At 38.7% G+C, this 46071-nt stretch carries 41 protein-coding genes and 1 tRNA gene (1 of these 42 cut by a window edge); 19 read left to right on the forward strand and 23 right to left on the reverse strand.

Annotated elements, in window-relative coordinates; all coding sequences use genetic code 11:
- Positions 1-1744, forward strand: the 3' portion of a protein-coding gene (locus CXF64_RS11650; protein WP_101217092.1) for a two-component system response regulator. 788 nt of this gene lie to the left of the window's left edge; 1744 of the gene's 2532 nt are visible here — the last part of the coding sequence; its start codon lies beyond the left edge, outside the window; the stop codon is at positions 1742-1744.
- Positions 1745-1925: 181 nt separating this feature from the next.
- Positions 1926-2138, forward strand: coding sequence for a hypothetical protein (locus tag CXF64_RS11655; protein ID WP_002957835.1), 213 nt, complete (start codon positions 1926-1928; stop codon positions 2136-2138).
- A 24-nt stretch (positions 2139-2162) separates the two neighbouring features.
- Here the strand turns inward: CXF64_RS11655 and CXF64_RS11660 are convergent, their stop codons facing one another.
- The 7 genes from CXF64_RS11660 to CXF64_RS11690 all read right to left on the reverse strand — a co-directional run bounded on the left by CXF64_RS11660 (position 2163) and on the right by CXF64_RS11690 (position 10804).
- Entirely contained in the window at positions 2163-3083 is a 921-nt protein-coding gene (locus CXF64_RS11660; protein ID WP_007586467.1) for a hydrogen peroxide-inducible genes activator, read from the reverse strand.
- Positions 3084-3165: 82 nt separating this feature from the next.
- A complete protein-coding gene (locus CXF64_RS11665; RefSeq protein ID WP_007586466.1) occupies positions 3166-4434 on the reverse strand; it encodes an inorganic phosphate transporter in 1269 nt (422 codons plus the stop codon).
- A 39-nt stretch (positions 4435-4473) separates the two neighbouring features.
- Positions 4474-5151 carry a TIGR00153 family protein gene (locus CXF64_RS11670; RefSeq protein ID WP_002957838.1) on the reverse strand — a complete coding sequence of 226 codons (678 nt, stop codon included), beginning with the start codon at positions 5149-5151 and terminating at the stop codon, positions 4474-4476.
- Between the two features lie 150 nt (positions 5152-5301).
- Positions 5302-6003, reverse strand: coding sequence for a phosphate signaling complex protein PhoU (gene phoU, locus CXF64_RS11675; protein ID WP_007586465.1), 702 nt, complete (start codon positions 6001-6003; stop codon positions 5302-5304).
- A 46-nt stretch (positions 6004-6049) separates the two neighbouring features.
- Positions 6050-6877, reverse strand: a complete 828-nt coding sequence (pstB, locus tag CXF64_RS11680) for a phosphate ABC transporter ATP-binding protein PstB (RefSeq protein WP_007586464.1) — start codon at positions 6875-6877, stop codon at positions 6050-6052.
- A gap of 27 nt (positions 6878-6904) precedes the next feature.
- Positions 6905-8554, reverse strand: coding sequence for a phosphate ABC transporter permease PstA (pstA, locus tag CXF64_RS11685; protein WP_101217093.1), 1650 nt, complete (start codon positions 8552-8554; stop codon positions 6905-6907).
- 15 nt (positions 8555-8569) lie between these two features.
- On the reverse strand, positions 8570-10804 hold the full coding sequence (locus CXF64_RS11690) for an ABC transporter permease subunit (protein ID WP_101217094.1): 2235 nt from the start codon (positions 10802-10804) through the stop codon (positions 8570-8572).
- Between the two features lie 381 nt (positions 10805-11185).
- Here CXF64_RS11690 and CXF64_RS11695 point away from each other — a divergent pair, with 381 nt between their 5' ends.
- Positions 11186-11692: a glycine cleavage system protein R gene (locus tag CXF64_RS11695; protein ID WP_007586460.1), complete on the forward strand. Its 507-nt coding sequence runs from the start codon at positions 11186-11188 to the stop codon at positions 11690-11692.
- A 176-nt stretch (positions 11693-11868) separates the two neighbouring features.
- Here the strand turns inward: CXF64_RS11695 and CXF64_RS11700 are convergent, their stop codons facing one another.
- The 7 genes from CXF64_RS11700 to CXF64_RS11730 form a co-directional block, all read right to left on the reverse strand.
- On the reverse strand, positions 11869-12324 hold the full coding sequence (locus CXF64_RS11700; protein WP_101217095.1) for a hypothetical protein: 456 nt from the start codon (positions 12322-12324) through the stop codon (positions 11869-11871).
- 200 nt (positions 12325-12524) lie between these two features.
- Entirely contained in the window at positions 12525-15644 is a 3120-nt protein-coding gene (locus tag CXF64_RS11705; RefSeq protein ID WP_007586458.1) for an efflux RND transporter permease subunit, read from the reverse strand.
- Positions 15645-15652: 8 nt separating this feature from the next.
- Positions 15653-17206, reverse strand: coding sequence for an efflux RND transporter periplasmic adaptor subunit (locus CXF64_RS11710; RefSeq protein ID WP_101217096.1), 1554 nt, complete (start codon positions 17204-17206; stop codon positions 15653-15655).
- Positions 17196-18563 carry a TolC family protein gene (locus tag CXF64_RS11715; protein ID WP_101217097.1) on the reverse strand — a complete coding sequence of 456 codons (1368 nt, stop codon included), beginning with the start codon at positions 18561-18563 and terminating at the stop codon, positions 17196-17198. The genes CXF64_RS11710 and CXF64_RS11715 overlap by 11 nt, the downstream gene beginning before the upstream one ends.
- A gap of 112 nt (positions 18564-18675) precedes the next feature.
- Entirely contained in the window at positions 18676-19038 is a 363-nt protein-coding gene (locus tag CXF64_RS11720) for a hypothetical protein (protein ID WP_306790319.1), read from the reverse strand.
- 94 nt (positions 19039-19132) lie between these two features.
- Positions 19133-19747, reverse strand: a complete 615-nt coding sequence (locus CXF64_RS11725) for a paraquat-inducible protein A (RefSeq protein WP_010554372.1) — start codon at positions 19745-19747, stop codon at positions 19133-19135.
- Positions 19748-19749: 2 nt separating this feature from the next.
- Positions 19750-21015 (reverse strand): EAL and HDOD domain-containing protein, encoded by a 1266-nt coding sequence (locus tag CXF64_RS11730; protein ID WP_101217098.1) that lies wholly within the window; start codon positions 21013-21015, stop codon positions 19750-19752.
- 150 nt (positions 21016-21165) lie between these two features.
- On the opposite strand from CXF64_RS11730, the gene CXF64_RS11735 reads away from it, so the two are divergent.
- The 3 genes from CXF64_RS11735 to CXF64_RS11745 all read left to right on the forward strand — a co-directional run bounded on the left by CXF64_RS11735 (position 21166) and on the right by CXF64_RS11745 (position 23500).
- Positions 21166-21915 (forward strand): substrate-binding periplasmic protein, encoded by a 750-nt coding sequence (locus tag CXF64_RS11735; protein ID WP_101217099.1) that lies wholly within the window; start codon positions 21166-21168, stop codon positions 21913-21915.
- Positions 21916-21993: 78 nt separating this feature from the next.
- Positions 21994-22560 (forward strand): PhnA domain-containing protein, encoded by a 567-nt coding sequence (locus CXF64_RS11740; protein ID WP_007586451.1) that lies wholly within the window; start codon positions 21994-21996, stop codon positions 22558-22560.
- A gap of 121 nt (positions 22561-22681) precedes the next feature.
- A complete protein-coding gene (locus tag CXF64_RS11745) occupies positions 22682-23500 on the forward strand; it encodes an META domain-containing protein (RefSeq protein WP_101217100.1) in 819 nt (272 codons plus the stop codon).
- 105 nt (positions 23501-23605) lie between these two features.
- Here CXF64_RS11745 and CXF64_RS11750 read toward each other — a convergent pair whose 3' ends face one another.
- On the reverse strand, positions 23606-24445 hold the full coding sequence (locus tag CXF64_RS11750; protein WP_101217101.1) for a 23S rRNA (adenine(2030)-N(6))-methyltransferase RlmJ: 840 nt from the start codon (positions 24443-24445) through the stop codon (positions 23606-23608).
- 238 nt (positions 24446-24683) lie between these two features.
- On the opposite strand from CXF64_RS11750, the gene CXF64_RS11755 reads away from it, so the two are divergent.
- The 8 genes from CXF64_RS11755 to CXF64_RS11790 all read left to right on the forward strand — a co-directional run bounded on the left by CXF64_RS11755 (position 24684) and on the right by CXF64_RS11790 (position 30392).
- Complete coding sequence (locus CXF64_RS11755) at positions 24684-24914, forward strand: hypothetical protein (protein WP_007586448.1); 231 nt, start codon at positions 24684-24686, stop codon at positions 24912-24914.
- Positions 24914-25219 (forward strand): cell division protein ZapA, encoded by a 306-nt coding sequence (locus CXF64_RS11760; protein ID WP_007586447.1) that lies wholly within the window; start codon positions 24914-24916, stop codon positions 25217-25219. The genes CXF64_RS11755 and CXF64_RS11760 overlap by 1 nt, the downstream gene beginning before the upstream one ends.
- Before the next feature lie 63 nt (positions 25220-25282).
- Positions 25283-26305: an MBL fold metallo-hydrolase gene (locus CXF64_RS11765; RefSeq protein ID WP_024592487.1), complete on the forward strand. Its 1023-nt coding sequence runs from the start codon at positions 25283-25285 to the stop codon at positions 26303-26305.
- A 55-nt stretch (positions 26306-26360) separates the two neighbouring features.
- Complete coding sequence (locus tag CXF64_RS11770) at positions 26361-27830, forward strand: LysM peptidoglycan-binding domain-containing protein (protein ID WP_024592486.1); 1470 nt, start codon at positions 26361-26363, stop codon at positions 27828-27830.
- Positions 27831-27896: 66 nt separating this feature from the next.
- The gene (locus CXF64_RS11775; RefSeq protein WP_007586440.1) at positions 27897-28385 is read left to right on the forward strand and encodes an FKBP-type peptidyl-prolyl cis-trans isomerase; all 489 of its coding nucleotides are present in this window, start codon (positions 27897-27899) and stop codon (positions 28383-28385) included.
- Between the two features lie 21 nt (positions 28386-28406).
- Positions 28407-29135, forward strand: coding sequence for an SDR family NAD(P)-dependent oxidoreductase (locus tag CXF64_RS11780; protein WP_010554366.1), 729 nt, complete (start codon positions 28407-28409; stop codon positions 29133-29135).
- Entirely contained in the window at positions 29132-29971 is an 840-nt protein-coding gene (locus CXF64_RS11785; RefSeq protein WP_101217102.1) for an amidohydrolase family protein, read from the forward strand. Before CXF64_RS11780 ends, CXF64_RS11785 begins: the two co-directional genes overlap by 4 nt.
- A gap of 49 nt (positions 29972-30020) precedes the next feature.
- Positions 30021-30392, forward strand: coding sequence for a hypothetical protein (locus tag CXF64_RS11790; protein ID WP_101217103.1), 372 nt, complete (start codon positions 30021-30023; stop codon positions 30390-30392).
- A 90-nt stretch (positions 30393-30482) separates the two neighbouring features.
- Here the strand turns inward: CXF64_RS11790 and CXF64_RS11795 are convergent, their stop codons facing one another.
- The 4 genes from CXF64_RS11795 to CXF64_RS11810 all read right to left on the reverse strand — a co-directional run bounded on the left by CXF64_RS11795 (position 30483) and on the right by CXF64_RS11810 (position 33664).
- A complete protein-coding gene (locus CXF64_RS11795) occupies positions 30483-31658 on the reverse strand; it encodes a mandelate racemase/muconate lactonizing enzyme family protein (RefSeq protein ID WP_007375956.1) in 1176 nt (391 codons plus the stop codon).
- Between the two features lie 26 nt (positions 31659-31684).
- A complete protein-coding gene (locus tag CXF64_RS11800) occupies positions 31685-32452 on the reverse strand; it encodes a class II aldolase/adducin family protein (protein ID WP_010554363.1) in 768 nt (255 codons plus the stop codon).
- A gap of 165 nt (positions 32453-32617) precedes the next feature.
- Complete coding sequence (locus tag CXF64_RS11805) at positions 32618-32941, reverse strand: c-type cytochrome (protein WP_002957866.1); 324 nt, start codon at positions 32939-32941, stop codon at positions 32618-32620.
- 183 nt (positions 32942-33124) lie between these two features.
- Positions 33125-33664: a DUF2058 domain-containing protein gene (locus CXF64_RS11810; RefSeq protein ID WP_002957867.1), complete on the reverse strand. Its 540-nt coding sequence runs from the start codon at positions 33662-33664 to the stop codon at positions 33125-33127.
- Positions 33665-33862: 198 nt separating this feature from the next.
- Between CXF64_RS11810 and CXF64_RS11815 the strand changes: the two genes are divergently transcribed.
- The gene (locus tag CXF64_RS11815; protein ID WP_101217104.1) at positions 33863-35011 is read left to right on the forward strand and encodes an MFS transporter; all 1149 of its coding nucleotides are present in this window, start codon (positions 33863-33865) and stop codon (positions 35009-35011) included.
- Here the strand turns inward: CXF64_RS11815 and CXF64_RS11820 are convergent.
- Together CXF64_RS11820 and CXF64_RS11825 are read right to left on the reverse strand one after the other, a co-directional pair.
- Complete coding sequence (locus tag CXF64_RS11820) at positions 34978-35478, reverse strand: prolyl-tRNA synthetase associated domain-containing protein (protein WP_101217105.1); 501 nt, start codon at positions 35476-35478, stop codon at positions 34978-34980. The two genes, CXF64_RS11815 and CXF64_RS11820, sit on opposite strands and share 34 nt — an antisense overlap.
- A gap of 1 nt (position 35479) precedes the next feature.
- Positions 35480-35875, reverse strand: coding sequence for a hypothetical protein (locus tag CXF64_RS11825; RefSeq protein ID WP_033027130.1), 396 nt, complete (start codon positions 35873-35875; stop codon positions 35480-35482).
- A 166-nt stretch (positions 35876-36041) separates the two neighbouring features.
- Here CXF64_RS11825 and CXF64_RS11830 point away from each other — a divergent pair.
- From CXF64_RS11830 to CXF64_RS11845, 4 genes are all read left to right on the forward strand, one after another.
- Positions 36042-36117: transfer RNA gene (locus CXF64_RS11830), tRNA-Ala, on the forward strand.
- A 179-nt stretch (positions 36118-36296) separates the two neighbouring features.
- A complete protein-coding gene (locus CXF64_RS11835; RefSeq protein WP_101217106.1) occupies positions 36297-37559 on the forward strand; it encodes an ABC transporter substrate-binding protein in 1263 nt (420 codons plus the stop codon).
- Positions 37559-40777, forward strand: a complete 3219-nt coding sequence (locus CXF64_RS11840; RefSeq protein WP_101217107.1) for an ATP-binding protein — start codon at positions 37559-37561, stop codon at positions 40775-40777. Before CXF64_RS11835 ends, CXF64_RS11840 begins: the two co-directional genes overlap by 1 nt.
- A gap of 59 nt (positions 40778-40836) precedes the next feature.
- Positions 40837-43044, forward strand: a complete 2208-nt coding sequence (locus CXF64_RS11845) for a two-component system response regulator (RefSeq protein ID WP_101217108.1) — start codon at positions 40837-40839, stop codon at positions 43042-43044.
- 76 nt (positions 43045-43120) lie between these two features.
- Here CXF64_RS11845 and CXF64_RS11850 read toward each other — a convergent pair whose 3' ends face one another.
- Together CXF64_RS11850 and proB are read right to left on the reverse strand one after the other, a co-directional pair.
- Positions 43121-44368, reverse strand: coding sequence for a glutamate-5-semialdehyde dehydrogenase (locus CXF64_RS11850; protein ID WP_007586417.1), 1248 nt, complete (start codon positions 44366-44368; stop codon positions 43121-43123).
- The gene (proB, locus tag CXF64_RS11855; protein ID WP_010554355.1) at positions 44365-45471 is read right to left on the reverse strand and encodes a glutamate 5-kinase; all 1107 of its coding nucleotides are present in this window, start codon (positions 45469-45471) and stop codon (positions 44365-44367) included. The genes CXF64_RS11850 and proB overlap by 4 nt, the downstream gene beginning before the upstream one ends.
- Positions 45472-46071: the final 600 nt, after the last annotated feature.

The following is a 46071-nucleotide window of genomic DNA, read 5'->3' on the forward strand; positions in this document are numbered from 1 at the left end:
TTACAAAGTAGAGCAGCTAAGCGTGAGCGAAGTGCGTTACAAAGAGTTATTTTCGGCTCATCAGCGTATTTTATTGCATTTGAATACGGTTGTTTTAGAGCTTGATCAGCAAGGGCATATTCGTTTTATTAACCCTGCATGGGAGGCATTGAGCGGTTTTGGTGTTAAATCATCACTACAAACCCCACTAAGCGCTTATTGTAATAACGAAGATAAAGGAAGACTAAATTATACTATTAATGACATTTTACATGGTGGCGAGCAACAACAACAAATAGAAGTAAAGCTCACCCATAAAAATGGCAATTTAATTTGGGTCGAATGCAGATTACAGCTAATCAAAAATAGTCGTAATAACGCGACTATAACCGCCACTATCGACAACATACACGAACGTAAACAAGCAGAGATTCAACTACGTCATTTAGCACACCATGACCCATTAACTGGTTTACATAACCGTTATTACTTTGATCAACAGCTTAATAAAATATGCCAAGATAAATACACGTATGATGGCATAGAGCATGCTGTTATTTATATTGACCTCGATCACTTTAAAATAATAAACGACAGCAAAGGTCACCACCAAGGTGACATAGTATTAAAAGAAGTCGCGCAATTATTTAAAGCAAATATTGGCGAAGACCATTTGGTGTGCCGAATAGGCGGCGATGAGTTTGCAGTCATACTTACCGATATGAATTTACTGGATGCACACCTTATTGCTGAAGGTGTGTGCAGCGCAATAGAAAAACATGCTTTTAAATCAGAAGATCAGATATACACAATTAGCTGCTCTATCGGTTTAACTCAAATTACGACACAAAACAATGATCCTAATGAATGTTTAAAACAAGCCGATATTGCTTTGTATATTGCCAAAAATTTAGGGCGTAACTTAGTACATTGCTACTCAAAAGAGGACGCTCAAAACAATACGCTTCAAACTGGGCTTGAATGGGGTCACGAAATTCGACAAGCACTGCAGCAAGATAATATTGAACTGCATTACCAACCTATTTGGGATTTTAAAGAGTGTAAAGTTGCTTATTTTGAAGCGCTCTTACGCTTAAAACTCAAAGGTGAACTTGTGTACCCAAATCAATTCATTCCCTCTTTAGAGATGCTTAACGACACATTTTTGATGGATCAATGCGTTATACGTAATGCCGTTGCTTGTGTGTCTAAGCACCCAGAGTTAAACCAAGTTGCTATTAATTTGTCAGCACAATCATTCTTAGATGAACGCTTATTGCCATTAATTGAATCAAACCTTGAAAAGTATAACGTGCCCCCTTCGCGGATAATTTTTGAAATAACTGAATCAGCAAGTATTAACAACTTAAAAGCGACTCGTAAAATGATTGAGAAGCTTAATAGCTTAGGCTGTCATTTTTCTATTGACGATTTTGGAACTGGCTTTAGTACATTTAACTATTTAAAGCAGCTTCCAGCACAACATGTAAAAATTGATGGCTCATTTGTAAGCGACATGCTTAATGACCCTATAGACTTAGCGTTAGTAAAAGCAATAAATGATATTAGTCGGTCTCTCGATAAGCGCTCTGTAGCTGAGTACGTTGAAAACGAAGAGATATTTTTTGCACTAAAAGAGATAGGTGTTGATTATGGACAAGGCTACTTTATTGCACGCCCAGTACCTGTTGAAAAAGTAAAAGATGAACTTGAAAAAATTTCAAAAAATAAAACGTTTTACCAACAACAAGCTAGCCCAAAATAAACAAAATTAAACAATTTGTTACTACCAATATTACCTTTCTTGCCTATACTTTCAGTATCAAATAAAAAATGTCGTGCCTTTTGATGTATTTCACTTTAAAAACATGACATTACCTTTTGGCGACGTAGTACTGATATTTATAGTGGGTTTCAAAGCTATTTAAGCTTTTAAGGAGAAAGGTATGACACAGCTAGTTATGTTATTACTGATTATACATTTTGCAATCGCGTATCAGTGTTATCGTTACGCAAATATTAAAGGCTACCCAGTTAAGGTTTTTACTGTATTAGGTTGCGTGCCTTACTTTAACTTGGTGGTATGGATTTATTTACTATTTTTACCCGAACTTGAGCCTTTTGAAAGCCATCTTCAAAATCAAAAGCAGCCTTTATAGGCTGCTTTCATTCATTTCCTATTCTTATTTAGAAAAATCTAAACTACATTGGCGCTTTAAAAATATCTCAAGCTGTTGACTAAATAACTTAAAGTCGCGGATCCGCCCCGTAGTTTTACGCCACAATATGCCAATATCTCTATATGCATCGCTTTGTGATGGTGTCGCCACCATATTTTTATTATCTAAAATTCCGGCGTTAATCGCCATTTGTGGTAAAAAAGTCACCCCGAGCTGATGCTCAACCATACTCAATAATGTATGCAAGCTTGCTGCTTCAAATGGGTTAATACAACTAGCACGGTTTAAATGACATGCACTAAGCGCATGGCCTGTCATACAGTGCTCACGCTCGAGTAAGAATACGCTAGCCTCTGGTAATAGATTAAAGTCGACTACGCCCTTTGCAGCGCTGTAGTCCTTATGGTGCACTAAACTAAACTGATCTTTTGCCAATACTTGTGTATGAAATTTATCGGTTTCGTATGGCAGTGCAAGTAGCGCTAAATCAATATGCCCATGCTCAAGTTTATCCAGTAGCTTATCACTCGTATCTTCTATTAATACCAACTCTAAATCACAAAAGGTTTCTTTACAAAAGTGATACAGAGGAGCCGCTATAAAGCTAGCAATTGTAGGTATAACACCCACTGTTAATTTACCACTCAGCGGTGTTAAAAAGCTTTTAGTGAGCTCTTTTAAACTAATTGTATCGTTAATTATTTTACGAGAGCGCTCAACAACTTCTTCACCAATACTGGTAAACATAAGGCTGCGATTTTCGCGTTCAATAAGCTGGCAACCCAACGTTTCTTCAAGATTTTGAATAGCACTGCTTAAAGTAGATTGTCCTATAAAACAGGCACTGGCAGCTCTGCCAAAGTGCTGATGTTGATGAACAGCTAATAAATACTGTAGCTGTTTGATACTTGGAAGATTGGTCATTTTTTCTTTCCACAAATAAAAAGACCCCAACACCTAGGGCATTGAGATCTTTTCAAGCTAAAAGTCTTTGAGTACTTTTTTGTTAAACCCCAAATGCGGTTCTTAGTACGTAGAAAATAACAATAGCAAGGGCAGCGCCAACTGGCAATGTAATTACCCAAGAAACTACAATGTTTCTGATAACACCCATGTTAAGTGCACCAATTCCACGTGCCATACCTACACCTAATACCGCACCCACTAAGGTTTGAGTAGTAGAGATTGGCATACCAGTACCTGATGCAATAACAACGGTAGAAGCAGCGGCTAGTTCAGCAGCAAAACCACGGCTAGGCGTTAAATGTGTAATGCCTTCACCAATCGTTTTAATTACTTTTTTGCCCAAAATAGCAAGACCCGCAACAATACCAAAACCACCTAGAGGTAGAATCCACCAAGCAATAGCCGCTTTTTTAGCAATTTCACCATTGTTTTCAACAATGTTTACAACAGCAGCTAGTGGACCGATTGCATTAGCAACATCGTTAGAACCATGTGCAAAGGCCATACAACATGCTGTTAATACCATAAGAACAGCAAACACTTTTTCAACATTGTTGAATTGCATTTGTTTATCTGCTTTTGGATCGATATTTAAACGAGAAATAGCAATTTTACCAATTATAGCAACGACAACTGCTACAGCTATTGCTAAGGCGTACCCTTCGGCTGCACCTAAATCAACACCAACATGCTTTAAGCCTTTTTTAATTGTAACCAAGGCCATTATAAAACCTGCTAAACCCATATAAAGTGGCACATAGCGTTTAGCATTTTTTAGTGGTGCATCTGTATTAAAAATAAGTTTTTGTGCACTCATAAATATTAAGTATGCAATAAAGCCTGATATGGCGGGCGTTATAATCCAACTACCAACAATACCACCTACTTTATCCCATTGAATCGCCTCAGTACCAACAGCAACTAACGCAAAACCAATGATTGCACCAATGATTGAGTGAGTCGTTGATACTGGCCAACCCAAGAACGAGGCCATTAATAACCAAGCACCCGCTGCAAATAAAGATGAAATCATACCCAGAACCATAAGTTCAGGAATGTCTGCAAATGGTGCGGCATCGATAATTCCTTTACGAATTGTTGATGTAACCTCACCACCTGCTAAGTAAGCGCCTGCAAATTCAAAAATCATCGCTATAAAAATAGCTTGTTTGATTGTTAGCGCTTTTGAACCTACAGATGTGCCCATGGCGTTCGCTACGTCGTTCGCGCCAATACCATAAGCCATAAAAAAGCCGACTGCTGCGGCAATTAAAATTAATACCGTGCCGTAAGATGCAATGATATCCATTGTAAAACCTTAATCTTTCGTGTTTGAACTGATTTTAAATTAACGAGCTAACATCAGCTCAAGACGTGATCCTACGCGCTCTGCAATATCTGCAAGCTCGCCAACCCACTCAATGATTTTGTATAAAAACATCACATCAATTGGATTTAACTCACCCTCTACATCACGTAGCTGGCGGCGTACTTTTATCTGCATTTCGTCCGTGTCTTGTTCTATGGCATCCAATTCAACTAACATTTTTTCTACTAAGGTGACTTCTCGACCTTTAAAACCCGTTTCTAGCAATTCTTCTAATTCGTTAATTGCTTTAGATGCTTGTTTAGTCGCATCTACACAACGGGTTAAGTAAGCTAAGAAATCAGCTTGCATAACTTTTGGAATGGTCATTTCACGACCAATCACTCGCCCTGCAATATCTTTTGCTTTATTGGCAATTTTATCTTGTTGAGTTACTAGTTCGAGAAGATCTGTACGCTCTACCGGCATGAATAAACCACGCGGTAATTGTAAACGTATATCTCTTTTCATATCATCAGCTTCACGTTCTAAATTGCGAATAGTGATGCGAAGCTCTTCTGCTTGTACCCACTCTTCTTTAAATACGTGATTAAAAAAAGGTATCAAAGCTTTACTTGCTTGATGAACCTTCTTGATGTGTTCTTCCATTGGTTTGATAGGAGATTTTGCAAATACTCCTAAAAACGCGTTTGTAGGCATAACTGACCCTTTAATCAAATTGATATGCTTTGCAGCATGAATTTTACAGTATTAACCAAGATTGTGAACGCTTTTTATTACTTCACTAAAGCTTGCAATACACAAAGCGGCACTAAGCCGCTTTAATAGAAATACATGATGGATAAAAAATCATAGTGATTTTTCTATATCTTCTTGAGATGTATGGCGAATATCTTTGCCATTAACAAAATAAATAATGTATTCAGCAATGTTCTGACAGCGATCACCAATACGCTCTAATGAGCGAACAGACCAAACTAAGTCCATGATTTTAGGGATTGAGCGTGGATCTTCCATCATGTAAGTCATTATTTGACGTGTGATGGCTTCATATTCGCGGTCAACTTTTGCATCTTCTTTATGTACTTGAAATGCACGTTGCACATCCATACGCGCAAATGCATCTAGTACGTCGTGTAGCATTTTTAAAACCTGGCGGCCCATATTTTCAATATTTACTAATAAATCTTGCTGATCTTTGGTAAATGAGTCTAGTGCAACTTTAGCAATTCGCTCAGCTTCATCGCCAATACGCTCTAAATCAGCGATTGTTTTAGCAATTGCAATCACTAAACGCAGGTCACTTGCTGCAGGCTGACGACGAGCAATAATACGCGTACACTCTTCATCAATGCTTACTTCCATTGCATTCACTTTATAATCGTTCTGACGTACCTTTTGAGCAAGCTCTGCATCGTTACGACTCACCGCATCAAGCGCACTGTTTAACTGCTGCTCAACTAAGCCACCCATACTTAATACATGATTACGTACATTTTCTAGTTCTTGGTTAAAACGCCCAGAAATATGTTTATTAATATTATGTTCCATAGTTACCTTCTCTCTTAATCTTGCACAACACGCTACAACGGGCTAATTAACCGTAACGACCGGTAATATAATCTTCGGTCTTTTTCTTCGTTGGTGTAGTAAATAAGGTATTTGTGTCTGAGTACTCAATCAATTCGCCCATATACATAAAGGCTGTTTGATCAGATACACGTGCTGCTTGTTGCATGTTATGTGTAACAATAACAACGGTAAATTGGTTTTTTAAATCGTTTATTAGCTCTTCGATTACCAAAGTAGAAATAGGGTCAAGTGCTGATGTAGGTTCATCTAATAAAAGAACTTCTGGCTCAATTGCAATTGAGCGAGCAATAACTAAACGCTGTTGCTGACCACCCGATAAGCCAAACGCGCTGTCGTGTAATCTATCTTTTACTTCATCCCATAAAGCAGCACCACGAAGTGATTGCTCTACCACTTCATCTAACTTACGCTTCTCTTTAATGCCTTGTAAGCGTAGGCCATAAACCACATTTTCATAAATTGATTTAGGAAATGGGTTAGGACGCTGAAACACCATACCTACATTACGACGAAGTGCTGCTACATCTACGCTCTTATCGTAAATATTTTGACCGTGAAGTAATATTTCACCTTCAATACGACAAATATCTACCAAATCGTTCATGCGGTTAATACAACGTAATAACGTTGATTTACCACAGCCCGATGGTCCTATAAACGCAGTTACTTGGCCTTTTGGAATGTTCATATTTACTTTATTAAGCGCTTGCTTATCACCGTAGTAAAGATCGAGATCTTTAATCTCTAGCGCTTTTTGGTCATCCGTTAAATTTTCTAGGTCTAACTTCTGGCCTATATTAGCTTGGTTTACTTTTGGAGCGACTGTAATCATTTTTGTTACCTATAAAATCTTTACTAATTAGTGTTCAAGCGATCTGAATTTTTCACGTAAATGGTTACGTATACCAATGGCCGTTATGTTTAGGGTAATAATCACCGACACCAATAAAAAGGCCGTTGCGTATACCAGCGGGCGTGCCGCTTCAACATTAGGGCTTTGGAAGCCAACATCGTATATATGAAAGCCTAAGTGCATGAACTTTCTATCTAAGTGAAAATACGGGAAGTTGCCATCAAGTGGTAATGTAGGAGCCATTTTTACAACGCCTACTAGCATTAACGGTGCAACTTCACCTGCAGCACGCGCAACTGCCAGTATTAAACCTGTCATAATTGCAGGGCTTGCCATTGGAATAATGATGCGCCATAACGTTTCAACTTTTGTTGCGCCAAGCGCTAGTGAACCATCGCGTACGGTACTTGGAATACGAGATAAACCTTCTTCAGTCGATACAATAACAACTGGCAGCGTTAGTATAGCGAGCGTTAATGCCGACCACATTACACCTGGCGTACCAAATACTGGCGTTGGCGACGATTCTGGATAAAATAATTGGTCTAAGCTACCACCTAACATGTATACAAAAAAGCCGAGGCCAAATACACCGTATACAATTGAAGGAACACCGGCCAAGTTAATCACTGCGATACGAATCATTTTAGTGATTGCATTTTTTGCGGCGTACTCGTGTAAGTAAATTGCAGCAACAACGCCAAACGGCGTCACAATTACAGCCATCAGCATAACCATAAATACAGTACCAAATATAGCAGGGAAAACACCGCCTTCTGTATTTGCTTCACGTGGATCATCGGATACAAACTTACCTAGTTGCACAAAGTAGTGGCCTAGCTTTGCAAAAAAGCCCATATCGTTTGGAAACCAAACATCAAGTACTTGATACATTGGTATCGTAACAACTTCACCGCGCATATCTTTTACAGTTACGTGGTCACGTTTAGCTTGTTTGCGTAGTGCAAATAAATCTTTTTCAAGTACACCATACTGTGCACGTAATTCAGCACGTGCTTGAGCAAGCTCAGCAACACGTTCATCAGTGAGAGCGTTATCAAGTAAGTAGCCTTTTTCTTTTAAACGTAAGCGTTCAAGTGCGTAGTTAATATGCCCAATGTCGCCATTTTGCAAATCAAGTGCTTCGTCGTTCAAATCAACCGCACGCTCAACAAGCTCATGTAGTGCTTCTATTTTGTCGCCATTAACCGGTTGACCGTCTTTAATAACGTTTTGCACATAACCATAAAAGTTACCGTTTTTACTACGCTCAAATACTGCAAGCGCCGCTGGTGCTGTTTTATTTGTTATGTCGGTTTCTAATATCCAACGAAAATCTAAATCTACATATTCGCGGTTACCTGTTTTAATAAGTAAGCGCTCTATTTCTTCTTTTTCAAACCCGCTAACATCAATACCTGTCGCGGCTAAACGTGTTTTTGGTACTAATTCACGGTCGTAAACTTCGCCAATAACGGTTTGCTTTGCAATCGACCCTTCAAGTTCAAACTGTACAACTTCTGAAGGCCAGAAAAAGCTTAACCCTTTCCAGGCTATCATTGCTAATAAGCCTAAAACTGAAATCAAACTGATGCTCACTGCACCACCGGTCATCCAAATCCAAGGAGAACCAGACTTAAACCACTGCTTTACCATGTCATGTCTCTCCGCTTACATTGAGCTGTATTTTTCACGCAGTTGCTGGCGAACAAACTCAGCGACTGTGTTAAAAATGAATGTGAATATGAATAATACAAAGGCTGCTAAGAATAATATTCTATAGTGCGAACTACCTACTTCTGACTCTGGCATTTCAACTGCAATATTTGCTGCAAGCGTACGCATACCTTGGAAAATGCTCCAATCCATAATCGGTGTATTACCGGTTGCCATAAGTACAATCATGGTTTCACCAACTGCTCGGCCAAGTCCCATCATTACCGCAGAGAAAATACCTGGGCTTGCTGTTAGTAATACAACACGTATTAGTGTTTGCCACTGCGTTGCACCTAATGCTAATGAGCCATTTGATAAATGCTTTGGAACACTAAATACCGCATCTTCTGCAATTGAGAATATAGTAGGAATAACCGCAAAACCCATCGCAATACCTACAACAAGCGAGTTACGTTGATCGAATGTCATACCTAGCTCATTTGTTAAGTACTGACGTACATTGCCGTCAAACATCCAAAGTTCAACAAATTCGCTCATAGCAAACGAAAACCAACCAATAAGTAAGACGACCGGAATAAGGATAATTGAATGAGAACCTTCAGGAATTCTATGGCGAATTTTTGTTGGCAATTTAGTCCAAGCTAAACCCGTCGCTAACATACCTAGCGGTAATAGTACGAGTAACCCAACAATCGCAGGTAAGTGTTCTTCTATTAACGGTGCTAACCAAAGACCCGCTAAAAAACCTAAAATAACGGTTGGTAATGCTTCCATTATTTCAACGGTAGGCTTAACCACTTTACGTAATTTGCTCGACATAAAGTATGCCGTGTAAATAGCCGCCGAAAGCGCGATTGGTACGGCAAACAACATCGCATAAAGTGCTGCTTTTAATGTACCGAACGAAATTGGCACAAGTGAAAACTTAGATTCAAAGTCGTCACTGGCTGATGTTGACTGCCAAATATAACCTGGCTCTGGGTAACCTTCGTACCACACTTCTTGCCAAAGTGCTGACCAAGTAACTTCTGGGTGCTCGTTATGAATGTCTAATACTGTTAGCTTATTATCCGCTAAAATTAACGCAGCATTTGAACGTGGTGCAATTGCAAAGTTCTCTATTGCGCCTTCACTTACTTTCCCCTGCCATAATTTTGCTTCACTCGTTGTGTAATAAACACCTAGCTCACCATTATTGCCAGTAGTAAAAAAAGTACGACGGTAAAACTCAGTAAATATATTTAATTTACTTTGCTTAGTTGTTTCAAATGAGCGAATTTTTTGATATTCACGGCCTGTGTCAGTGTTTACTTCAAACCACTGCGAAATCTCGCCGTTATCATTAGCAAGCATGAGTGAGTTTGCGCCCGCTAGCAGTTGTGCAGATACAATATTTGCATTTTCTTCGTTAGCCGAAAGCAACTGAATTTGCTCCACATCACTTGGGTCGCGAGTATCGTATACGTACACTTGATTAGCAGAACGTACAAAAGTACGTGTTGTATCTGGCGACATTAATAACTCGTCTACACGTCCATCAACATCAAGTTCTGTGCGCTCAACAACCCACTCTACTTCACCGGTAAACATATTCTCTTCAGCAATAAAGCTGCTAAATAATACACGCTTATCTTCTGTAAGAGCTACAACCGCTGTTTTGTCTTCATAGTGACTAAATGCAAAGCGTTTAATAGCTGCACCTTGTTCATCTACTTCTAAAGCCATTTCCCCTAAAGGAAAACCTAAGCGAGGTGTTAATTTACGCTCGTTGTTTGGAAAGGTAACTAAAAATTTAGGTGCAACAACCATTACGGTGCCATCTTCTAAACCAAACGCATAATGCCCTTGAAAAGGCGCGCTTGTTGCAAAGCTTGTTGCATCACTTGGTAAATCTGCATTAAGTGTTTTGAGTTTTTTACCAAAACTACCTGACTCAACACTGTAAAAATCAACCTGACCTTGCTGACTTAGTAAATAAGCAACTTCAGTTTGCTCTTCTACACCTAAGCCTACTATTTGCTGTGAATTACCAACATGAAAGCTATCGCGTTTTTCTACTTTTGCTGATTCAAAAATTGGCTGTACTACATAAAGAAGGTAAAAGAATATTAATAGCAGTGCTACCAATACCATTATCCCACCAGCGGTTATGCCAAACTTGGCAAACCGATCTTTAAATAGACGGCTTCGATCCGTATTAAAAGTCGGCTTATTCGGATTTGAAGTCATCAAAACACCCTTAAATCTTAACGTTGCATAAATTATATTTCATCAAGATGACAGTAATGTTACAGCAGTAATAATAAGCACTCTAAAACAGCTTTAAATAAAACTAACGAGGGAAAAGTCTAAATTAGCTTCAAATAGGTGATTTATAAGTGAACTAAATTATAAAATAATTGGACAAAGTATTTATCGAGGTCAATACTAAAAGAGTACTTAGTAAATAATAATGACTATTAATACTGCGTATAGTCAACACAACTATATCCATTTTTTTAATTTATAATCAAAGATTTATAAAAAAGTGCAACAACACACAATTTAAATTAGACAACATACTTAATGCCTATGCATTTACTTTCTTTGGGCTTAAAAAGAGAATTATTTATGAAGCAGTTGGTTATAACTATTTTAGGGAAAGATCGCCCTGGTTTAGTAGAGAGCATCTCATCAGTCGTATTACAAAATCATGGCAACTGGCTTAGTAGTAACTTAAGCCATTTATTAGGTCATTTTGCAGGTATTATTCAACTTGAAGTTGCTGAGGAGCATTTTCAATCATTACAAAGTGCTTTAAATAAGTTACCTAAGTTAGACGTTCGTATTGAAACCGGAAACACAGAGATTGAACCATCAACACTAGAGCAAATTAATCTAGTTATAACAGGTAACGACCGTCCTGGTATTGTTCAAGAACTGGCAAGTGTAATACGTCATAAAGGCGCTAATATTACTCACTTAAATTCAAGACAACAAAGTGCACCTAATTGGGGAGTGCCTATTTTTAGCGCTGTTGCTACCGTTACTTTGCCAAATGGTATGGATAAAGACGAAGTTATTGAAGCATTGGAATCAATTACAAGTGATTTAATTGTAGATACGGAAGAAGTTTAACCTCCATTTATGCGTGCCATACAACTGACACGCATACCATTTTAGTCCATCAAAATGCTCTGCAGATTATTTAACGCAGACATAAAATAAGCCGATGCAAGCATCAGCTATTTTAAATAATCACCTTAAAGCTAATAAGAGCGAGATAAACTCAGTAATCCCGCTCTTTTATAAAGCTACATATCCATATGACGATTAGTACTTTGCATCATTTGCTTTATACCTTGCCTTTCAAGCTCTAGTATTTGTTGAAGCTTTTCTTGCCCACTTTCGGTTTCGGCGCGTTCAAGTAAGTATTCATATAACTCAATCACTTTTTGATGTTGCTGTGCTAAATAGCCTTGGATGACTTCTTCATCGAATTGCTGATCTTTACTAATGTCTTCAAAAGTAATTAGCTCAGGATTTTTAGCAAAGTATTCATAACTGTACGTATCGAGCGTATTTATTTCAGTTATCGCTTTAAACCCGACTAAATCTTCGGCGAGTTTTTTTTCGTAATTTAGGTAGTAGTCCACCAGCATTGCATTATGTTCATCGAGTAAATCCTTTACGCTATAAAAATTAGCCGCCATTTGCGTATGAAACAAAACGGTCCAATCGTATACCTCTTTAATTGTTTTAACTTGCATGTGCATTCCTTACTTAGTTGACTGTATAGGTAATACACTGCGTAAAGCGTGCCAATTAAAAAGCTATTTAAAAACAGTTAGTTAATTTAAATATGAGTAATAACTAGCTATTTAATAGAACAACTTACAAATTATAGGTAATTTTTATAGAGCAATGCGTGAGTAGTAACCGCACTGCTCTATAGTCTTGTTGTTTTATATTATTTAAGTCCTTGTTTGCGCCACAGCAAGTAAACAGCAGGAATAACAAGTAAGGTGAGTACAATTGCACTGCCCATACCGCCAACCATAGGCGCTGCTATTCGGCTCATTACTTCGCTTCCGGTGCCTGTACCATAAAGTACAGGTAATAAACCGATAATAATTGTCGCGACAGTCATCATAACCGGGCGTACTCGAAGCCCTGCTCCTTCAATGATAGCTTGCTGTAATTGCACTAAGCTAAGCGGTTTTCCGGCTTGCTCTGCTTCGAGGCATTTTTCTTGATAGGCTTGGTTTAAATACACCAACATAATGACCCCTATTTCTACCGCAACACCGGCTAAGGCAATAAAGCCTACACCTACTGCAACTGAAAAGTTAAAGCCCTCTAAATACATCAGCCATACGCCACCAATCATTGCCAGTGGCAACGTAGCCATAATAATAGTGACCTCAGCAAAGCTTCTAAAATTAAGGTAAAGCAATACAATAATAATCGCTAATGTAAGTGGTAATACATAAGTCAGTTTGTCTTTAGCGCGCTGCATGTATTCATACTGCCCAGCCCACGTAATTGAGTAACCAGCAGGTAGTATTAGGTCTTTATCGAGCACTTGCTGAGCGTGCTCAACGTAAGTACCAATATCAACGCCATCTATATCAATAAAACTCCAACCGTTTAAACGTGCATTTTCGCTTTTTATACCAGGCGGTCCATCTTCAATGAATACATCGGCTACATCACCAAGTGCTATACGCTGCCCTGTAGGCGTTACAATAGGTAACAACATTAACTCTTCTGGCGAGTCTCTGTATGCTTGCGGATAACGTAAATTAACAGGATAACGCTCTTGCCCTTCTACCGTTTGTGTTACGTTTGTACCACCTATTGCAGTAGATACAACTTGCTGTACGTCGCTAATGTTTAAGCTATAACGCGCGGCTTTTTCACGATTTATATCTACTTTTATATAACGTCCACCGGCTACTCGCTCTGAGTAAACCGATGCGGTGCCTTGCACATCTTTTAATAGCACTTCTATTTGCTGACCAATTTTTTGAATTTCACTCAACTTTGGTCCCGCAACTTTAATGCCCACGGGAGTTTTAATACCGGTTGCGAGCATATCAATGCGTGTTTTAATTGGCATTACCCACGCATTAGTTAGCCCCGGAAACTTAACCAAACCGTCGAGTTCTTTTTTAAGTTTTTCAAGAGTCATCCCTTCGCGCCATTCGTCTTTTGGTTTTAACTGAATAAACGTCTCTATCATTGTAAGCGGCGCAGGATCTGTTGCAGTTTCTGCTCGCCCAACTTTACCAAATACTGTTTTAACCTCGGGCACTGTGGCAATTAGCTTGTCGGTTTGCTGTAATATTTCGCGCGCTTTACCTACCGATAAACCAGGATACGTTGTGGGCATATACATTAAGTCGCCCTCATCAAGTGGCGGAATAAATTCACTGCCTATTTTGTTTACCGGGTAAAAGCCAATAACAGAAACAACCACCGCGAGTACCAGTGTCATTTTTGGAAATTTAAGCACCCAGTTAAGTAGTGGACGATACGCTGCGACGAGTAATCGGTTAACTGGATTTTTTTGCTCCGAAATGACTTTACCTCTAATAAAGTAACCCATTAATACCGGCACTAAAGTAATAGCAAGCCCAGCAGACGCAGCCATAGCGTAGGTTTTAGTGTAAGCCAGTGGCGCAAACATACGCCCTTCTTGCGCTTCTAAAATAAATACCGGCATAAAACTGACAGTAATAATTAATAAACTAAAAAATAATGCAGGACCCACTTCACTCGCCGATTTAGCCACAACTTCCCAGCGGTTTTCGTTGGTAAGGGGGGTTTTTTCCATATGTTTATGCATATTTTCAATCATAACGATAGCACCGTCAGTCATTGCGCCTATCGCTATTGCAATTCCTCCTAAAGACATAATATTGGCGTTAATCCCCTGCCAATACATAATTATAAATGCCGTTAAAATTCCAAGCGGTAATGTAATAATCGCCACCAGCGATGAGCGCACATGAAACAAAAACACTACACACACTAAGGCAACTACAATAAGCTCTTCAATTAGCTTACTTGTTAAATTATCTACCGCGTTATTTATTAAGTTGGAGCGATCGTACACAGGGACTATTTCAACGCCCTCTGGCAATCCCTTTTTAAGCGATTCTAATTTTGCTTTTACAAGCTCAATGGTTTTTTGTGCATTTTCGCCATAGCGCATAATAACAATGCCGCCGGTTACCTCGCCTTCACCATTCAGTTCTGCAATACCACGGCGCATTTGCGGTCCGACTCGAATATCAGCTACATCACGCAATTGCAGCGCAGTACCGTTGGCGTTTACACCAAGCGGAATAGCTTCCAAGTCGGCAACACTTTTAATATAACCCGTGCTTGTTACCATGTATTCTGCTTCAGCCATTTCAACTACTGAGGCGCCCATCTCTTGGTTGCCTTGTTGAATAGCGGTTTGAATGAGGCTAAGCGGAATACCATATGCGCGTAATTTATCGGGCTCTACATTGACTTGGTATTGCTTAACCATGCCACCAACAGCAGCCACTTCAGATACACCGGGCACAGTTTGTAGCTCAAACTTTAAAAACCAATCTTGTAAGCTTCGTAGCTGACTAATATCGTGTTTATTTGTTTTATCAATTAGTGCGTATAAGTAAATCCAACCTACGCCTGTTGCATCAGGGCCAAGCTCTGGCGTAGCGCTATCGGGTAATCTACTCGCTACTTGGCTTAGGTATTCTTGTACTCGGCTACGCGCCCAATACAAATCGGTTTTTTCGTCAAAAATAACGTAAACGTACGAGTCTCCAAAAAACGAAAAACCCCTTACAGTTTGTGCACCCGGCACAGAAAGCATTGCTGTGGTGAGCGGAAATGTAACTTGGTCTTGCACTACTTGCGGCGCTTGCCCCGGGTAAGTGGTTTTTATAATGACCTGAACATCAGATAAGTCAGGCAAGGCATCCACGGGAGTATTTTTTACAGCAAACAACCCTCCACCCAGTAAAATTAATGTAAGCAACAACACAAAAAAGCGATTGCTAACAGACCAGCGAATAATGGCAGTTATCATAATGGCTCCTAGTGAGAACTATGTTGCATAGTAGAATGATCAATCGGCTCTGCGTTTTGCGCTTTAGTAATTACAAATTCATCGTTAATAATGCTAAAAGTAAAATTAATACACTGGGCATTTTCAAACTGACTAATATCAATATCTGGCGCTAATACAAAGTCCATTGTGGCGGGTTCTCGATTCCATTTTTCAATGGCTTCTCGGCTAATATTAATAATGCGATTTTGTGTATCTATGGCGTTAATAGTACCGTTAACAGTCGCATTTTGTGGCTGCATATCCATGTTCATATTTGAGTCTGAACCAGAATCCGAACTCATACCTGAGTTAATACTAGAACTAGGCATTTCCATTCGTTTAAAGTCAGAGCTCTTACTCGACTCAGAGTCTATTAAAAATTGCGCTGAGGTCACTACCGTATCACCTGTCATTACACCTGACAAAATCACCGCTTCATTACCATTAATTTGCCCAACTTCGACTTCTACCGATTTAAAACGACCCTCACCTAATGCAATAACTACACGGTTTTGATGCTGCGTGCGAATTACCGCTTCTTTAGGGACTGTAAATTGCGCCTTACTCGCTTTAGCGTGAATGCTCACTTGTGCAAACATATTTGGTTTTAACCGATGATCTGCATTTTCAAACCTAAGCCTTACACGCAGAGTCCGGTTTTTAGCATCAAGCGCGGGGTAAATATAATCAACCTTACCTTCCCACTTTTGACCTTTTAAGTAATCAAGCGTCATCGTTACAGGTAAACCAACGCTCACTTGTTCTGATTGGCGCTCGAACACTTCCGCCTCTACCCAAATTTCATCAAGCTGGGCAATGCTCATCATTGATGTGCCTGGTTTAACGTAAAAGCCTTCTCGTACTGTTAGCTCATCTACCACACCACTTTGCTTTGCGTAAAAAGTAATATTTTGCATTACCTTTTTATTTTTTTGTAAACGTTCAATGAATCCATCAGACACATTTAACGACTCTAAACGCGCCTTTGCAGCGCGAATTAACACGGTATTATTACGATTAACCGCCAGTAAAAATTCTTCCTGTGCGTTCACCAATTGTGGTGAATACAATGTATATAAAGGCTCACCGGCTTTAACTTCTGCACCTTGTGCTTTAACGTATAAACTTTCAATCCAACCTTCTACACGCGGATGAATGTGAATAAGTTGGTCTTGGTTATATTGCACATAACCCACAGTATTTATATCGCTGTGAAGTGTTTTAAGCTGCACTTTGGCAGTTCTTACACCAAAGTTATTAACTACCGCAGGCGAAATAGTTACAGCACCAAGTCCGTCCTGAGCGTTGCTAGCGTTTTCATACACAGGTACTAAATCCATTCCCATTGGAGAAAGCCCTGGCGTGTCCCGCCTGTAATTACTATCCATAGGGGCTACCCAATATAAGGGTTGTTTGTTAGCGCTTTGTTGTTCATTCATTGCCGAGTTGCTAGGTAAAAATTGCATTACTAAGCCGCCTATTAACCCAAAGGCGCCTGCGCCAACTAAGGCGGCAACAAGTAACTTTAAATTAGTATTCATTGTGTAATTCTCCAGTTTGCTCGCTCATTACTTGGGTGTCTAAGCTACTTGCATAATAATTAAGGCGGGCGGTAATAATATGTTGATCTACTTGAATATTCAGTGCATCAATTTTGGCGTAAAGTTCACTAATGCGCGCGCGCATCACATCAGAAAAATCCCCATCGTCGCGCGTATAAGCATTAAGTGTTGCCTGAGATTGCTCTGACATTTGCGGTAATAACGTATTTTGATAAAGCGCATCGCGTTTTTGCAAACGAGCGAGTTGGCTAAACTCCTTAAAGTACATGCCTTTGAGTTTTTGAAGCGCCACCAGCTTTTGTGTTTTAGTAGCTTCTGCACTAGCAATAGCCGATTTAACCTGTTGATCTTGTCTGTTATCAGTAAACAATGGCAAATCAATACTAAACCCTACAGAGAGTAAATCAGCTCGCGACTCACCCATCGGGGTATCATCTCGGTAACCATAACCCACATTAACGCCCATTTGAGGTTTGTAGCTTTGCTTAGCGAGTGCAACTTCGGTTTGCTTTGCCGTTACGGTTTTATCTATCGCAATAATTGCGGGATGCGCCATAAGCAACTGTATTAGCTCATCAAATTCAAGGCTCGCAAAATCAACCAGCCCTGTGGTTTTAGTAAACTCAGTATTTAAAGGCTGCATAAGCATATTCATAGGTAACCACTGTGCTAAACGGTTTTTAGCACTTTCAAATTGCTGCTCAAGCATAACCAGCTTATCTTCAAGACGGGTGAGTTCTAATTGCGCACGAATAATATCTTGCTGACGTGTTTTACCTAAGGTACTTGCGTAGCTTGCTTCGGTAATGTCAATAAGTTGAGTAAATAGCCCTTTATCTTGCTCAATTAAAGCAATACTTCGCTGAGCACGATACGCGTTTAACCACGACTCAATCACAATTGCTTTTACTTGTGCTAAGCGATCGGCGCGCTGCCAAGGGTATTGTTGAGCAGACTGTGCTAATGCTTTTTGTCTAAGCGCTAAACTATTCCCTCGGCTAAACTTTTGGCTCAAATCAACTTTAAGCTGCGTCATCCCTTCTTGGTCAAACGCATAACCGTTAGTAGGTAAGTTGAGTAAGCCAACCGTTAAAACAGGATCGGGTAAGGTGCCTGCGGCAATGCTTTGCGCTATTGCTGCATCTTCTTGGTAGCCACTCGCTTTTAGCCATGGCTCATGCGTTAGCGCATAATTAAGCGCTTGCGTTAAGCTAAGCGTTTGCTCATTACTAGTTTGCTTTAGCATTTCGGTATTTAGGTTATTTTGCGCATTAACAGCTGTGCTAAATAACACAACACTACATAATACGACTTTAATACTTACAGCGTGGTTCATCACCTGCTCCATCTAAAAATAAAAGAAAATCTTAAATTAGGAAGCAAAAAAGGTGTTTAGGAGTTACCAATAAACGGGGTTATCGCAATTTTTACATACACCTATCCTGCTATTAAGCAGACATAGGAGGGCGATAGAGTGAACGAGGTATATTAATTTGTGTAGTAAATACACGTACATTTACTTTTTCAGATTCAAGTAAAGTAACGCTAAATAAAGTATCAACATTAAGCATTGAGTTAGCAGCGCAGCCACTCATAGGGCATTTACAGTCATTTTGTGGCGTACTTTCGTCGTCGCAACAATCCATCTGCATCATATTTTCAGACATGCTAGCGACAGCTGTTGCATCACTACTTTGTGTCATTGGCATTTGGGCATGCATTGCTGTTTTAGTTGGCATATGTGGCATTTCGCATACCATAGCTACAGACGCAACTGCCTGACCCACAAAAGTGAGCAGTAAAGTTATCATGAGTAAACTAGAGTAAAAACGTTGCAACATTATGCCTTTTAATAAACTTTAAAATGATTGTAAGGTAACCTAACGGCAACCACAAATACTTTAATTATGTAGACTGCGGTTTATCAGGTGTTTTAATTAAGTTACTCGCGATAATTGCAAATATACAATATGCGCTAAAATACCAAAACCCTTCACCAAATTGTGCATTCATAACAAGTAGCTCACCACTTTTACCATGGGCGTTACCTGCTAAGTAAGTCACTATTAATGCAATAACAAATACATCAACCATGCTCCACTTACTTAATGCACAAATAACCAGACCGAGCTTTTGCTTAAACCCATTCAAAGGTAGGCAACAATAAAGCAATTGTAATAGCAGCTTCAAGCTTGGAATAACAATAGAAAACAACCCCACTAAAGCGGCTACAAATAAATTATTATTGCTAGCAAGCTCTTTAACTGTGCCTAAAATACTTTGTGTTTTGTTATAGGCGCTAATCTCACCTTCTAACTTATCAAGCCCTAGCATGTTCGAGAACATCATTAGCATACTGCGAGTTCGACCATCGCCCTCTTCAGCCAGCATTTCAATACCCGCTTGCGCTAGTTTTGATTTATCTATGTTGCCCTCTATTGTTAATACTGGTTTTGTAATACCAGGAAACAATAAACAAAGAGCAACCACTACACTTATAACCGACAACCAATTACGCATATTTATTCTGCTATTGCCTCAATAATGTCGTCACTGTATAAAACAGCATCCAGTAAAAAATTAAATATATCGCCAATGTGTAGCTCTGAGTTTATGTTGGCCAAATGGACCATAGCTTCATCTACATTATCTAATTCAAATTCTTTTATAAGCGATAAACACTCACCTAAAGTGCCTTTTTCAAGTAGCAAAGCATCTGATATTGCAGCATCTAAGGTAAACTCTTTAACTATGTCTTTTAAATCAGCATCTAAAATAGCATCAAGCACCGAGAACAAACCCACTAGATACCCTTGCTCGGTCAGCTCTTTATTATTTTGCTCTAAAATAAGCGACATAAATTGAGCCCGCGTTAAAGCAAGCTTAGTTAATTCGGTTGGTTTTTCGACCCCCAACTCACTAATTGCTAATACACGAACAAATTGCCTTATTGTATCTTCACCTAAATAAATAACCGCTTGTGAAATAGAAGTAATAACTAAATTTGCTTTTCCTGAACGCGCGTTAGCCAGCTTTAAAACCCTGGCTGTTATGGCTACATCTCTGGCCACTCGTTGATGAACTTCTTTAAAGCAAAGTTTTTGTTTTGCTGTAAAACGCAATAGATCAAAAACAGTTAACTTTGAAGGCTCTACACCTTTATACGTAATCATTTCTGGGCGAGAAAAAAAGAACCCCTGAAATAAATCACAGCCTGCCAATTTTAATATATTAAATTGTTCATGCGTCTCTATTCGTTCAACAATTATTTTTGCATGTGGATTTGCGCGTTTTATTTTTTTAATGCGCATATTGGTTTTAATAACCGGATCATCTATCTCAATTTTTATGTAATCAACATGTGCTAATAGTGGCTCCCATTTTGGATCGCCATCGTAATCATCAAGTGCAAAAACATACCCTTCTTTTTTAAGTTCTTGCACACGCTCAGCAACCGCAGAAATATTGCCCGTGCGCTCTACTATTTCAATAACACTATTTTCTGGCAATAAAAGTTTGGGAAAGTTATCGAGAATAGTTTCTGATGACAAGTTGATAAAAGCTAAATGATGCGCGGTAAGTCTATCTAAACCTACCAGCATTAATGCATTAAAAAACAGGCGGCTTGTCGCATGCACATCAGAAGTGCCCACAGGAAACGCATTGTTGGCTGAGTCTCGATAAAGCAGTTCGTACGAGAAAACATTCTGGTCTATATCAAAAATAGGTTGCCGCGCGACAAACTGAGTTATTTTTTGTACCTCATCAGGTATGTTATTTAATTTCACTTGGCTCTAAACCTATAAATAAGAGATGGCAAAACAGCCAATAATATGTGTACTTTAATGCAACTCGCATAAGATAAACATAGTCGTCATTGCAAAAATGTTAAAATTACACAACACTAATATAAAAATATTAATATAAAAGGTGGAGATTTGGCTAACTTTATTCGGTTATTAGTACTGAGCCCTCTGCTATTTGTATTTTTTAGCTATGCCAGCATTAACCCTACTCCCCTCAAATACAATGTTAGCGCGTCAGGTAGCCATTATCCATATTATACAAATGATCCAGAAAAGCCTGGTGTATTATCCGAAATTATTGAAAAAGCACTCGATGATGCAAATATTGCAGCTTCTCATATCGACCTACCCACAAAGCGTATTACCAAATATTTACAAGATAAAATAATCGATTTTGATGTTATTTCATTAGAATGGCTCCCAAAGGATGAGAGAAATGACTCTCGTTATGTTTTTTCAGAGCCCCTTATTTATGCCACAGAAATGATTGTTACCTTGCCTCAAAATGCCCAGAACTGGCAAAGCGCTGATAGCTTAAAGGGCAAAAATATAGGAACGGTACTAGGTTACTATTACTTTAATGACAACACCTTTGAGCGTGTTGACTTTCCATCCGAGAAAGAACTTATGACCGCTCTATCAAGAAACCGTGTAGAAGCAGCGCTAATAGGTAAGTTAACTGCGCTCTATTGGGCAGAGCAGTTAGAGATAAACATTGCCTTTGGCGCACAGCATTCCCATGGTTTTTTAAGAATTCGCTTATTGAGCAAACATAAAGAATTATTGCCCCAAATAAACCTAGCAATTAAAAACCTTCACGCTCAAGGATATATAAAAAGTATTGAAGATAAGTATATGAGTAATATACCCACACAAAATTAAGGGACTAATGGCGCAGAGCTCGTGTTTTGGAGTATAATAGCAGCAAATGTTAACTCGACCAGAATCAGAAAGAGCCCCATGAGTATTGAAAAAGCCTTAATCGAACGTAGTAATAATCAATGTGAATTGTGTGCAGCCACCGAGAACTTATCTGTTTATGAAGTACCACCGGTAACTGAAACCCACTCAGATAAATGTATTTACACGTGTCAAACATGTAAAGATCAAATCGAGAATAACAGCGAAATAACGCCTACACATTGGCACTGTTTAAACGATAGCATGTGGAGCCAAACTCCTGCAGTACAAGTTGTAGCTTACAGAATGCTTTCGCGTTTAGCGCCTGATAATGGCTGGGCACAAGATGCGCTAGACATGATTTACCTTGAAGAAGACACGCTAACCTGGGCTAAAAAAGCACTTGCCGAAGATGACGATTTAAAGCATGTAGATAGCAACGGTGTAGTACTTCAAGCAGGCGATACTGTTACCCTAATTAAAGACTTAGACGTTAAAGGCAGTAGCCTTACCGCTAAACGTGGAACAGCTGTTCGTAATATTGGCCTAACCAGCAACCCTGAACATATTGAAGGGCGAGTTGACGGCCAGCGCATTGTTATTTTAACTAAGTTTGTTAAAAAATAATCGTTTGTTTTTAATTATTAAAGGCGCTAATGCGCCTTTTTTTATGTTTAAAATAAGTTAAGGAATGATTAAGTAACTAGGTAATACACTAAGGACATAATATTGAGTAAGGATAACCAACATGGAAAAGCATCAAGCAGTATCTTCGCGTAAAAAGGCAGTTGCAGGGATTGGCTTATTGGCGCTTAGCGCTTTTGCAGTAACTGGCTGCGGTGAGCAAACTAAATCGACTGAAAACACAGGAATTGCAGAAGCAACAACCAGCCTAACTATCCAAGCTAGCTACAAAGATCGCAGTATGCTTCGCCCTGGCTCGCAATTAATAGTTACGCTTTCCAATGTATCTAAAATGGATGTAAAAGCCGATATAATCACACAAGAAGTGATTGATGTAACCCAAGCCCCGCCATTTACCGTTGAGCTAATTTATGATGCCAGCAAAATTAGCGATAAACATCGCTATAGCCTAAGCGCCAGAATTATAAATAAAGACAAAGTGCTTTACACAAGTACAACAAATCATGACCCGTTTGCAGAATCACAGTTAACTACCCCCTATAAAATTGAGCTTTCAAAAGTGTCGACTCAAAAACCCGATGTAACACTCACAAATACTTACTGGAAAGCAATAACAATAAATGCTCAAACTGTGAATGTTACAACTAAAGAACCATTCATTCAGTACAATAAAGACCACCGCGTTAATGGCTTTTTAGGCTGTAATAATTTTAGCGGAAGCTATAGTACCGAGCAGCAAACAATTACACTTAGTCAGCTAGCAAGTACAAAAAAGATGTGCTCGGATAATATGAGCCAAGAAGCGGCTATGTCTGACGTACTTAGCAAAACTTCAAAGTGGGAAATAACAGGTGAATCACTAAAACTTAAAAACAGTCGCGGTAATACGCTTGCTACTTTTAGTGCGGTTTATTTTAATTAATATTTAGCTCCCTTATATATATTACCTAACACATTCGTATTGATTTTAAATAAAATGCCCAGCAAAGCTGGGCATTTTATTATTCGTTATAAGCGCTATTTAAAGTTACTCATCAACGAGTTGTTCACTTCTGTAAAAACCACTTGGCTCACTTAACAAACTAACAAGTTCAGGCATTATTGCATCCATTGTTTGCTTTAGCTTCCATGGAGGATTAATTACAATCATGCCCGATGCTGTCATACCGTGTACGTCAGTATCCGCTTCAGTGCCTAATTCAAATAACTGAATGTTGCGCATTCCTGAATCAATTAAGCCCTGCTCCATATTATCAATGCGCTCTCTATCTACAACCGGATACCAAATCATGTAAGTACCTGTAGCAAAACGCTGATAAGCTTTAACTAAGGTTTTTACAACCGTTTCGTAGTCATCTTTAATTTCGTATGGAGGGTCAATTAACACACACGCTCTGCGAGATGCTGGTGGTAATAAACCAACTAAACCTGCAAAACCATCCTCTCCACGTACACGAATAGATCGCTTACCTTGCATGTTTTCTTCAAGTAATAATAAATCGCGCGGGTGCAGTTCAAAAAACCAACCCTTATCTTGGCGGCGTAAGTAGTGCTCTGCAATTTTTGGTGAACCTGGATAAAACGCAAGTTCGTCAGTGTCGTTAAATGACTTAATTAATTCAATGTATTCATTAAGCTCAGCATGCTCACTTTTATGATGCCAAAGTTTTTCAATACCATCTTGATACTCTTGCGTTTTTTGCGCATCGGCAGCTGCAAGTTCAAAAAAGCCAGCACCTGAATGTGTGTCTATATAATCAAGCGGTTTATCTTTAATTGTTTGATAATTTAGCACTTGTGCCAGTACTAAGTGTTTAAGTACATCGGCAGGATTACCCGCATGAAATGAGTGTCTGTAACTAAGCATTATTTATTTTCGCCATACGCAATTTAATATCGTAAGTGAACCATAAGCACTAGGCTTTGGCAACTTACACCAAGATAAGAGAGTGTTTAAGTGAACCATTTCTGAATGAAAAAGCCCATATGCTGAATTATCCCTTAACGCAAAAGAAAAATCAGCTAAAACCACCGTAAATGCTGGCAAATCAACACACTTTGCTTTACATTTGCATGACATTAATTACAGTTATATGAGCGCCTTTATGAATAACACTACTCTTCAACAACTCGAACAACTGATCGATTCTTTAATCGAACGTAATAACCAATTACAAACAGATGTTGTTACTTTAAAAGAACAGAACACTAAACTAAGCGATGACAACGAATTGCTACAACTTGAAGCTTTAGAAAATGAAGAAAAGCAAAAAGATGCCAGCACTACTTTATCTGGTCTTCTTGATAAGTTACAAAGCGCACAACAGGCTAGCTAATGTCTGAGCTGCAAAACCAGCGGGTCACTGTTGAGTTGCTAGGTAAAGAGCAGCAATTTGCTTGCCCTGAAGGGCAGGAAGATGCATTAATAGCAGCAGCTAAAAATCTAAATGACTTAGTTGAGCAAATGAAGCAACGCTCAACCGTTAGAAACGATCAAAAAGCCCTACTAATGGCAGCATTAAACTTAAGCCACGAATTGCTAGAAGCAAAAACACAGGCTACAGTTGAGCAACAGCATCAAGACCAAATGATTGATAAACTCAGTCAGCATTTGGCAAATGACCCCAAACACCAAAAATAAAAAGCGCATACTGCGCTTTTTGTTTATTATTAAAGTAATTAAACATCAGCGTAGAGATAATAAATGAAATTAAAACTTTCAAACATAGCCTCTTCATGTAAGCACTTACTATTAGCATGCACTTTATTATCAATAGTACCTAGCACCTATGCTGCCGTCACTTGGAATACAATAAACCCTCATATTCAGTTTTTAAAGCAACAAGACAAGCTTCGCTTTTACGACTCTAACCAAGTATTAATTGAAGGCGAAAAATGTGCCCTACTTGTTGATACGAGCGCCAATTTTGCCGCAGTTGAACAACTTGCTGAAGATTTAAAGAAACGCCTTAAAACACCTTTATGCTATTTAGTGGCTACCCACTACCATGACGATCACTTGCTAGGTATGGCGGTTATGCAAAATTTTTACCCTGATGCTAAGCTCATTGTTCATCAGCAGGTAAATAAAAATTTTAACCTTTATCAAACAGCATATACCGACAAACTAGACACGTATGAAAAGAGCATTGAGCTGAGCTACCAACGATTAGCGAATGTGCCCAAAGAAGAGCAAGCTAAATGGCGAAATAAGTTAGAGCTTGCAAAAAAACGACTTTTTCGCTGGCAGGAGTATCAGCTTAGCAAACCCGAAATAGTAATTGATAGTCGTAAAGTTATCGACCTTGGTGATTTTGAGGTAACGCTTGAGCCGCAACAAGCCCATACTAACGGCGATTTAACTATTACTACTAATAATGGCAGTGTGCTGATTGGTGGCGATATCGTTGACTGGCTTCCTTACCCTGGACACGGTGAACTTAAAAGTTGGCAAACGTTGCTTAAGCAATATATTAACGACGAAAAGCTCACTATTATTTTACCTGGGCACGGCGGCACATTAACAAAAGAGCAGCTGAAACAGCCTCTATCATTTTTAACAGCCATAATAGAGCACGTTAAAAACAATAAAGATCAAAGTATTGAGCAGTTAATGCTATCGTTTCCTGAATCAGTTATTGAGCCTTATAAACAAGAAGCGCTTAATATAAAATCGAGTAACTTCTTTTTACAAGCTGGCCTAAATCGCGCAAAAAGCGCAGAATAACTCAACACAACGGATTGTGTTAAAATAATAAAAGGAATTTACAAAAGTGATCACTATGCGCAGTTTGGTTTTATGTTGTTTGGGTATTTTGTTATTTGGTTGTCAATCAACGGAGCAAGAACCACAAGAAGCTCCACAAATATTTACTCATTTTGAGCCTGACTATACTTATGATATTGAAGAAGAAGTAGCTCAATCGCCCCAAGTTAGTGAGCACGTTACGTCACTTCAATTCAAAAAAACAATCGTAAAAAAGCGCCCACCAAGAACCACCGATCTGTGGGTGCATATAGCCAACAATCTACACTTTACGGTTTATCAAAATCGCGCGTTAAAAAAGCGTATCAGCTGGTACGCAAAGCAACCTAACTACTTACAAACTGTGAGTAAACGCGCAGCGCCTTACCTGTATCATATCGTAAAAAAAATTGAGCAAAAGCAACTACCTATGGAGCTCGCTTTACTACCATTTGTAGAAAGCGATTTTAGACCAACGATAGCCTCATCACAGCAAGCTGTTGGTGTTTGGCAGTTAGTTGGCGCAACAGCGCATCACTTTGGAGTTAAGTCAGACCAATGGTACGACGGTCGCCAAGACGTACTTGCTTCAACCGATGCTGCACTTGATTACTTAAGCTACTTACATAAACGCTTTGATGGTAATTGGCTACATGCTTTGGCTGCTTATAACAGTGGTGAGGGCCGCGTTAAACGCGCAATCGAAAAAAACAAAAAACGCGGTAAAAGCACCGATTACTGGTCACTCAGTCTGCCAAAAGAAACCGCCGACTACGTACCCAAGTTACTCGCTTTAAGCTATTTAGTTAAGCACCCACAAAAGGGCATTAAACGCCCAAAGCTTGCATATAAGCCATTTACAACACAGATGAATATAGGCCAGCAGTTCGACTTTTCAGTCATCGCTAAGCTCTCTGGTATAGGTTCAAAGCAGTTACACGCGATTAATCAGGGATATTTAAAAAATCAAAGCTCACCTAACGGGCCGCATACTTTACTGCTTCCTATAGGACAAGAGGCTTTATTAAAAAGTCAGTTTTTTAAATCAAACTTTGCTGGAGAGTACATCGTTAAACAAAACGACACGCTTTACGGTATTGCTAGACGTTTTAGTATGTCGGTAAAAGCTTTAAAACAACTTAATAACAAAAATAATAATTTAATAGGCGTTGGAGAAAAGTTATTAGTTGGACAACCTAAAACCCTGCCAAGCACATTAACTGTTGATTACAAAATTAGCCCTTATTTAGAACACCAAGAGATTGCGATTCCCACCATTGAAATAGATTACGAAGTTAAGTCGGGCGATAGCCTTTGGAGTATAAGTCAGCTTTACGATGTACCTCATAGCGACTTGGCAAAATGGAACAAACTCTCTGCATCTAGCATTTTAAAGCCTGGTACTCAATTAGTGCTGTTTATACCACAGGCTGAAAAGCAAAAAGCAGCCCCAACAAAAAAAGATTTTCTGCTAAATTTACAAAAAACACTAAATCAGCCACGTTAAGTTTATAAACAAGTATATTTCGCGTAAAATTGCGCCCTAACATAGTTATTATTTGAAGAGACAAGCATGCAAATTAGCAAAAATTCAGCAGTTGAATTTCATTACACCCTTAGCGAAGCGGGCGAGCAAATTGAAAGTAGCACAAACGAAGCGCCACTTACTTACATTCATGGCAGTGAAGGCATGCTTCCTGGTTTAGAAAAAGCACTTGAAGGCAAAGAAGCTGGCGAAAAATTTAGTGTAACTCTAGAGCCAAGTGAATCATACGGCGAGCGTGTTGATGACTTAATTCAACGTATTCCGCTTAAGCACCTACAAGGCGACGTTAAAGTATGGAAACCAGGTATGACAGCAATGGTTAGCTCTAACCAAGGTCGTCATCAGGTTACTATTGTTAAGGTTGGTCGTTTTAACGCAGATTGTGATTTAAACCACCCATTTGCGGGCAAAACACTAACGTTTGACGTTGAAGTTATATCGGTACGTGAAGCAACAAGTGAAGAAGTTTCTCACGGACACGTGCACGCTGAAGGCGGCTGTGGTCACTCTCACTAGTTAGCAATAAAGGAAGTAAGTATGTCTAAAGTTGCAGTCGTTACAGGTGGTACAAAAGGTATTGGCTTAGCCGTAGTAAAGCGTTTGCTAAACAATGGCTATGAAGTACATAACCTTGATATAGAACTGAGCGAAATCGGTATATTTCATCAGTGTGATGTAAGTGATGTATCGGCGGTACAAAGCTGTATCAACGCTATCTGTGAACAAAGCAAACGTATTGATGTACTTGTTTCTAATGCTGGAAAACACTTAAGCGCAAATATAGAAAGCACCGACGAGCAAACTCTCGATGCACTTTTTGCGCTTAATGTTAAAGGCGCTTATGCCGCAATACAAAGCGTATTGCCAAGCATGAAAGCGCAAAATGGCGGCGCTATTATATTAGTCGCTTCCGATCAGGCAATTATAGGTAAGCAAAACTCTTTTGCGTATAACCTAACAAAACATGCCCTTGCCTCAATGGCTAAAACAACAGCGCTTGATTACGCGGGTTTTAATATTAGAGCAAATGCGGTATGTCCTGGCACAATAGAAACCCCGCTATTTCATAACGCGATAGATGCGTACTGCGCAAAAAGTGGCGCAAACAAAGCTGAAATAGTTGCCGAGGAAGCAAGTCTTCAACCGCTTAACCGATTAGGTCAAGCCGATGAAGTTGCTGCCCTTGTGAGCTTTTTAGCAAGTGATGATGCCAGTTTTATAACAGGCAGCCTACAAAGTATTGATGGTGGTTACACTGCCCAATGAGCATGCAAATTATTGACCCTCATGTGCATTTTTTTAATCTTGCCGAGGGGCAATATACTTGGCTACAAGGCGAAAACCCACCAGCATGGCCTAACCTAGAAAAAATTAAACAACTAATAAGTGCAGAGCAACTTGTTAAAAGTACTGATTTTGAACTTGCGGGTATTGTGCACATTGAGGCTGGGTTTGATAATCAATCACCTATAAACGAGTTAAACTGGCTAAGCTCGCATTTAAAAAACCTTTCATTTAAGGCTATTAGTTACAACCAAATTGATGCGCCCGCAGAGCAATTTAATCACGCGCTAAATGCACAGGCTCATTCAAGCCTTTGTGGTATAAGAGATATAACCGAAGAAGATGATGCAGTGAGACTAAAAAGCCCTCATTGTATTAATAACCTTAATTTATTGGCTACAAATAAACTGCATTTTGAAGCTCAATTTGATATTGAAAATAGCGAAATAACCAAACAAATAGCTTACTACGCTAAGCAGCTACCGCAGCTTCAAATTATAATTAATCATGCAGGACTACCAAGTAATTTAGGTACATGGCAACAAGGTGTTGAGTTACTTGCTCAGCACGACAACATAGCAATTAAATTCTCTGGTTTTGAATTACTACAACTTACCAGTGAGCAACAAGCAGCGTGTTTTAATATTCTTTTTAATCACTTTGGCCAGCAGCGTATTATGTTTGCAAGCAACTTCCCTGTATGCCAAATAAATACAAGCTACAACACTCTATGGCATTCCCATAAGGCGTTATGCTCAAACGATAAGACATGGCATAACCTTAGCTATGCAAACGCTAAGCACTACTACCAAGTTTAAGTAAAACTAGTTATATTAAACTCTCTTTTTATAATAATACGGCCAATTTATGAAAATGTACTTTTTACTAATCGTTGTATTTTCAGCGCTTCTTCTCAATGGCTGCATATCTCAAAACCCAGACCCGACACCTAAGCTGCAACATGCCCTACTGGCAAAGCCAAATAAAACAGCCGTTAGCAAAGCAATTAAAACACTTGTACATATGCAAGAGACTCAATTAGCTGATGATGTATTTACTACCAGCAGCACAGTAACCCTTAGCAATGTAGATGGTAATAATATTATCGACACGCAAAGTCGCAATACACCCGATCAGTTTGAATTGATGATTAAAGGTAATCAGTGCTACATACGCCATCTCGATAGCAAAGCAACTATTGAACTTAAAGACGTGGAATGTAAAATCAACGAGTTATAACAAGCTTTACCTCCCCCCAAAAAAGTAAAAGCCGGTAAGTGACTAATCACTTACCGGCTTTTTATATAACCCTAAACTCAGGTTAAAAAGTTATTTTATTTCTACGCGTTGAGAACGCATAACAATCTCGTCGTTTAATTCAATACCTAACCCAGGCTCTTCTGACACTTCAAAGAAACCATTTTTAGGTTGTGGGTCTTGTAAACATAACTCGCGGTTCCACTTTTTAATCGCATAAGTATGGTGCTCATGAATCAAAAAGTTAGGGATAGCCGTTTCTAAGTGCAGTGATGCTGCTGTTGCAACAGGCCCGCCACATACGTGAGCTTGAATACGCACATCAAAAATATCAGCGTAATCACATACTTTTTTGGTTTCGGTAAAACCACCACACAAACCAATATCTGGCTGTAGAACATCAATACTTTGATCTTCTAAATACGGACGTACACCCCAGCGATTATACAAACGTTCACCACCAGCAATAGGCACATTAACTTTATCTGCTACTTTTGCATGTAATGAATGGTTTAAATAGTTAACTGGCTCTTCAAAGTACATACAGTCAAATTCTTCTGCAATTTCACCCAACTGAATGGCTGTTGTCACGCCCGGTAAGCTGTGGCATTCAAAAATAATGTCTACTTCGTCACCTACGGCTTCGCGAATAGCTTGCATACGCGCACGGTATAGCTTCATTTCAGTACGTGAGATTATTTTTGTACGGTCGTAATAAGTATTGCCGTCTTTATCGTACTGAATTGGATCTACTTTTACTGCATCGTAACCTTCGGCCATCGCCTTTAAAGCCGCTTCTGCATATTCTTGCGGCTGTACGAGCGCTTTAAATTCGCTATCCCAGTCGAACTGTAATTGCGAAGCGTAAGTGCGTAGTTTGTCGTTAACTTTACCGCCTAACAATTGATATACAGGTAAACCAAGCGCTTTACCTTTTATATCCCAAAGTGCGGTATCAATTGCGCTCATTGCAGCATATACAACAGGTCCGCCGCCTAAACCCCAAAAGCTCTCACGTAACATACGTGACCATAGTTTTTCTGTTTGAAAAGGGTCGTGGCCGATTAAAAAGGCGTCGGCCATTTCTTTAATCATAGCCGCTGCAGCACTGTGACCTAAATCGTATGCAAGGCCCGCTTCGCCAACACCACTAATACCTTCGTCAGTATGAATACGTACAAACACAGGTGTCCAAGAAGGTCTATCAGGACAGTGAATATCAAATACTTCAACGCGATTTACTTTCATTAAAATTCCTTATTAACCGCTATGGGTTATTTTGCAAAACTAGGGTCAAGTCGATACGCTTTACGTAACATCGCAGGCCACGCAAGTTGCCCGCCAGTGCTGCCACTGTGTACTACGTTTGCTTGATTATAAATATTGTCGATTATAGGTTGCGGTACTTCAATCACCTCTTGCGAGCTTGATTGTAGCGCCAATTGAATTTCACACGCTCGCTGTAAATCATAAAAGCGCATAAACGCATCGCCTACCGTTGGTCCTACTGTTAAGCCACCATGATTTACCAATAACATATGGTTAGTACTGCCCAAATCATCTTGCAGCACTTTTCGCTCGTCGTCGTTTACTGCAAGCCCTTCGTAACCATGATAAGAAAGCGATGGCAGTGAAAACATTGAATATTGGCTAAGCGGTAATAAACCATTTTTTTGTGTAGCTACAGCGATTGTTTCTTTAGTATGAAGGTGAATAACACAATGAGCGTCTTCGCGTACCTCATGAATCGCACTGTGAATAGTAAAACCAGCTGGATTAATACTAAATGGCGTATCGTCAATAATGTTACCGTCTAAGTCGACCTTCACTAAATTAGAGGCAGTTACTTCATCAAAGGTTAAACCAAAGGCATTCACTAAGTAGTGGTCAGTGCCAGGCAAACGTGCTGATAAATGCGTATAGATTAAATCCCCCCAACGAAAGTGCTCAACCAGTCTATAACATGCGGCTAAATCAACACGAAGTTGCCACTCTTGTGCTGATACTTTATTTTTTAAATCGAGTTGGGGTAAATCAAACATAATAAGCCTTTTAAAAACGTACATTATTAACCTGTACGAACAGATGTTTAGAAGTCTAAAGCAGTCTCTATTTTATAGCAAACACCAAACAAAACAGCCACACTATTGTGTGGCTGTTTGTAAAACTAAAATACCAATTGCATTAAAATGGTATAGCTGCGTAAATTATTTTACGTTAGCTAGGTAATCTGCAATTGCTTCAAACTCTTCATCAGTTACCGTTGCAACCATTGCTTTCATAGCCATGGTCATACCGTTATTACGTGCACCTGACTTAATATCTTTCATTTGCGCTACTAAATAGTCTTTGTTTTGACCGTTTAGTTTAGGGTACATACCCATAATTGGTGCTTTACCTTCAGCGCCATGACAAGTTTGACAATTTTTAGCGGTATAAAGTGCAGCGCCATCGGCAGCAGCTGCATTAAACGAGAAGCTTGCGGCTAAAGTAATGCCCGCGCCTAATAGTAGTGTTTTCATCTTGCTCATTGTATTTACTCTTCTTTTTTGACGGTTAGAAAAACTGTTCTATTGATTGTAGTAAACAATCAAATAAAAAGCATACGTACGAAACGACGCTAGACGATCAACTTAACCAAAAAACGCTAACTCGTTTCTGTCTCACTTTTATATACTTTATCAAATAAAAATGAGCTTACCCTTAATGGACTATTACCACACTATATCATCTGGTACTTCAAAGTCTGCGTACGGGTCATCTTCATCTTTTGGTTTGTTTTCTGGCTCTACATGAAAAACAATATACTTTTCGTCAACTTCGGCCACTTTGCGTGCTGGTTCGTCGTCTAATACGTAAAATTGCCCTTCTAGTACACAAATAGCTAAACGACCGCCCGATAACGCTTTTTGCGTTTTCTCGTTCACATCGATATTTTTTACTTTGTTTTGATAAGTAAAATTAAATGTGCGCTCACCACGAATAGCGTCTTGGTTGTGGTGCTCTAAAATTTGTTTAACACGCGCTTCTTGCTCGCGCTGCTTTAAGCTCACTTGTCGTGTTTGGTTAAGCTCTTCAGCTTTTTTTTGCTGTTCTAGCTTGGTTTGTTGAATATGCTTTTGCAGATCACTTGGGTTGCTAGTAGCCCCTTTCTTTTGCTTTTTTTGTTGCTTACGCTTTTCTGATTTAGCAACTTTAGCATTATGCGATGTTGTTAATCCTGCTTGAAGCAATTGGTCTTGTAATGAACCCATGGCTTTGTTCCACTAAAAACTAATATTATCGCTATTTTAATCACCAACGAGTTCAAATAACAGCGCTATCGACATTAATCTAGCAAACTAGTTAAAACAAACCATGATATAGCGCAATGACTATGGTTTTAATTATGAATTAAAAGCAATTTTTAATACAATACCACGCAACCAATCAGCAAATGCACAAGCCATATAATGCGTTTACCTCATCTACTCGTTTGCTCGGTATTTATATTTTTTGTGCTTTATGCACCGCAACCCCTACTTAGCCTTTTTGCGAGCGAATTTAATGTAGCACCTGCGGTAGCTGGCAGCTTAATGACTGCAACTATGCTGCCCTTAGCCATTGCCCCGCTCGTTTATGGTTTATATTTAGCAAAAATAAATCCACTACTTATATTACGTATTGCAATGGTGCTTTTAGGCCTTAGCTGCTTACTTTTTATCTATGTACCTAGCTTTGAGCTTTTATTATTAGTCAGATTTTTACAAGGTTTAACGCTCCCTGCAGCTTTAACAGCAATGACTAGCTATATAGGTATGAGCTATAGCGCTGATACACTTCAAAAAAATATGACCCTATATATTGGTAGCAGTATAGTTGGTGGTTACTTTGGTCGTGTGCTCGCAGCTTTGTTTAGCGACTTATGGAATTGGCAGAGCTTTTATTACGTAATTGCTTTTATGCTTATTTGCTTAGCTTTGACAATTAAGCATTCTCGCTTTACAAACCCAGCTACACCGTCGCAGCTCTCCCCTTTGGATTACATTAAACAACTTAAAGAAGGCGCTATCCTTAAAGTGTACGGTGCCGTCTTTTGTATGTTTTTTTGTTTTGCTGCATTACTTAATTACTTACCGTTTATATTACAAAACACGTTTTTAATTACCAATACTCGTGACATAGGTTTAGTTTACAGTGGTTATTTAGTTGGTGCCCTCGCCTCTATTGCTGCACCTTGGTTACTTAAAAAAGTCCCTTCGCCTTGGCATTTATTAACTGCGGTATTTAGTTTTTATAGTGTGAGTATTATTTTATTAATGAGCCACCAGCTTAGCTTATTTTTAATCGCATTTACTTTGTTTTGTGGTGCTATGTTTGTGATTCATTCAACTGCCGCACCGCTCGTTAATAAAATAAGTAAAGCCCCGCCAAGCGTAACCAATGGCGGATATGTATCGTTTTATTACAGTGGTGGGGCATTGGGGTCGTTATTACCCGGTGTGGTATACCAACATCATGGGCAAACAGCGTTTATGTTTGCGCTGCTCGCAGTTTGCTTATGCGGTTTATCGTTAATTATGTGGGCTTATTTTGAGGGTAAAAATACAACGCGCGGTTGATGCTTTGTGTGATTAAAAAATGTTTCTAAATCAGCTTTACTAAGCAACCATGTTTGGGTGTTTTCAAACGGATGACAATGAAACAAATCACCACCCCAAATATCTTGATCGACCCATAAGCTCACTTCGTTTTGCTTATCATTTAAAAGAGCCAACATAGATACACACCCAGGAGCCACTTTTAAATACGTTGCTAAGCGTTCACTCGATGCAAACCCTAAACGCGAAAGCCCTTGTTGCTTTGATAGTGCCTTTAAATCGAGTTGCTTATTGTGCGCTGTAATAACTAAAAAGTGTCGCTTGCCTTCGTTATCGCGTAAAAACAGGTTTTTAAGACGAGTACCTGGGCGCTCAATCATAAACTCATCAGCCGCTAAGCTAGTATGTAGCGGCGGATGTTCTATTGCATCGTAAGTAATATCTAGGTCCGCTAAAAGCTCTGCTAACTTCGTTTTATCAGCCAACATATTACAAGCAACGCCCTCTTAGCTGTACACTCAGATCTCGCCATAAAACATCATTAACTTCATGTTTGTTATCGCAATATTTACGCTCTTTTAGCTCTTGGTTCAATAATTCAACTGCTTGGTCTTCTAGCTGTAACTTTAGAATGCTCGATTCTTCAAAATGCTCTTGTTCAATATACTGCTTAACCTCACCACGGCTTGGTCTCTTGTTAGGACCACGGTCAAGGTTAAAGTTTTCACGATGCTTAGCTTTTACCGAAACAACATAAGCAAAAAGTTTATTACCTTGCTCATCTTGCTTTTCGTGAAACTGTTTATTATTTATTTCAAAAGGCGGCTCGTCATTTGAGGCACAACCAGCGAGTAAAACCATAAGCGCTAGAACACATTTTTTCATTGTTTTTTATCGTTTTAGTTTTGAATTAAGCCGAGTCTAACAAAAATTGACGTAAACAGTGAAAATTTACGAAAAAATACTTGACCAAATTTATAAAAAAACTTAAAGTTCGTCCCGCTTGGAACTCAGCAGTCAAGCAGTTACATTATATGTAATTTAGGAATGTGGGGCTATAGCTCAGCTGGGAGAGCGCCTGCCTTGCACGCAGGAGGTCAGCAGTTCGATCCTGCTTAGCTCCACCACTTTCCTACTCCTTTTCAAATTCGCTCTACTCTTCTATTTTTCCATTGTTTTTATTATTTTTTGACACCCTACTATTCTAATTTTTCATTCTATATAATTTTAAATTTATCCATTCAACTTGTGTCTTTACAAGTTCTTAGCTATACATAATGTCACACATTAGTACTTTAGGCTTAACATGGACATACCTAAGCGTTCAACGCTAAAAAAGCTAGCTGCAATAGGTTTAACAGCTGGTGCAATAACACATGCGCCTTATGTTTTTGCCCGAAAAAAAGTCACATTAAGAGTACTTGGTACGCATGTAACACTCCAAGAGGCTATCCGCAAACAAGCGATGAGTGACTTGGGTATTAATATAGAATTTACTCCCGCAGGCAGCGCTGCCGTTTTGCAAAAGGCATCAATGGACCCTAGCTCCTTTGATTTATACGAACAATGGTCAAACAGCATTAATGTGCTTTGGGATGCAGGTTCTATACAGCCAATAGAAAAAAAACGACTCACCTACTTTAACGAGATAAATCCACTTACTAAAACGGGAAAATTAACCGAAACTGCAAGTATTGGTGCAGGTGATGCTCCCTATAAATTATTAAATGTTCAACCCGATGGCACATTAAGCGCACAAGAAAGCGATCATATTAGCTTTTTACCTTATGTGCATAATGTTGACTCTTTTGGTTACAACACCGATTTTATTAAGCCCGGTATAGCATACGAAACAGAAAGCTGGAGTTGGCTGCTTGATGACGAGAACAGAGGTAAAGTAGCTATCGTAAATGCGCCTACCATTGGACTCTTTGACCTAGCTCTAGCAGCGCAAAGTAAAGGGCTTATAAAATTTAACAATATAGGTGCGATGACTCGCCCAGAACTTGATAGATTGTTTAGTATATTACTCGACTTTAAACGCCAAGGTCACTTTAGTGGCTATTGGAACTCGGTTCCTGAGTCGATTGAATTTATGAAAAGTAAACGAGCCCATATAGAAAGTATGTTTTCGCCTGCCGTGTCTGCATTAAACAGCCAAAATATTAATGTACGATTTGCCGCGCCAAAAGAAGGCTACCGAGGCTGGCATGGTGTTATGTGTTTGTCGTCACAAATACAAAGTAGCGCAAAAGATGCTGCGTACGATTATATGAATTGGTGGCTTTCAGGCTGGCCTGGTGCATTTATTGCTCGCCAAGGTTATTACATTAGTAACCCACAACGCTCTAAACTACTCTTATCGCCAGCCGAATGGGATTACTGGTACGGTGGAAAAGTAACAAGTATAGATTTATTAAATACAAATGGCGACGTAGCAGTAAAAGCAGGTGGACAACGTAATGGCGGTAGTTACCATAAACGCTTTAGCAATGTAGCAGTATGGAATACAGTTATGCCAACCTATGACTACAGCCTGCAAAAATGGTATGAGTTGATTAGCCGATAATGATAATAAATTCAATTAAATCAAAAATAATATTAGCTTTGTGTTCGCTGATTGGATTACTTCTTTTACAAAGCTATTTGTTTAACTATTCGCAAACGTCCTTACTTAACTTGCAAAAGTCGCAGCATAACGCGCTTATTCAAAGTGAAGCTGTGAATCACTTAGAAAACGATATTATTTCCCTGCAAGGGCATGCAGTTTCATTTATTGACAATGCAAATGAAAATACAATTACCAAATTTAATTTTTATTTAAATAAGGCAAATCTAAATCTCGAGCAGCTAAAAACAAACACTCAAAACCAGACCCCTGAGTATCAAAACTCACTAATACGCCTTGGCGAGTATCTAAATAATTACCAAGATACATTTGGCCAAGTTGTCGTAAACAGACAAAAACGCGAACACCTTTACACTACTCAGTTCAAACAGCCTATTGATGACCTACAGGTAACAATTAGTGATTTAGAAGGGTCTTCAAACAATGATAATAAAGTTATTTTTAACGATGTTTTACTCACAATAAGTAATTTAAAACACGCAATTATAAGCTATCTCTATAAACCTAATTTTGATGAAGCACAAAATGTAAAACAAAACTTAAATCACTTACATAAAAAACTAACGAGCACCTCTGTAATAAATGAATCCCTCTCCAATAAAACAACAAGCTTAAAACAAGCTTATAACCAACTTGTATTACTCACCCGTAGCTACACTTTTTCTGTAAATGTAGTGCTTACAGGCATAGAAAACGAATTGCTGTATTTAACTAATGAAATTAAAAACATAGAAAAAAATAAACTAATCAAAACAGAAGAGCTACTAAGTAGTCACTTAACAAAAAATACAGAACAGGCAAATATATTTGCCGTTTTAATTATGTTAATCATTTTATTTTTAAGCTATTTTATTTTTAGATCGGTTATAAAACCAATTACTCAGCTCACTTTATTACTTAAAGATATGAATAGCGAAAAGCCAGTAACTATTTCAAATAACAGCCAAAATCAAACTGAAATAGCGTCGGTAATAAAAGCAGCTAATGCTTTATATTTAAAAAATAAGCAAACCAAAGAGCTACTCAACGAAACCCGCGTATTAAATTCCCAAATGGAAGCAATGAATGCCGACCTGACGAGTGCTATGGAGCAAACTGATAAAGCCAATAAAACAAAAATAGATTTTGTAGCCAATATGAGTCATGAACTTCGCACCCCGATGAATGGCATATTAGGTATGTTGCAACTCTTACAAAGCAGTGAGCTTCCCTCAAGGCAAAAACACTACGCAGATAAAGCTTTTTCAAGTGCTCAAAATTTATTGCAGATTTTAAATAATATTCTGGATTTTTCTAAACTAGAATCGGAAAAAGTTCAGTTAGAGCAAATCCCTTTTACCTTACATACTATAGTTTCTAACGTTCAAAATTTATTCTCAACAAATGCTAAGCAAAAAGGCTTGTTATTAAACTTTACTTTACACGTTGATGCAGGGCTTGAACTTATTGGCGACCCAATGCACTTAAGTCAAATAATAAATAACTGTGTAGGTAACGCAATTAAGTTTACTGAGCATGGTGAAATATCATTAATTATAGAAGCGACATCTCAACACGAAAAAACAATAAACCTACGCTTTAGTATAAAAGACACGGGTATTGGGATGACTGAAGAGCAATCAAAAATTATATTTCAGTCTTTCTCGCAAGGTGATTCAAGCACAACAAGAAAGTATGGTGGGACTGGTTTAGGACTCACTATAAGCAAACAATTAACTAAATTGCTAGGCGGAGATATACAAGTAAGGAGCACGATTAATCAAGGTAGCGAGTTTTTCTTTACTCTACCCTTTACTTTATCTGAGCAACAAAAGCTTAAAAAACACGCCTTATTAATTAGCCCCGATAATGAGCAAATTAAAAAATTAATGGACTTACTAAGTGATATAAATATAACGACAGAAACAACACAAGAACCATTAAGGGCCATTGCAAAAATGTCTCAGCCTAGTAGCCCATTTAGTATTGTAATAATGTCGATAGAAAAAAAAGAGCTTAACGATAACTTTATTTTACAACAACTGTACGCTCAAAATAAAAACGTTAATGAAAAATTGACACTGATTTTATTAATTACCGATGAAGAGTCTCCTGAGCCAATTGCAAAAAATGAAAATATAGACATTATAATTATTGGTAATAAAAATAGTGAAGTTGAAATTTTAAGAAAGCTTTCACCAAATAATTTTAAAGAAAAGCAATTAAAGCCTCACCCTAAATTCTCGGGTTTTAATGCATTAGTTGTTGATGATAATAGAATTAACCAAGAAATAGCCTCCGCCCTTTTAGCAAAATTAGATATGACCGTGATCATTGCTGATAATGGACATGATGCATTAGATAAAGTAGAGATAAATGACATCGATATTATTTTTATGGATGTTCAAATGCCAGTTATGGATGGGCTTGAAGCAACAAGCATATTAAGAGAGCGAGGCTACAAAACTCCCATAATTGCCATTACGGCAGCCGCAGATCCTAATGATAAAAAAGCAGCGTTTAGAGCGGGTATGGATGACTTTTTAGTAAAACCGATTATTTTTGATGCGCTTTACGAAAGTATAGAAAAGCATCTGCAAAGTAGCGAATCTCTGAGCACTATAAACCTGCCTTTAGCAAAAGAAAACCTAGAAAACAATGACGAATTGTTAGCTAAATTATTTACTCAGTTTGTCAACGATTACAATGACTTTTCGATTAAAGCTGATATATTAATCAAAAATGGAGAGTTAGAAAGCTTAATTCGACTAGTACATACACTCAAAGGCTTGGCCGGCACATTAGGCTTTGAGCTACTGCAACAAAGTGCGCAAAGTGTTGAGAAAAGCTTAATAGATAAGAAAAGTATTAATTTATCTCATTTTAATGAGCAATTAATACTTACACTTTTTGCTGTAAAACAATTTTTGATAGCTGATAGCTTTAAAAAAGAACATATACAGCAACATGAACTAGAAAACGAAGACTCGGTTATTGATAATATATACTCATTAGCATTAACGGCTCGCCCCGTACCTAGCAGTTTGATTAGACAGCTAGAAATGAATCAATATGATAGAGGCCACTCTCTATTTAAGCTCAAAGAAGCAATTGATCATTTTAACTACGCGTTAGTAATTGAGCTTATTGATAAGTATAGAAACGATAATAAAAATTAGGCATAACCACTAACCTGAACTAGATTTAATATTGTAAAGAACGCAGAGAAGGACAGATAGTGCATTCAAATTACCTCGCAAACAGTAATGGATTAACCACAGAGAAAAAACATAAACCTTTAATTCTTATTGTTGATGACGAACCTAGTAATTTACACGTATTAGTAGAAGGACTTTTAACTGACTACGATGTACGTATTTCTACTAGTGGTGAGCAGGCTTTGATCTTTATTGAGTCAACTCGGCCTGACTTGATTTTATTAGACATAATGATGCCTGGCATGGACGGCTACGAAGTATGTAATATACTCAAAGCGAAACAAAATACCAAAGGCATCCCCGTCATATTTGTAACTGCGCTTACCGAAGAAGAGTCTGAAGAAAAAGGCTTTGCTATGGGCGCAATTGACTACATACACAAACCTTACAAGCTAGCGCTCGTTAGAGCACGCATTCGCACTCATATTACCGCTCAAGGCATGCTAGATAGGCTTATCGAAAAAAACTTTGACCTGCACGACAAGCTACTTGAAATAGAGTCACTGGCGAAAGAATTAAGTCAGCGTGAAGAAGAATTAAAAGAGCTCTCATCAAAACAAAAATTATTTTATCAAGCCCTAACGGGAACTGCCGATGGTGTTGTTATTACCGACAGTAACGGAAAAATCATTGCCGTAAACCCTTCATTTTGCCGGATTACAGGTTACTCTGAATCTGACTCCCTGCAAATGCAGTTGCACGATATTAAACAAAATAACCACCCTAGTATTAGCTTTGATCAAGTATGGCATCATGCAAACCAAGCAGGATATTGGAGTGGAGAGCTAGTAACCAGACGAAAAAATGGCGAGCTTTATCCTGAGTTATTAACTCTTAGTATGGTAAAAGGCGAGCAAGATACCAACGTGCACTATATTGGTGTATTTAGTGATATTTCTAGCGTTAAGATAACGCAAGAAAGAATTCACTACCTCACATGGCATGATGAACTTACAGGTTTGCCCAACCGAAATGGTTTTTTAAAGCAGTTGGAGCAGCAACTTCAGGTTTGTAGTACCGAAAATAGTTATGCCTATATTTATATTATTGACATAGACAGCTTCCACTCAATAAATGATGGATTAGGCCTACTCGCTGGCGATAACATTTTAAAAGAATTAACTAAACGAATTCATTCTAAGGTGAATAAAAAAGATGTTATTGCTCGCTTAGGCAGTGATGAATTTGCAGTACTGTGTACAGTTGAAAAAGGCGTTGGCAGGATCAGAGCCCAAGCTATGGCTGAAAATAAAGCCCAAGAACTGATCATAAGTGTAAACCACCCCTTTGTCTTTGATGAACAAGACGTTAGCTTAACAGTAAGTATTGGCACGTATATTTTTCCTCGGGAAGATCAGTGGGAAAGTGCTATAGAAACAATCCGTAACTGTGAGGCGGCTTGTTACAAAGCAAAAGAAAAAGGCGGTAATAGAGTTACCTTTTTTGATACTTCGTTTGGCGAGCAAGCAAAACGCCGTTTTGAAATAGAACAAGATTTACGTAAAGCAATCTCAAATAATGAGTTATCCCTATATTTACAATCCCAATTTGACCGAAGCCAAACCCTTAAAGGGGCTGAGGTTTTATTAAGATGGGAGCATCCTCAAAAAGGCTTCATTAGCCCTGGTGAGTTTATATCTATAGCCGAAGAGTCAGATATAATTTATGACTTAGATTGCTGGGTAACTTCAAATGCACTTGAAATATTAACGCAACTTAGTAAAACTCACCCTGAGTTAAACCTATCAATTAATGTAAGTGGCAGGCACTTTCATGAAGCGCGTTTTTTAAGCTTTATTAGCCAACAAATAAAGCAACATAGCATTAATCCTCAGCAACTCACTATTGAGATAATTGAAGGTACATTGCTTAATCACATGGAAGCGGCTATTGAGGCTGTTCACTTTCTCAAGAAGCTAGGTATTAGGGTATCAATTGATGACTTTGGTACTGGATATTCGAGTTTAACTTATCTTAAACAATTACCCATACAAGAACTAAAAATTGACCGTTCTTTTGTATTGGAAGCACCGACTGATAATAACGATAAGTTGATTATTGATATGATTGTAAGCTTAGGCCGTTTATTTGAACTCGAGATAGTTGCTGAAGGTGTAGAGAACCAGTCCCACTTTGATTTATTGCAAGAATATCCAGAAGTTATTCTTCAAGGCTATTATTTACACAGGCCTGAACCTGCAAGCGACTGGCTTGAAAAATTAAATTAATTACAGAGTAGTCTGAAAAAACAAAAAAGCCGAGTATTTCCATACTCGGCTTTTTAATGAAATTAAGCTTTAGCGGTTACTCGCGAACTTGGCCTTCACCATTCACTAAGTACTTCTCAGTAGTCAGTGACTCAAGTCCCATAGGGCCGTATGCATGAAGCTTAGAAGTTGCTATACCAATCTCTGCGCCTAGACCCAGCTGTGAGCCATCAGAAAAGCGAGATGATGTATTAACCATCACTACAGAAGCATCGACACTACGCTGGAATAACTCTGCAGCGGCTGCGTTTTTAGTGCAAATTACTTCAGTGTGGTTTGAACCAAACTGTGCAATGTGTTCAACCGCTGCCGTAAAGTTTGGAACAACGCGAATAGCGATTTCTAGGTCTAGGTATTCTTCACCAAATTCGTTATCGGCTAACACAGTTGCATTATCAAAGTATTTAGCTGCAAAGCTGTCAGCATTTATTTTTACACCTTCTTGGCGTAATACAACTGCGCACAGATTTAAAAACTCATCTGCAACATCTTGATGAACTACTAAGCCCTCAAGTGCATTACAAACACCCGTACGCTGCGTTTTACCGTTAAGTAGTAAGTTAAGCGCAATTTCTAGGTCTGCATCTTTATCTACATATAGATGACAAACGCCTTTGTAATGCTGAATTACTGGGATCGTACTGTTTTCAGTAACAAAGTTAATTAAGCCTTCACCGCCACGTGGAATTATTAAGTCAATGCTTTCACGTTGCTGCATTAATTCCATTAATAGTGCACGATCTGGATCTGGAATCACTGAAATAAGTGATACTGGTAAGTTATGCTTTTCAAGTACGCTGTGCATCACACTTGCGATAGCTTGCGAACTTTTAAGTGCTTCTTTACCGCCACGTAAAATTACGCCATTACCTGATTTAAAACATAATGCGCCAGCGTCTGCTGTTACATTTGGGCGTGCTTCGTAAATCATACATACAACGCCAAGAGGTACGCGCATTTTACGAATTTTAATGCCATTTGGACGCTCTGTAATATCACGTAGCTGACCAACAGGATCGTCCAGGCTTACGATTACTTCAATGCCTTCTGCCATTGCTTCAATACGCTCATCGTTTAGCGTTAAGCGGTCGATCATTGAAGCTGCTAAGTTATTGTCGCGTGCTGCGCTTAGATCACTTTCGTTTTCTTTGATTATAAATGCTTTTTGCTCTCTTAATGCCGCTGCCATTTCAACTAGTACTTGATTTTTAGTCTCGGTATCGAGTAAAGCAAGTGTATGGGCAGCTTTAGCTGTCTGGCGTGAAATGTCCGTAATTAAACTCATGACTTCTCCAATAATGCGATATGTTTTTCAGATATAACTGGTCCAATTGAATCCTGCATTTTTTCGCTGAATTCACTCTGTTCGTTGTCTGCAATAAAGTTTAACAAACAGCTACTATAATTTGCGGTCGCTTTAGCTAAACGCGTACCGTCTTCACTACGTACTAAAATGGTATCACCAACAGCAAATTCACCATGGACTTCCATGATTTCATCACCGCGAATACATCCACTTTCACCTTCAAGGGATTCATCAAATGATCCATCAACAACAACTTCACCTTGCTCATTTGCTGTGTGTGTCATCCAATGTACAGAATCTTGCATCGGTTTTTCGTAAGGTAAAAATACGCTACCAGGATTTTCCCCAGCTAGCAGTTTCGTAAATGTTTCTTCTTTAAAGCCGTTTATAATATAAGTCGCGATACCATGTGACGTTGCTTTTTCTGCCGCTTCTATTTTGGTTTTCATGCCACCAGTACCAACAGCACTTGTAGCACATCCTGCCATAGCATAAATAGATTCATCAATTGATTTTATTTCAGGCAGTAACACCGCATCATCATGTAAGTTAGGGTTTTTATCATATAACCCATCAACGTCTGAGAATATTAATAAAGCATCGGCATCGGCTGCTGCTGCGACCATTGCTGATAAGTTGTCGTTATCACCCACTCTTAAGTCGTCGGTAGTTACAGCATCATTTTCATTAATAATAGGAAAAACACCATGCTCAAGTAAAGTAAACACTGTTTCGCGAATACTTTGGTAACGCTCGCGGTCACGTAAATCGCCGTGCGTTAATAATAGTTGCGCAGATGGAAAGTCAAAAAAGCGGTCCCACATGGCGATCATTTCTGTTTGGCCTGCTGCTGCCATTGCTTTTTTCATCACCACAGAGCGAGGTTTGTCTGATGGGAATAAATGCGCTCCAGCCGCTACAGAACCCGATGATACTAAAATCACCTCGATTCCACGGGCACGACAACGAACAATGAACTGTGCGATGGTTAATATGTAACGCGAACGGCAGCCATCTTGATCTGGTGCAATTAATGCACTACCTACTTTAAGTACGATACGTCGCCAATTTAACTTTTGCATAAATGCTCAACTTTCCATTTTATCTGCGCTCATCTTAATTAGACGAGCTAAAACTAAGTAGCTAGGTTTAAAACATAGCTTCGAATTTTTCTTTTCATTTAGGCAACACTTTTTTACACACACGCAAAAACCATATCTAAAACAAGAAGCTTAGATTTGAGGTCAAGTAAAAGTAGCAACAACCCAATAATATTGAGCAGCACTAATCAAAAAATTTAAAAGTGTTGTTTATGCATCGCTGTAAAAAGCTGTGTGTGGCTTTTTTATTAACAACATACATAGAGCCTCTAAAGTCTGATACACCAACAGATAGGGTGAAGACCAAAGGACCGAGATTTAACCGCCACGATGGGGGGCTAAATATTGAAAGTAATAGTTCAACTCAAACCTTTATTTACTTAAATAATTAAATAAACTTGTTTGGCAAAACCATACCAAGAATTCGGCAAATGATATTTTGTAATGCTCAAATACTAGAAACATCACTAACACATGATTATAAAGATTAAAAATGACGTTAAGATTAACAAGCCTGTTTTATCTTCAATAAACTTCGTTAGATGACTAATTATTAGAACACGAAGTATAATACACCAAATA

The sequence above is a fragment of the Pseudoalteromonas sp. GutCa3 genome, from assembly GCF_002836155.1.
Taxonomy (GTDB): domain Bacteria; phylum Pseudomonadota; class Gammaproteobacteria; order Enterobacterales; family Alteromonadaceae; genus Pseudoalteromonas; species Pseudoalteromonas arctica.

Bases quoted from the DNA above. Each gene is read 5' to 3' on its own strand.
- CXF64_RS11655 (WP_002957835.1), top strand. From the start codon at position 1,926: ATGACACAGCTAGTTATGTTATTACTGATTATACATTTTGCAATCGCG.
- CXF64_RS11660 (WP_007586467.1), bottom strand. From the start codon at position 3,083: ATGACCAATCTTCCAAGTATCAAACAGCTACAGTATTTATTAGCTGTT.
- CXF64_RS11665 (WP_007586466.1), bottom strand. From the start codon at position 4,434: ATGGATATCATTGCATCTTACGGCACGGTATTAATTTTAATTGCCGCA.
- CXF64_RS11670 (WP_002957838.1), bottom strand. From the start codon at position 5,151: ATGCCTACAAACGCGTTTTTAGGAGTATTTGCAAAATCTCCTATCAAA.
- phoU (WP_007586465.1), bottom strand. From the start codon at position 6,003: ATGGAACATAATATTAATAAACATATTTCTGGGCGTTTTAACCAAGAA.
- pstB (WP_007586464.1), bottom strand. From the start codon at position 6,877: ATGATTACAGTCGCTCCAAAAGTAAACCAAGCTAATATAGGCCAGAAG.
- pstA (WP_101217093.1), bottom strand. From the start codon at position 8,554: ATGGTAAAGCAGTGGTTTAAGTCTGGTTCTCCTTGGATTTGGATGACC.
- CXF64_RS11690 (WP_101217094.1), bottom strand. From the start codon at position 10,804: ATGACTTCAAATCCGAATAAGCCGACTTTTAATACGGATCGAAGCCGT.
- CXF64_RS11695 (WP_007586460.1), top strand. From the start codon at position 11,186: ATGAAGCAGTTGGTTATAACTATTTTAGGGAAAGATCGCCCTGGTTTA.
- CXF64_RS11700 (WP_101217095.1), bottom strand. From the start codon at position 12,324: ATGCAAGTTAAAACAATTAAAGAGGTATACGATTGGACCGTTTTGTTT.
- CXF64_RS11705 (WP_007586458.1), bottom strand. From the start codon at position 15,644: ATGATAACTGCCATTATTCGCTGGTCTGTTAGCAATCGCTTTTTTGTG.
- CXF64_RS11710 (WP_101217096.1), bottom strand. From the start codon at position 17,206: ATGAATACTAATTTAAAGTTACTTGTTGCCGCCTTAGTTGGCGCAGGC.
- CXF64_RS11715 (WP_101217097.1), bottom strand. From the start codon at position 18,563: ATGAACCACGCTGTAAGTATTAAAGTCGTATTATGTAGTGTTGTGTTA.
- CXF64_RS11720 (WP_306790319.1), bottom strand. From the start codon at position 19,038: ATGATAACTTTACTGCTCACTTTTGTGGGTCAGGCAGTTGCGTCTGTA.
- CXF64_RS11725 (WP_010554372.1), bottom strand. From the start codon at position 19,747: ATGCGTAATTGGTTGTCGGTTATAAGTGTAGTGGTTGCTCTTTGTTTA.
- CXF64_RS11740 (WP_007586451.1), top strand. From the start codon at position 21,994: ATGAGTATTGAAAAAGCCTTAATCGAACGTAGTAATAATCAATGTGAA.
- CXF64_RS11745 (WP_101217100.1), top strand. From the start codon at position 22,682: ATGGAAAAGCATCAAGCAGTATCTTCGCGTAAAAAGGCAGTTGCAGGG.
- CXF64_RS11750 (WP_101217101.1), bottom strand. From the start codon at position 24,445: ATGCTTAGTTACAGACACTCATTTCATGCGGGTAATCCTGCCGATGTA.
- CXF64_RS11755 (WP_007586448.1), top strand. From the start codon at position 24,684: ATGAATAACACTACTCTTCAACAACTCGAACAACTGATCGATTCTTTA.
- CXF64_RS11760 (WP_007586447.1), top strand. From the start codon at position 24,914: ATGTCTGAGCTGCAAAACCAGCGGGTCACTGTTGAGTTGCTAGGTAAA.
- CXF64_RS11765 (WP_024592487.1), top strand. From the start codon at position 25,283: ATGAAATTAAAACTTTCAAACATAGCCTCTTCATGTAAGCACTTACTA.
- CXF64_RS11770 (WP_024592486.1), top strand. From the start codon at position 26,361: ATGCGCAGTTTGGTTTTATGTTGTTTGGGTATTTTGTTATTTGGTTGT.
- CXF64_RS11775 (WP_007586440.1), top strand. From the start codon at position 27,897: ATGCAAATTAGCAAAAATTCAGCAGTTGAATTTCATTACACCCTTAGC.
- CXF64_RS11780 (WP_010554366.1), top strand. From the start codon at position 28,407: ATGTCTAAAGTTGCAGTCGTTACAGGTGGTACAAAAGGTATTGGCTTA.
- CXF64_RS11785 (WP_101217102.1), top strand. From the start codon at position 29,132: ATGAGCATGCAAATTATTGACCCTCATGTGCATTTTTTTAATCTTGCC.
- CXF64_RS11790 (WP_101217103.1), top strand. From the start codon at position 30,021: ATGAAAATGTACTTTTTACTAATCGTTGTATTTTCAGCGCTTCTTCTC.
- CXF64_RS11795 (WP_007375956.1), bottom strand. From the start codon at position 31,658: ATGAAAGTAAATCGCGTTGAAGTATTTGATATTCACTGTCCTGATAGA.
- CXF64_RS11800 (WP_010554363.1), bottom strand. From the start codon at position 32,452: ATGTTTGATTTACCCCAACTCGATTTAAAAAATAAAGTATCAGCACAA.
- CXF64_RS11805 (WP_002957866.1), bottom strand. From the start codon at position 32,941: ATGAGCAAGATGAAAACACTACTATTAGGCGCGGGCATTACTTTAGCC.
- CXF64_RS11810 (WP_002957867.1), bottom strand. From the start codon at position 33,664: ATGGGTTCATTACAAGACCAATTGCTTCAAGCAGGATTAACAACATCG.
- CXF64_RS11815 (WP_101217104.1), top strand. From the start codon at position 33,863: ATGCGTTTACCTCATCTACTCGTTTGCTCGGTATTTATATTTTTTGTG.
- CXF64_RS11820 (WP_101217105.1), bottom strand. From the start codon at position 35,478: ATGTTGGCTGATAAAACGAAGTTAGCAGAGCTTTTAGCGGACCTAGAT.
- CXF64_RS11825 (WP_033027130.1), bottom strand. From the start codon at position 35,875: ATGAAAAAATGTGTTCTAGCGCTTATGGTTTTACTCGCTGGTTGTGCC.
- CXF64_RS11835 (WP_101217106.1), top strand. From the start codon at position 36,297: ATGGACATACCTAAGCGTTCAACGCTAAAAAAGCTAGCTGCAATAGGT.
- CXF64_RS11840 (WP_101217107.1), top strand. From the start codon at position 37,559: ATGATAATAAATTCAATTAAATCAAAAATAATATTAGCTTTGTGTTCG.
- CXF64_RS11850 (WP_007586417.1), bottom strand. From the start codon at position 44,368: ATGAGTTTAATTACGGACATTTCACGCCAGACAGCTAAAGCTGCCCAT.
- proB (WP_010554355.1), bottom strand. From the start codon at position 45,471: ATGCAAAAGTTAAATTGGCGACGTATCGTACTTAAAGTAGGTAGTGCA.